The following is a 57,671-nucleotide window of genomic DNA, read 5'->3' as shown; positions in this document are numbered from 1 at the left end:
GAAAAGGTTTAGAAGGCAATTATAGCCACCGATCGCATCGGGGCGAGGCCTTCTTCCTTTTCTCTTTAACTTTTTTCGGGGTAAATTAATCTATCTTTACAAGGTTCACCCTAACGACTGCTGGGCGTTTCCATGTCAACACTGGAAGCATAATAGCCACCAGTAACGATATCGGACTCCTTGACGAAACCGCTATAGGCTTCCATTCCGTGTTCACCCACATCCAAACCTTCCATTTCTTCTTCGGGAGTAACACGAATACCGAGGGTAGCCTTAAGGATTGTCCAAACAATACCACTGACAATCACGGTAAATGCCCCTACTGCCACAATTCCGATAATTTGGTTAATAAACAGTTGGAATTGACCGGTGATTAAACCCGCATCTTTGTTGAAGATACCGACGGCTAAAGTTCCAAACACACCACAGACGAGGTGAACGGAAGTTGCACCCACGGGGTCATCAATTTTCAGGTTATCGAAGAAAGACACCGAGTAAACCACGACTACACCGGCAATTAAACCGATGATTGCCGCCGACCAATAGGAAACACCATCACAACCGGCAGTAATGGCTACTAAACCGGCCAGAATACCGTTAATAATCATCGAAAGGTCAGGTTTACCATCTTTCGCCCAAGCGGTAAAGGTAGCGGCAATGCCACCTGCAGCCCCGGCGAGGTTAGTGGTGACAGCGATATAGGGTACAGTTTCATTAACTGCCAAAGTAGAGCCGGGGTTAAAACCGAACCAGCCAATCCAGAGAATTAAACAACCCAAGGTCGCGATACTCATGTTATGGCCGGGTAAGGCACTGGTGCGACCGTTGATGTATTTACCCATTCTCGGGCCGAGAATTGCCGCCCCGGTTAAAGCAGACCAACCACCCACCGAGTGGACCACCGTCGAACCAGCGAAGTCTTTAAAACCAAGGTCAGCTAACCAACCGCCACCCCAAACCCAGTGACCGGTGATCGGGTACATGATACCGACGATAATTAAGCTAAAAACGAGGAAATCGACGAATTTAATCCGTTCTGCCACCGCCCCAGATACAATGGTTGCCGCCGTTCCCGCGAAAGCTACTTGGAACAGGAAGAATACTGAGGTGGGCAAGGAGGCAGGCATAACGTAGGTGGCGGGATCGCTACTGCTAAGGAACCAGCCTCCTGTACCGAAAAATTCGTTACTGACAGACCCAAACATCAGGGAGAAACCGATCGCCCAAAATGATATGGTGGAGAGGGCGAAAACGATCAGGTTTTTGGCCAGAACGTTAACGGCGTTTTTCTGACGACAGAATCCCGTTTCTAGCATCGCAAAACCCGCATTCATAAAGATCACGAGGATGGCGGCAATTAAAACCCAGATTGTATTGAGGGCGTTTTGGACATCTTCGGGGGTTAAGGGTTTCGCATCTTGGGCCTGTACGGCCGTGTTCCAAATCACAAAAATAATCGCAGACAAGGGAACACAGGCTAACCAGACAGGGTTAATTTTCGGTAATAAACCGACAAGTTCCCCAGATTTTCGAGCAATTCGTTTCATCGTTAATTCGTTTACTTTGTTGAGTTAGTAGGTCGATTCATTACTTTTGAAAATAATTACCGAGCAATTATGTCCGTTCAACCGCTAAATCCTAGGAACAGAGGTCAATCATTTCAGAAGACCAAACGCCTAGGGATTTATCTTGATGTGTGAGTAGTCAATGTTTTTCGATCTTTGTTTTTTTTTATTTGAGATTTCTGTATCCTCTGATACGTTTCACTTTAAAATAATAATAGTAGAGAAGTGATCAGCTTTTTAGCTATCGGTCGTCAGTATTCAGTATTCAGGCTTCGACGGTGAGACTTCGGCGTGAGCTTTTGTCGAATGCTCAGTGGTTCGACAAGCTTACTAACACGAACACTCAGGCTTCGGCCGTGAGATCAGCCGAACGGAGTCAGTAAGAATTGCGGCAATTCACATTTCTTAAGATAGACAACAGAATTTATGTCCGACTACTTAGCGGAAAAAATCGATCTTGATGGGGTAGCAGCAAAATTACTAACTAGGGCTGGCTGAATAAATCTAAAACCCCTGTTGGGTAAGACTTTTAGACTTTTTGGAAATCAAAAAGTACCGGATATGGGAGTGATCGGGGGTAAAATTCAGGTACTTTTTCTCTGAAAATTAGGTAGTTGACCCTGGCGGTTCGACGGATTCGACAAGCTCACACCGAAGTCTCACCGTCGAAGCCCATACCCTGTCCCCACGAAAAACTTTTTCAGCCAACCCTAAATATAGCGGTTCTCGTACCTGTACGGCACACTTAAACCTTTGCTAATTAAGCTTTTCAAGATCGAGAATGTACCTTTTGTGAATGGGAAACGCTATAATCAGTTTTCAATAAGCGGATTTAGTATTAAAACAGGCAGTCCACAATCAAATCCATGAATGGTAGGGGTGGTGCGTTCCCAAATATTGGTTAACCTTGAAATTGTCATGTTTTCAGGGAACGCACCCTACAAAGCTATGGATTGAAATGGGAAGGACAGCCCTATAATATTTCTCTGTACTTTGTTAAATAAAACCTCCAGCTTTTAAAGTTACGTTGTGCTTATCTCAATCAGGCAATTGCCACAGCATTTGTACTTATTGCCTAAATGGGATGCTCCCTCTATTATAGTTATCCAAATTTATAATTTAGGCTAATCGCTATGGAGCCATTTACCCTTGCAGGAATAGTTGCTCTTGTCTTAGTTGGTATTTTCAATAAAACAGGGGAAGTTATTGTCGAGGAAAGTGTTGAGCAAATCAAAAAACAATTGGCTCAAAAGTCACCTGACACGCTTAAACAATTAGAAGCGTCTTCGGAAGATAATACAGACGCTCTGGCACAGCCGATACAAATGATGGCGACATTAATTGAAAAAGATGGAGTATTTAAGCAATTAGCAGAAACCGTAGCCAAGCAAAACCTCGACAAGCAAGCTCAAGCAATTAAAATCATTAAGAATCTTGGATTTATTGCAGAAGCAGGTTCTAATGTAACGGTTACTCAGAATTTTTATTGACTGAAGCCGCCTGTTACGGAGCAGGTCAAACAAAACCGTGATGAAATTAATAAAATACCTCCTCAATTTCAGACTTTGATTGCCGATAAAACTGAGGATTTTGTTGGTCGTGAATATGTATTTAATGAAATTAATTCATTTATTACGAGTAATTCTAAGGGTTATTTTACGGTTATTGGTGATCCTGGACAGGGTAAAAGTGCAATCTTGGCTAAGTATGTTCAGAATACTAGCTGTATTGCTTATTTTAATAGTGTCCTAGAAGGTCTGAATCGTACTGAACAGTTTCTTGAAAGTATTTGTAATCAGTTAATTGAGCGTTATCAGTTGGACTATCACTCATTACCAACTAATGCGACACAGGATGGAAAATTTCTAGAACGATTGTTAAATGAGTCTGTTCAAAAAGAAAGTGAAAATCCGATTATTATTGTTGTTGATGCTTTAGATGAGGTAGATCAATCTAGTTATCGAGGTGTTTCAAATATCCTTTTTTTGCCGTCTCATTTACCGAATGGAGTTTATTTTATTCTAACTTTACGGAGAGGTGTTGATGTTCCGATGACAGTTTATACTCCTTCTCAGTCGTTAAATTTACTTGATGATAAATATCAAGCTGATAGTGAACGAGATGTTAGAACTTATATTCAAAATCGAGTTAAAAAAAGCGAAAAATTACGTCTTCAAATACTAGAAAGAAAGGAAACAGTTGCAGATTTTACTAATAAAATTAGTAATAAAAGTGAAAATAATTTTATGTATCTCCGCTACGTTCTCTCAGATATAGAAAAAGGGGAATATAAGGATTTAACACTAGAACAATTTCCAAAAGGCCTACAAAGTTATTATATGTTTCACTGGCGACGAATGGGAATGACAGATGATCCTTTACCTGTTGAAAAGATTAGGATTGTAATTGTTTTAGCCGCAGTTAAACAAGCTGTTTCTCAGCGTAAAGTTTGTGATTATTCTAGGGAAAGTCCTTTAACGGTTCAGGACATTTTATTAAAATGGAGACAATTCTTACATGAAATCATGAAAGATAATGAAAAGCGTTACGGCATCTATCACTCAAGTTACCAAGATTTTTTACATGGACTTACAGAGAATGATTATCCAGTAACATTTCAGGAAATTCATAGGAATATTTCTCAAGTTGATTCTAACCTTTGGAAAAAGAGAAAGGAGATGAAAAAACGCCACCATGAATGAGTTTGAAGATTTCTTGCCAGAAGATTTAGATACGATGTTGGATTTGCCTTTTCATTTGACAAAAGGAGAGGCGGTAGAGGATTTGTATGAAATTTTGACGGATTTCATGTTTCTTGACTACAAGTTATCCCGAAAAAAAGAGGTTCAATCATTAATTGAAGATTATCGTTTGGCGTTGGAGTCTCAGCTTGTTTTCTCCAATGAAGACAGACGAGTTTTAGAGTTAATTTTTAGAGCAGTTGAGCAGTCGGCAAATGTTTTACAACAGGATAAATATCAATTGCCAGGGCAGTTGTTAGGTAAATTGATGAAGATTGATGAACCGAAGCTAAAGCCTTTTTTAGAGCAGGTTAAAGATTGGCGGGAATATGCTTGGTTAAAACCAATAAAAGTTGAAATGGTTTCACCTCAAGATTCTTTAGTGAGGACTATCGCAGGGGGTAATATTTTTCATGCAATGGCAATTAGTGATGATGGTAAATTTGCTGTAACGGTACGCAATGGTTTAGTCGAACAGTGGAATCTAAAAACAGGAGTCTTAATTAAAGATTTTACTATCAGAGAAACTTATCGAGTTATTGCCTCTAATTTTTATAACTTTGACTCAGTTGAAGATGAGGAAGATGGAAAAAATAAAAAGCAACAAATTATAAATAATATTATTGTTGAAAAAGAGATAATAGAAAGAACTCAGTTTAACTTAATAACAATTAGTCCTGATGGAAATTGGGTCGGAACTGTTTCATCTAGAAAGTCACAACCTATTGGGGCAGGCATAGCGATTTCCGTATTTGAGCTATGGAATTTAGACGAAAATAGTTCGGTGCTTTGCTTTCCGTTAGCTAGATCTACTGCTTATAATGGCTACAGAGATGATGATGAATGTGATTGTCTTGCGCTAAGTTTAAACGCAAAATATCTTACTTTTAGCCGTAATGAAAATTTTGGAGGTTGGTTTAGTTTATATGTAGTTGATTTAGAAAAATATTTTTTACAAATATTAGATTTTAGAAGTATTAATATTAAATCATGTGTTCCTGGTTATCATGAGAAAATCGATCCAAATAATCGAACTTCAAGTTATCTTAATCACTTAAGCTGGATTTGGATTGATATTGACAATGAAAAAGAAATTGATACGCTGGCTATTGAAGATAATAATCGTTGGTTAATTGTTAGACAGGGTGAATATATCAAGATATGGGATTTAGTGAAAGGTCGTCTTCAATTAATTATTCGTGTAAATAATATTCCTTCAATTAAGCGTTTTAAATTACACTCATCAAAATCCTTACTTTTTTTAATAACCAGTATGGGCGTTTATAAAGTCAACCTAAAAAATTATTTAATGAAAGACTATGATATTTTAGATAAAAAATGGGTGAGAGTGATTAATTTTCTTAAAAAAACTATTACATATTTTAGCTTTCCAAAAATAGAAGATGAGGATGAAAAAATAGATAAAATAAATAAATTTTTTTCTGACATATTTGATGAGTTTCCTTCACTACATTTTAAATACTCTTATCTTGAAAAAAACTCTGAAGATGATCTTATCAAACTAAATTGTAGCTTTAAATATTATAGTTATAATAATTTATTCCAGCGATTAGTTTACTTATTAGTCAATAAAAAAATAACCAATTTGCGAAAACTTAGAACTCTTCCTATCACAAAGATTAACATTAATATACCCAGTTATATTGTTCCAGATGATATAACTCCAGACTTTCAATGGTTTATTCTAAAAGGTAATAATGGAGGTATTGAACTATGGCATCTGTAGGATTTGATTTTAATTATAAAATTGCCATTACTCTTGATGGGGCATGGGTTCTTTTTCGTCAAGACCCTAATCTTTTAATTGTTGCAGATTCGGTAACAGGTCAACAATTTAATACCTTAAAATTAAGTCCTTTTAAATATCGAAGAAAAAATATTGCTATTAGTGCTGTTGCCAAAAGTGTTAATCAACTCTGGTTAATTTTTGTTTATGAAGACAATACTTTTGATGAATGGTTTTTAGCGCAAATTTTCGCAGAAAATACAGAAAAACAACCCAATCCTCCTTTTATTTATAGAGCCGTCAGCCAAAATGGTCAATGGGCTTTAAGGGAAACAAAAAGAAGATGTTTTCAATTGCACGATTTAAAAGCTAACGAAATCACTTCACTTGGTTATAGCTTACTACCAGAAATTAAAAAAAATGATGAATATTTTTGGAAAAAAATAATTTTATCAAATGATGCAAAATTTGTTATTACGCCTAAATTAGAAAATGATTTTCTTGATGGCGGATATAACTATGAAAGAGGATTGCGTTACTTTGATTTAATTAATAAAAATCCTATTCCTATTCTTGAGAATAATTCTTATACTAGCTTTTCTCTTTCAGATGACAATAAAATTTTAGTGCTTGGTTTTGAAAACGGTAAAATTGAGTATTATAGATTGGGAAATGGGGAGAAATTTTCATCACTTCTTTTACATCAGTCTCCTGTCACTTTTATAAAGACAAAATTTATAGACGGAGTTTTAACAACTCTTTCCGCCTCACAAAATGGACAAATTATTCTTTTTACGAATAGAACTACTGCTTTTAAATTAGAAAATCACGTCAGCCTTATCCTTTTTTCACCAAATAATAAAAATATAATTATTGGAGATGTAATTGGGAGAAACTTAGATAGAGAACAATACCATTTATTTGAAGTTATCACTCCATCAGTTTTTCCTGAAAAAATAAATTTATTTTTATCATCACAAGAGGCTATTGAAAAAAATAGTTCAAATAACTACTATATTCTATTGGGGTACGATAAAGATAAAAACGAAGTTGTTTATCACTACTTACAAAAAAATAACGAAAGAATAATTATATTGTTTGAATCCTCAATTAACGCTCATTTTTTTAATCAAGAAATATTAAAAGAAGATAATTTTATTGCTTTTACTGTTGAAAAAGTATCCGAAAAACTCATTAAAACTTTTTGTGAAGAATCAGGATATTCATGGGAATTTATTTCTGATAAGCAGGATACTTTAATCGAAAAAAGTTTGCATTTTTGGGAAATTCCTCAAATTAATCCGTATATTAATTTTTGGATGATTGGGCCTGGGTTCCTAAATTTTAAGCTCTATCTTAATCAACGCTTATATTATAAACGAGAAATATTTATTGATGAATCGAGACAATCTGCCTTGCCTTTTTTTCCCATACCAAGCCTTAATATATGGACTGATGATTTAGATGGCTCCTTATTATTCTTTTTTCCTAGTTCTCATGTTTATTACAAAATTAATTTTAAAATCAGTTGTCTTATTGCTAATAATCAAGATGGAAAAACTTATATGGATCTCTATTATGCTTGTGTAAGGGCAGATTATCAAGTTGAGTCTATTTTGCTAAATTTTTTAGAGCAACAAGAAAAACTCTTAGGGAGAACTCACGAAAAACTGATTGAAACACTCAATAATCTTTATAATATTTACTCAAAGCAAGGTAAAACAACTGAAGCGGTAGCAATAATGCAAAGAAAGGAGGAACTTGAAGAATTATACAAGCCTGAAGAAATTATTTTAGCTGCTAGTGATGCCTGTTGGATGCGGGCATTTATCGGTGAGCAAGAGACCTATCCAATTCTTGATAGTTCTTATATTCGTTTTAATGTTAGTCCAGATAAAATTTTCACGCCACCATTAACATTAAATATAGAAAATGAGATTATGAACTCAGGAGAAGTTATAGACATAAAAAAATCAGATAATAACATTGAATTGAATACAACTAAACAAATTCATGTTATATACCTAGTTCAAGAAATTCGTGTTTTATTAAGTCAGATTTTTGAAAATTTTCAATTGATCGTTGAGCCTGATACAAACAAAATAGAATTGTTGAAAAAAACATGGAATGATATTAAACTTTTATTTCATAAATTTGATTTTCAAGAAGATGGGCAATACTTAATCCATAAAATTAAAACAAGTCAACTTTCTAGACAACTTAAAAAATTTATCAAAAATCCCAATAATATTTCTCATCCAGCAATTCTCGTTACATTTATAATTCCTGTCATCTTATTGTTTATTATCGGTCAAGATAACAACTTTTCTTTCACGTTTACAGAAATAATACTCACCCAAAATCCTCTTTTATTATTGAGAGAATTAATTTCATTTTTTTGCTTTAGCTTTTTAAATATCGTAGTTTTAGGCAGTTTAGCTATCACCCCAATTTTGATAATGTCTAAACTTTTTAATATTGACATAATCACTTCTTACTTTACAAACAAATTATCAGAACGTGAGCAAAAATGGTTGATTTTCCCAACAATAACCTTTATCCCTCTTTATTTTCTGACATTTTTAATAATTACAATTAGTGCGATTTTTGTAGGAATATCACTAACAAAGGAGATCGCAATTTATTGGACAATGAAATTAGCAACTCAACCCTATTGGTTAATTATTATCTCGATTGGTTTCTTAACTTGGCTTGGCGATTTAGGAGAATGGATACTTAGAAAACAAAGATACAGACTCAGCAATAATGTTGCTGCGATTGTCGGTGCGATTTTTATAAACTTATTAGGAAATTACTTAAATCAAGTTTTTGGGAAACACTTTGATCCTAATTCCTTATTATTTAATTCTAGCCTTGCCGCCGTTGGAGGATACGGGGGAACAACTCAGGATAGAAAAAATAAAAATTTTATTGGTGCATTAGGAGCCGCATTAGCCAGTGTCTATTTTATTAATAAATATCCTCTTCAAGTATTTTCGATTACTCCCAGTATAGAAGCCCTATCCGAAAAAATTCTTTATCTTATCGGGCTATTAATTGGTATTTTGTCAGGAGGATTTATAGGCGGATTTGTCGGCTTATTGATCGGATTTTTTCTCGCAACTTTATTCGCTTTTGCTACGTTCTACTTCTCTTTCGGGGTGTATCACTTAGCCCAGCAAGTAATGAACGATTTTCAAGAAAGAGGCTATAGTAAAACCTTTACTAGCATTATTTTGATGATCATTACCTTATTCGGTAGTGCATTTGGTTTAATACTTAGTCTTATTTTTTAAAGAATCCGCTAAGACGGATTTTAACCGCCTATCCTTTAGCTTCCTGCATTCCAAAACACCCAAAAAATAGGGTTTTAAAAAAACCAGAATTCAAAATAGGAAATAGCGTTGGTCTATGGGTAAAACCGTAGCGGGTTCACAGATTAATAATTCCCCGTAAGTACGCACTTCGTAGGTTTCGGGATTAACTTCCATGCGCGATAAAGCGTCATTAAGCTTCATACTAGCCTTACTGATATTGCGCGTATTCGACACGGCCACGGCGGTTTTTTTCAGCTTTAACTTCTCAGGAATGCCCGCTTTTACAGCATATTTAGAAACAAATGTCAACGAAGTTTTGGTGATCGCAATTCCAAAAGAGGCAAACATGGGACGCATATTTTTAGCTATCAGCCATCAGCCGTCAGCTTTTTTCTCCCCGCTCCCCCATCTCCCAATTCATAATTCATAATTTATAATTTATAATTTATAATTCCCACTGATCACCGATTACTGTTTACTGATCACTGATAAAGTCTCCCCTCCTTTGGAGAAATCAACCATGGCCCGGGCAACGGAATTCGATCGCACAATGATGCAAAGATGTCTAACCCTTGCTAGGCAAGCCTTGGGGCGGACTTCTCCTAATCCCTTAGTCGGTTCTGTGATCGTTCAAGAGGGTACAATTATCGGCGAAGGTTTTCACCCAGAGGCCGGACAACCCCATGCAGAAGTTTTCGCCCTGAGACAGGCAGCAGAAAAAGCCCGTGGTGCCACTTTATACGTCAATCTTGAACCCTGTAACCACTATGGACATACTCCCCCCTGTAGCGAGGCAATTGTGCAAGCAGGCATTAAAAAAGTGGTGGTAGGGATGATCGATCCTAATCCCCTGGTGGCGGGGAAAGGCATTCAAAGACTAGCATCGGCAGGCATCGAGACGCTGGTGGGAGTGGAGGAGTCCGAATGTCGTCAACTCAATCAGGGTTTTATCCATCGCATCACCGCTAAAAAACCCTTCGGTATTCTCAAATATGCCATGACTCTCGATGGCAAAATTGCCGCTACTACCGGTCATAGCACTTGGATTACTAGCCCCGCTTCTCGCCAAATAGTCCATCAATTGCGATCGGCCTGTGATGCGATTATCGTCGGCGGTAGCACTGTCCGTCAAGATAATCCCCACCTCACCACTCACGGCCTCTCTGATCATAATCCCCTGCGCGTGGTCATGACTCGATCGCTCGATTTACCACCCTCCGCTCATCTTTGGGACACCAGTCAATTTCCCACCCTTGTCTATACACAAATTGATTCTAATGTCAAGCTTCAGCAACAATTATTAATAAAAGGCGTGGAAGTGATCGAACTAACCGAGGTGACACCCACTTTAGTGATGGAAAATCTCTATCAGAGGGGATTTTGTCAGGTTTTGTGGGAGTGCGGTGGTGGTTTAAGTGCAGCCGCGATCGCTGAGGGCATGGTACAAAAAATTATCGCTTTTATTGCGCCCAAGATCATCGGGGGAATTAATGCACCTACTGCCGTGGGTGATTTAGGTTTCCAGCTAATGAGCCAAGCTTTACAGTTAGAAAATGTCACGGTTAATTATCTCAATCCCGATATTTTGATTGAGGGATATCTGCAAAGTGAAAAGTAGAGCTACTGCAATTCTGGCTCAATCGGCAAATCTCAACCAACCGCTTGCAAAAGTCAAAAAGTCATCAATAACCGCGATTTTTGCGTTCGAGTTCTATAAATCGCCCCGCTGCCGTTAAATCCCTTTATCGGTACGGTTATCACCCTAGAGGAAGTTGGGCAATCGCTCTGTGATCAATGGTGCCATTATCGAGCAAAATAAAAAAGTTAGAATAGTCAAACCCTTAGTGATTGAACGTATGACGGTACTCGAAAAAGGCAATATCACGATTCATACCGAGAATATCTTCCCTATTATCAAAAAGTCTCTCTACACTGACCATGAAATTTTTCTGCGGGAATTGATATCTAATAGTGTTGATGCCATCTCGAAATTAAAAATGGCTTCCTTAGCAGGAGAAGCGAGAGGAGAAGTCCCCGAACCAGAAATTAATCTCGCCATCGATAAAGAAAATCGTACCCTATCAATTACCGATAATGGGATCGGGATGACGGCGGAAGAAATCAAGAAATATATTAACCAAGTTGCCTTTTCCAGTGCGGAAGAATTTATCAATAAATACCAAAAATCAGCCAACGATTTAATCGGTCATTTTGGCCTAGGTTTTTACTCGGCTTTTATGGTGGCTAAAAAGGTAGAAATTGATACTCTTTCCTATCAGGAAGGTGCTACCCCTGTCCATTGGTGCTGTGATGGTTCTCCAGAGTTTGAATTAACCGATTCTTCCCGCAGCCAAATCGGCACCACTATCACCCTAACTTTAATGGATGAGGAAGGGGAATATTTAGAACCTGCCCGCATTCGCCAGTTAGTCAAAACCTACTCAGATTTTATGCCCGTTCCCATTAAAATTGATGGGGAAGTGATTAATCAACAACGGGCTTTATGGAAAGAATCTCCTCAAAATCTGACGAAAGAAGACTACCTAGAATTCTATCGTTATCTCTATCCTTTCCAAGAAGAACCTTTACTCTGGGTACATCTGAATACCGATTATCCTTTCCTGCTCAATGGCATTCTTTATTTTCCCAAACTCAGACCGGATGTAGATGTCTCAAAAGGACAATTAAAGTTATTCTGTAACCAGGTTTTTGTCAGCGATCATTGTGAGGAAATTATTCCCGATTTCCTGATCCCCTTGCGAGGAGTTATCGATAGTCCAGATATTCCTTTAAATGTGTCTCGAAGTGCTTTAACCAAAGATCGCACCGTTCGCCGTATTGCCGATTTTATTGCCAAAAAAATTGCTGATCGCCTCAAATCTCTCTACAACGAAGACGCAAAAGAATATATTCGTTGTTGGGAAGATGTGGGAACTTTTATTAAATTTGGTTCCTTAAAAGAGGATAAATTTAAACAGCAGGTAGAAGATATTTTAATCTATCGCACTACCTACAAAACCCCAGAAACTGCGGTACAAGTGGAAGTACAAACCGCCGAAGGTGACGCATGGCAAGAAGCAACGGCGAAAACTCCCCTAGAAGCGATCGAACAGGAAGGTTATACTACTCTCAAAGCCTACCTGGAACGCCATAAAGAACGCCACGAAAATCGAGTTTTTTACTGTACCGATCCTCGGAGCCAATCCACCTACGTTGAACTCTACAAAAATCAAGGGTTAGAGATCCTCTTCTTTGATTCTTTCATCGATACTAATTACTTTATTCCTTTCCTAGAAAGAGAATACTCCGATGTGAAATTCACCCGGGTTGATTCTGAATTAGACTCGACGCTGCTCGAACAGGATCAAGCTAGTGAAATTATCGATCCCGGTAGTAATAAAACCAGGGCTGAATTGATCAAAGAAATCTTCGCCAAAGCTCTCGATAATTCCCGCATCAATATCAAAACTGAAGCCTTGAAATCCGATGATCCCCAAGGTACTCCCCCGGCAATTGTCTTACTTCCAGAAGCGATGCGACGCTTACAGGAAATGACGGCAATGATGCAACAAAAAGCCATGGCTTTCCCCGAAGAACATATTCTGATGATTAATACTAATCATCCCCTCATTCAACAAATTATCCAGATTAGTCAGGGAAGTATTGTTACTGGTAGTGGCGAATCTCCATCGGCGCAATTAGCGAAAATGCTCTGTCAGCACGTTTATGATTTGGCTTTAATCGCTCAAAAAGGATTTGATGCCGAGGGAATGCAAGCTTTTGTGGAACGTTCCAATCGCGTTCTGACTAAGCTAACCGAAAAGATTTAATCTATTGCCAAACTTTAGCTGTTTCGATATGCTGAGAGTGTGTTAATTCACACTCTATTTTTTTAGCCCGATCAATATGATCTAACGATAAGCTATCTTGCCGCCGTCAGCCTTGAATCAGTTATCAGTTATCAGTTATCAGTTATCAGATGTAAGTTTTCAGTTCACTTATACTGTTTACTGTTTACTGTTTACTGTTTACTGATAAGTAGGGAGGCACAATTATTTGTAGGATGGGTTAGCGGTAGCGTAACATGAGCGGGCGTTGGGTTTCATGCTTCAACCCAACCTACGTTCTGTTTACTGATAACTGTTTACTGTTTACTGATAACTGAAAAATGCGCTTACCCACCCTCAAATATGAGCGAGGAACCTTAATTCTCCATCCACCACCAAAAGGGAAAAAATGGCTAGATTTTGCCACTTGGGATGATCGTATTGAAAGATTTCGCATTTTGGCCATTCATTATCGTCCTCTCGTGGAAACCCTACAGGAGGAGGGCATTAACTTCCAAGATGAAGCAAAAGCTTTCAACAATTTAGAATTAATTGCCAGTTTTGAACGGGAACCCTACCCCCACCAAACGGAAGCGTTAATCGCTTGGAAAAAATCCCAGAGAAGGGGTGTTATCGTCCTTCCCACCGCTGCCGGTAAAACCTATCTTGCCCAATTAGCTCTACAATCGACTCCCCGCAGCACCTTAATTATCGTGCCGACTATTGATTTAATGCACCAGTGGTATGCCCAGATGTTGGCGGCTTTTCCCGATGCCGAGGTGGGATTATTAGGGGGAGGTTCTAAGGATAATAGTGCTATTTTAATCGCCACCTATCAAAGTGCGGCAATTTATTCAGAAACTCTTGGCAATCGTTACGCTTTTTTGATTTTTGATGAATGTCATCATTTACCATCGGATTTCTTTCGGAAAATAGCGGAAGATTCGATCGCACCCTATCGTTTAGGCTTAACAGCAACACCGGATCGGGGTGATGGTAGTCATCAGGATTTAGATTATCTTATTGGTGCAATTGTTTATCAAAAAAGTCCCCAAGACTTGTCAGGAAAAGCCCTAGCTGATCATGAAATAATTCAAATTAAAGTGAAACTATCTGCCAAAGAACAGGAAAAATATCAAGAAGCAATTAAAATTCGCAATGATTTTTTAAGAAGAAATAATCTCAGTTTGTCTGGTTTAGATGGTTGGCAAAATTTTGTCATGATTAGTGCCAGAAGTAGCGAAGGGCGCCGCGCCATGTTAGCGCACCGGGAGTCGAAGGAAATATCCTCTGGAACCCAGGGAAAATTGCGGGTTTTAGCCGAGTTAATCTGTGAACACCATCCGGAACCAATTTTAATTTTTACCAACGATAATGCCACAGTTTACCGCATTTCCGAGAGCTTTTTAATACCTGCCATAACCCATCAAACTCCCGTGAAAGAACGCCATGAAATCCTGACCCGTTTTCGTCAGGGAGAATACAAAATTCTGGTGACTTCCCATGTTCTTAATGAAGGGGTTGATGTGCCGGAAGCACGCATCGCGATTATTTTATCGGGAACCGGTTCCACTAGGGAATATATTCAGCGTTTAGGACGGGTTTTAAGAAAAGGCCAACAAGAGGATAAACGGGCGATTTTGTATGAAGTGATAGCCGAAAATACGACAGAGGAAAAAACCTCCCAACGACGACGGGGAGAGCAGAAAAATAAAACTAGCTATAAAACCGGTAATCGACAATTGGAATTATTGCCTTCTCCTCCGAAAAAATCTTTTTCTTTCCCGAAAGCTGCCGAATCTTCTACTCCTTGGGTAAGTTCTCCAGAGTCAGAGGAAGAATAGAAAATTTCTCTGGGGGATTTTCATCTATAATAAAGGTAAGTAGGTAGGTGTTAAAAGTTGTCAGATACCCCCCTTATCAAGGGGGGCAGGGGGGATGCCCCCGCCTATCGGCACCCCCCTTATCAAGGGGGGCAGGGGGGATCAGAGGCAAAATCTATCTTCAATTTAATTATAACTACTTACTTAAAAAATCTAGATTGATACCCCTATGACCGAACTTGCTCAACAAAAATGTCAACCTTATCAATCGGGTTCTTCTCCTATCACTGCCGAGGAAATTACCGCTTTACAGGCTAAAATTCCCGATTGGAATCTCTTAGAATACGAGGGTATTCCCCGTCTGCAAAAACTCTATAAATTTGCCAATTTTCAAGGGGCAATTGCCTTTACTAATGCCGTGGGAGAAGCGGCGGAAAAAGAAGGCCATCACCCAGCTTTATTGACAGAATGGGGTAAAGTTACCGTTTCTTGGTGGACCCATGACGTGGGGGGATTACATCAAAATGATTTCATCATGGCTGCCCGTACCGATGATATTTATCGCCAACAAAATGCTTAATCGTAGGCGCGAATCATCGCTTGGGTTCCCTGTTTAATTCCCTTGCCTTCGTCCAATTCCGCTACTACTTTAAATAAAGCTTCCGCTAAATCTGTCCCGGGCAGAATTTCCCCGGCTGTCTGGGCAGTTTCTTTGACTAATCGCAAATCTTTTAAAATATGTTCAATCATAAAAGCTGGCTGTAAATCTTGGGCGAGGATTTTTGGTCCCAAATTTTCTAAAGCCCAAGAACCCGCCGCCCCCGTTTTACAGACTTCTATGACTAAATTGGGGTCTAATCCTTGAATTTTTGCCATTTTTAGAGCCTCACACAGCGCCACCATGTGAACCGCCCCCAAGACTTGATTACAGAGTTTTACCGCTTGTCCGTTGCCGATTTCGCCACACCAGCGAATAGTTTTGCCCATGGCTTGAAAACAGGGCAGACAAGTCTGAAAATCCGCTTCTTTCCCTCCCACCATAATAGTTAAAGTGCCGTTTTTCGCCCCAATATCGCCCCCAGAGACGGGAGCATCGAGAAAACGGAGATTATTTTCCTCTAGCTTTTTACCAATCATCCTAGCGGCTTGAGAGCCAATGGTACTCATATCCACCACCAGAGTTCCCACCGCTGCCGATTCCATGACACCCCCCGGTCCTAAAATTACCGCTTCCACGTCAGGCACATCCCCGACGCAGGTAAAGACAATCTCGGCATCCCTGACGGCGGCGGCGATACTAGAACGAATGTTCGCACCAGCTGCCCCGGCAATGGTTATCCCCGGCCCCTCTGGGGTACGATTCCAAGCATTGACAGCAAAACCTCGACGGACAAGATTAACCGTCATCGGCGCTCCCATCACTCCTAATCCTAAAAAGGCAATTTTTTGACTCATAATTTTGGTAATCAAGGGAAAGGGGAAGTGGGGAAGTGGGGAAGTGGGGAAGTGGGGAAGTGGGGAAGTGGGGAAGTGGGGAAGCTGTCTCATCACCCTATCACCCCAAAACCCTATCACCCTATCTCCTGACAACCGACGGCTAAAGTAATTCTACCATTTGCAGAAATTGGGCTTCTGAAAGGGTTTTAATGCCTAATTTTTGAGCCTTTTTGAGTTTCTCACCGGGAGCTTTACCGAGGAGAATATAATCAGTGTTCGCACTGGGGGAACCGGTAACAGTACCACCGACATTAATAATCAATGATTTCGCTTTCTCGCGACTGATTTTGCTGAAGGTTCCTAGTATAACTACGCTTTTTCCCCTTAGGGGATTTTCGGCGGATTCTTGACTCGTTTGCACTATCTTTGCTGCGGGTTGCACTTCTAAACTTGTATCGGCAACCGGGATTTTTTCTGCTGCTACTACCGGAGTTTCCTTGGCCATCACCGGGGGGGTTTCTGGTTCTTCTACCACAGGGGTTTCATCGGCCATCACCGGGGGGGTTTCTGGTTCTGCTACTACTGGAGTTTCACTAATAATTGCTTCTGGTTCATTAGTAATAATGGGAGCAGTTTGTCGAGAGAAATAGTCTCTTTCTTGCTGTAGGTTTTGAATTTTAACCTCTAAAGCGGCGATTTCTGCTTGCTTAGTTGCTAACTCGCCCTCAAACTTAATTTTTTCCTTTTCTAAAGCTTTAGCCGCCATTTTTTGGGCTTCTAAACCTTCAGTTAGTTGGCGATTTTGTTGGCTTAATTCCTCGATATGACGGGAAGTTGTGGCTTCCAATTGGTCTTTTTCGGCACTTAATTGGTGTAGTTGAATCTCTAAATTAGCAATATTTTCCCGATAGGTTTCTAACTGTTGGGGTAACTGGTTTAATCCCTGTAATTGCCCTTCTAAATCAGCAATTTTTGCCTGAGAATCAGCCAATTGTTGGGGTAACTGGGTTAATCCCTGTAATTGCCCTTCTAAATGAGCAATTTTTTCAGCAGCAGTGGTTAATTCTGCCGATAATTCCCCTTTCTGGACTTCTAAAGCTTGTAACTCCAGTTTAGCTGCTTCGAGATGAGCGCCGAGACTGTCCTTTTCGGCGGTTATGGCGGTCACTTGAGCGACGGTTTCTTGCAGTTTTATAGTTAAATTGTCGCATTCTTGCCCTAAAGAGAGCGATCGAGTTTGACTTGCGGCTAAATCTTCGCTGAGAGACTTTTTTTGCTGCTCTAACCCAGTAATTTGATCCTGTAAGCTGGCTATTTCTTGCTGTCCTCGCTCATACTGTTCTGTTTGGTGAGCCAGATTCTGTTCTAGGGTTTGAATTTGACCTTGCAAGCTGGGAATTTGAGCGGCTAAATCGCTTAATTCTTGGTTTTTATGCTCTAAATCGGCCACTTTCGCCCTTAATTCCTCGGCTTTTTCTATATCTTGCTGTAAGAGAGTTTTATCCTGTTCTAGGGTCTGAATTTGACTATAGAGAGAGGTGGTCTGTTTTTTGGTCAAATCAAATTGACGGTTAATTTCGCCTTTTTGCTGCTCTAAAGTTTGAATCTGTGCTTCTAGGCTAGTAATTTGGGCTTTTTCTGCCTCTAACTGCTCCATCAAACCAGCTTTCTCCGCTTCTATGTCCTTAGCGGTGGTTTTCAGTTGTTCGATTTCACTCTCACCTATCTGGACAGCTTGCTGGAGGGACTGGAGAGAATTTTCTAAATCCGTAGCTTTGTGCTGTAATTGGGCGGAATGTTGTTCTATGTGAATGATTTTGGCGTGCAGCTGCTGATTTTCGTCTTTTAAATCTGATTGCGCCACGTCTAAACCCTTGACTTGAACCAACAAATCTGAGTTACTTTGCTGTAATTGCGCTTGTGCGGCTAAAAGGGCGGTATTTTTGCTGACGAGACCAGAGCGCGACCAGAGGAATAGTCCTCCGAAAACAGCACTTAAACCTAATCCTTCATAAATTAATTCGTTGAGCATATCTACCCTCCTAGACAAGCGAAAAACAGTCACCTAACCGAACTGATGCGGCAATTTTGGTTATAGACCTACATCTCTACTTATATCAGTTACGGGGTGCATTCGGGGGAAGGGCGGGGAAAAAGTCACTTCTTTCCTCCCGTTGTAAAAAGGTGATTTAGCTATTCGCGTTATGCTAATTTGTACCTGATCCCATTCTTGGGTGATTTCCAGGTTGATTTCTTCCTGATGATTAAAATAGTAGCCCATGGCCGCAGGAGCTATGGTTGATAATTATCCATTGTCAATTGCCTATTATCCATTGACCGCGATCGCCTTTTGACCTTTGACCCCTTCCCCTTGAACTGCGATCGCTGATTAGTTGATAGTCAATAATTGATTGAAAAAACACGGATGAGAAGCTAGGGACATTTTTTCTGGGCCAAGTCGCTAGAATGGGACTAGACTCCTCAAGCTTGAAGAATCTTCCTATGTCAGACGCTGTAACGATCGCCGATATTTACAAGTTATTTGAAAGAACTGAGGCCCAATTTGCCGAGTTTCAAAAGGAAGCTGATCGCCGCAGTGCCGAAGCCGATCGCCGCAGTGCCGAAGCCGATCGCCGCAGAGAGGAAGCTAATCGCACGATGGAAGAATTAAAAAAACAGGTACAAGAAACGACCAAAGCGGTCAATAGCTTAACAACTCCTTTGTGTCTTTTTATAGAAGAAATGGTAGAGCCTGCGGTCGTGGGTTTATTTCAGAAATGGGGCATTGATGTCACCCAAACGATGAGTCGCTTGAAAAGTAAGCGTCCTGGGGCGGCAATGGAGATTGATATTGTGGCGGTGAATGGGAGCGAGTTGGTGGCTGTGGAATGTAAATCTCGACTGTCGAGGGATGATGTAGATGATTTTGTCAGCCGATTACAGCGATTTAAGGTTGCTTTCCCCCAATTTCGAGAGTTTCGGGTTTATGGGGCAGTGGCAGGCATTGAAATTGATCAGGGGATAGATGTCTATGCCTATCGGCGCGGTTTGTTTGTGATTAAGCAATCGGGGGAAACGGTTAAAATTATCAATGATGCTCAGTTTCAACCTTTGGGTTTTGCTGAAGGTGTTTAATCTCTTTTTTAAGAAGGCGTAATTTTGCGATCGCCTTTTTAGTTAATAATGAATAGTTGATAATGTAAACTGTCAGGAGTCATTTTGTAAACCATTATGGAAATAAAAAACATTAAACAAAAAGCCAGAAATTTAATCGATAAATTGCCAGAAATTTTACAGGGGATGATACACAGGTAAATTAAATGTAATTGATTATGTTTAATTAGTAGTAATAGAATTGGTGCGTTACGGCGGATTGTTAGTTTTATTTTATTATCCAAATTAGTAGCCGCAAACACGCACCCTACACTCTACAGCAGCTTAACAGGAGTCGCACTCATGGTTCTGGTATTTGTAAATCTCGACAAATTTTTCGCGTCAAGAATTCATTGATTTCACGATGGCGCGGAATGGCTGAAGATTTCTGATTGACACGATTTACATAAATCGTATGATTGCCGCCCTCTCTTAAGAATTCACAGCCATAAGTTTCTAAATGACGAATTAAGTTTATGCGTTTCATGCAGCCCAGAAAGTAACAGACTCTCGAATCACTTCTTGTCCTTGCAGTTGCTCTTCAGCTAATATACGATTAGCTTCTAAAACTAGCTCAATTGCTTCTTCTAAATTGCTTCTAGTTTCTTCTAGAGTCTCTCCTTGAGTATTAGCTCCTGGCAATTCTTCGACAAAACCAATATAGCCTTCGGGAACTTTCTGGAATATTTTTGTTAGTTTTAGTTGCATGATTTACCTCAGAATTTTAAATTATATCACCCACCATCATTAAAGTTAGCGGTGCGTTACGGCTGCTGAAGTGAAGCTAACGATATAATCGGATACAGCCCAAGCTGCATAATTAAGAGCCTGACGAATATCTTCCTCCTCCAACTCTGGATAAGCCTCTAAGATTTCCTGAATAGATAACTGACTAGCCAACAGTTTCAAAACAAATCCTACAGTGATACGCATTCCTCGAATCATTGGCTGTCCAAGACATATTTGTGGATTAACAGTAATACGGTCTAGCTCTCTAATCACCGTGGAACTCCTGAGATAAACTCCTCCTGTATTGTTACATACAGCAATGAATGTTGAGCAAGTTTCTGCGCTGCTGCGTGTGAATTAAGCGGCGACGAGAGTAAATATACAGCATTTATCCACCAACTAACACCAATCACGGGTTGAGGTTTCGTTGAGGACATCGAGAGGGAAAAGCCTTTTTGGATATTCTGAGCGTTAGCGGTGGTTTTAGAATACACCATCTCTAGGAGCCTATCTTGCTATAATGTAAACTGTCAGGAGTCATTTTGGAAACCATCATGGAAATAAAAAACATTAAACAAAAAGCCAGAAATTTAATCGATAAATTGCCGGATAATTCTACATGGGATGATTTGATGTATGAGATTTATGTGAGACAGGCAATTGAAGCAGGATTAGCCGATAGTGAGGCGGAAAAGGTTATTTCTGTGGCAGAAGTACGCACTAAGTTCAAGCTAGAGTCATGAAAGTTTTCTGGACAGAAACCGCCGTTAATCATTTATCAGCCATCTACAACTACATATCACAAAACTCCCCTCAATATGCTCAAAGACTGGTGGAAAGATTGACCAGACGCTCAGAACAGATTGCTAATTTTCCCTTTTCGGGTCGTCTTGTTCCGGAGTTTGAAACTGAGCAGATCCGAGAAGTTATCGAGGGTTCTTATCGCATAATTTATTATATCAAGCCTGAGCAAATCGATGTTATTGCGGTACTTCATGCTGCCCGAAACATTGAAAATCCACAAGATTAACGATAATCCAAGACCATTGGGGGAGTAAATTAATGGCAGCAGTGAAGATTACCAAAAAGCGCAAGAAAGAACCACAAAGGCACAAAGAACACAAAGATTTTCTCACCCATAACTTTCTAGTAGGAACCATACTACAAAAACATCGGGGCGGCGGCTGACCCCTCGGTGACAGGTATCGAAAACCCACAACCCGCATGGCTTCGTGGAAAATTACTCGTTAATAATTGTTCACAAAATCTTGTAACCCTATATGCTACAGTCCTTTAAGTCTTGACGCGAGAGAAGAGATCCAATACCCAGATTCCTCCCAGGATAAGCCAGCCTCCCATAAAAACCCCAGTAAACCTGACTCCAAATGTCCCAACCACCCAAATCTCCTCGGCAGTACATTAGTACGGGGAAGTGATTATAATGGGTTTCTGGAGTACGATATGCTACTTCCATATTGTCCAAATTAAACCATCGTTCTCCTTGTTTCCAACCTACGAGATCGCCAAAACGATCCCATATTTCATCGTTATATTCTCCTGTCCCACCAACAAGGTCACGGTAAATTTTCGCCTGTCCCTTGATACCAAATTTCTCTTCGCTGTAGTCCATCCAGAGACGGTCAATCTCATCGATTATGTCTAAGGATACCATTGTATAAAGCACATAAAAGTCACCATAATTTTCTATAACCATCCACTGATACATAATGAAAGCAGTTTCGTAGTCGGCTTTTTTCCAATCCTGTTGCTCTAGGTACTCCTCTAATTTTTGGTAGATTTGCCCTTGGTTTTCTGTAAGATATTCCCTTTGTTTTCTCAGTTCTTTTTCGTAGGCGCGATCAGCCTCTCCGTTGTATTGCACTGAGATCATCTTATCGAATTGTTCCCTGAACCTTTCAGGGTTTTCTGTCTCTGCAAAGACGAGACGAAAAATCTCTGCCCATCTTTCCTCATTGTTGTTCTCTTCATTCCCCCAAAGTTCGGTTAAAACCTTGGCTGCCGTTTTCTCTAAATCAGAAAGCTTACTTGCATCTTTGGGAAGCTCGATATGGGGGTTAATATGTTTGATGTGAGAGGCGCGGTAGAGGGTTTCTCTGTCGTCATTGTGGATTACCTCGATCAAACCTTTATCTTGTGCTTGTTGTAATTTTTTCTGATAGTTGGGAACCGATTGACAAACCGCTTCTAAAGCAGCAAAAGGGACAGGAATTTCATAGATTAGGCAATTACTGACCACTTTTTCAAGAGCTTCATCCGTCAAAAGTTGAGGTTCTTCTTCTAACCGCCAGACTATCTTATCGCGCCAAGTAACATCAGATCCATTCTCAAATGACTGCAATTTAGCATCTATATCCCCTGAACTTAAAACCTCATTATTGAGCCATTCCAACAGACGGGGGTTGCCATCAGCAAGGTTTAAGGCTCTTTCTATATAGCTTTCATCAATCTTACCTGAACTAAAATGCTCTAACCGCCGCAGTTTCTTTTCTAAATCGGATTCTTTGTATTTGAAAGAAGGCAAAGACTCCAGATGATAAAATTCCTCTAATAGAGGGGATTTGAAGGTATAGCGCGAGGTAATAATCAGGCGATGATAGTAATTGGTTTCCTGTATCGCCCAAACGAGAGCTTGTAATAGGGGGGCTACCCCTGCTTTAAGGATATAGTCATCGCTGGATGAAGGGCATTCTAAGTTCCACTCGAAATCATCGAGGATGAGCAAAAGGGGGGACTGGTTTAACAGCCTAAAAATATACCTTAATCGGTATTTAAGTTCTTCGTTAGGATTCCTTAAGGTCTCGCGATGCTGTTCGCTATCGAGTTTATCAGCTAGGGTATCAACTAAGCTAGTTTGATTAATTTGTTGCCACCAGACAAGCTTAGTATAGTCTGGAAGGCGATCGCACAGACGAGCAGCGAGGGTACTTTTCCCGTTACCACCAAAACCTTGCAGGAAAACCCCGGCCTTATGAATTGCTTTAGAATTAAAGGGTTTTTTCAGCACTTGCAAGCAATCCTGAAGATCACGGCGGCGACCGATAAAAGTTTCCCGTGTGGCTACCCGCAAATATTTCGTTTCTGGGTCCACAAATTGGTCAACAACGGATACGGGAGGTAAAGGTTTTTTCTGTCCTCTCCTTACCAAAGCTTCTGGGATACTTCCCCTCACATAGAGGCGTAAACAATGCCAATCCCTCGCCTGATTTTCCAATAACTTCTGATAGGCAAAAGCTAACGACTCGCTTAAAGTAAAGCCTTGGGAAAGCTTTTCGTAGAGGATGGCCGCCGTGTCAGCAGCTTCGTTATCCCTGACGGGTTGACCCCACCCCAAAACAGCTTTAGCCCCATTTTCTAATAACTTCTCGGCCATCGAAAGGATCTCATCACCATCGGAGTAGCCTGTCCGACACCCTGATAAAAACAAAAGCTTGGGTAAATTAAACTGTAATTCTCTGGCAATATCTTCGGCGCTGGTATCTTGCCTATCTCCGTATTCCGTCTCGGTAATAAAATAGGGTTTCTGATCCTTGATGGTGGCGTGTCCGCTCAAGTGGATAACATCGAAATATTCCCTATCTTTACTGGCTATCAATTCGCCTAATTCTTTAATACATCCGCTCTCTTCAACGGTTAAAGATAGGGGTTTTCCTCTAGTTGCTTTGAGTATCTTCCCTTCTTCTGCCTCAAAGTCTAGTATAGGCGTTACACCCTTAGCAGAACTTGCCATGAAAACTACATTTAAGGCTCGATCCTGCGGGTTGTTGTCCACAGTTAACAGCCTTTCATTACCGGTTTTCATCCACCGCAGGGGAACAATAGCGGGATACTTAGACACCAGAAAACCCTGACCATCGTGTAATAATTCCCAGGGTAGATGGACTAATCCTTTGCTGGTGCTGATAGCTAGAACTATTTTCTCTCCCCGGTGGCTATCTAATTCGTTCTGGAGGATGCGCTCCGTACCATCTAACCATCGGTATAAACCTTGTCCTGTTTTGGCGTGGTCTTCCGGTAAACGGGTATAGTAATCGGTGTCGGCCTTTTTACTGAGGTTGTCTATTTCACTCAAGGATCTTGTGTAGAAATCAATCTGGTTGGGGTTATCCCAGAAAAATCGGAACTCAACCCTATTGCTACCGCTCTCCTTAAGATCAATATGCAGTATCTTCATGATTTTTCTTGTTCCAAGAGTTTTTGTAGTTGCTCTAGGGTAGCATCTTTGAGCAGCAGGCGATCGCCGTTTTTGCTGACAATTAACACTCGTTCGATTTTCGGGGTTTCAGGAGAGTCAATTTTTCGCTTTAATTGGTAAAATTTCTCAGCGATGGCGATTGTTCCGCTAATAATGCCGATGATGGTGGCGATGGTGGCAAGGGTTCCCTCTTTCTGCACTTCGGAGATAACTTCGTAGCTGCCTTGCACCCCTTCCATATCTAGGATGTCCTGAGCAACTTTGATAGCATCGAGGCCTTCAATTTCTATCTGCATCAGTTTTGTTCCTCCTGTCAGTACCCAAGCAAAATGATACTAAATCCAGTTATTAAAGACTGATTATTTATTCCCCCTTTTGCCTGTCCTGATATGTAGCCTATACTCAACGAATCTAGTATGACCAGCTTAGTTGGGGAAAAAATCTCAATTACCATCAATGGTTGACCTAAGAAAATATTTCAGTCTCTCCGTCGGGAAATAACCTATTAGAGACTGAAAAATCTTAGTCATTCCATTCCCCTTTGGGTGGTACGGGGGGATTGCGTCGAAGATGACGGGTTAAGTCCTCATCCGGTTGTTTCTCTCCTCTTAGCCACTGTTTAATCGCTGTTTCGATAATGCGACTAGGATCGTTAGTCAGGTGTTTAATCTGGTCTAAAACTTCCGAGTCAAGGTGAATAGCGATTTCAACTTTCTCCGCCGTGCGCTGAGTCGGTGTAGCATTGTCGTTCATAAGCTCTATTAATGATTGCTATCTATCATTCTACCCGTCAGTCGAGGATTCTCATCCAAGAGTTTATCGAGGATCTGCTGAAAAAAGTTTTTCGTGGTGGCAGGGTGTGGGGTGTAGGGTGTAGGGTGTGGGGTTTTACCGATTTTGAAGTAGTCAGTTACCTAATTTTCAGGGAAAAAGTCCAGGGATTTTGCCGCCGATCACTCCATAGGCACTTTTTGAGGGAAAAAAGTCTAAAAGCCTTATCCAACAAGGTTTTTAGATTTATTCAGCCAGCCCTATCTATAGTAATCCGATTTGGACAAATCATAGAGCTTTTCCTGAGCCATTGCCCTTTCCCTGATTTTGTCACCATAATCAAGCCTACCATAGTTTCCTGTGGATGCCGAGAGGGAAAGCTAAGGCCAAAACCCTGACTATACTTGCAGTTTAGCTTTTTTTACCTTTTACTTTTCGCTTTTGCTCCAGCCTTAGAGACTTTACCTCTACAATGAATTAAGGAATCTAAAATTTTATAAACCCCTGACTTTTGCCAACAGTGAACCACGATGACTGACGTTCCCGTTTCTCGCATTCGCAATTTTTCCATCATCGCTCATATCGATCATGGTAAATCAACTCTCGCCGATCGCCTCCTGCAAATTACGGGAACCGTAGCCCAACGGGAGATGAAAGAACAATTTCTCGATAATATGGACTTGGAACGGGAACGAGGTATCACCATCAAGTTACAAGCGGCACGCATGGATTATACCGCTAAGGATGGTCAAAAATACGTTCTTAATCTGATTGATACCCCCGGCCATGTGGATTTTTCCTACGAGGTTTCTCGGTCTCTAGCGGCGTGCGAGGGAGCTTTATTAGTTGTGGATGCGTCCCAAGGAGTAGAGGCGCAAACTTTAGCCAATGTTTACCTAGCACTGGAAAATAACCTCGAAATTATCCCAGTTTTAAATAAAATCGACCTACCCAGTGCCGAACCGGAACGGGTCGCAGCGGAAATCGAGGAAGTGGTGGGTTTAGACTGTAGTGAGGCGATTCGGGCCTCGGCTAAGGCTGGGATCGGTATTAATGATATTCTAGAGTCGATCGTCCAATTAGTTCCCCCTCCCCAAGATACCCTTGAAGAACCATTCCGAGCTTTAATTTTTGATAGTTATTACGACGCTTATCGAGGAGTAATTGTCTATTTCCGCGTCATGGATGGTCGGGTGAAAAAGGGCGATAAAATTCGTTTTATGGCTTCCGGTAAAGAATTTGTGATTGATGAATTGGGAATTTTATCACCGCAACAGGTACAGGTAAATGAACTTCACGCGGGAGAAGTGGGTTATCTGGCAGCCGCGATTAAAACTGTTGCTGATGCCCGGGTGGGTGATACGATTACTCTAACCGCTAAACCAGCACAAGAGCCTTTACCCGGTTATACAGAAGCAAAACCGATGGTTTTCTGCGGATTATTCCCCACCGATGCTGATCAGTATGCCGATCTCAAAGATGCGCTGGAAAAGTTAAAATTAAACGATGCAGCTCTATCCTACGAACCGGAAACTTCTAGCGCCATGGGTTTTGGTTTCCGTTGCGGTTTCTTGGGACTGCTACACATGGAAATCGTCCAGGAAAGACTAGAAAGGGAATATAACTTAGATTTAATTACCACTGCTCCCTCGGTAGTTTATCAGGTCACTACCACCGATGGGGAAATTGTCGAAGTGGATAATCCTAGTTTGTTACCTTCCCCACAAAAACGGGAAAAAATTGAGGAACCTTATATCCAAGTGGAAATGATTACTCCGGAAACCTATGTAGGCGCTTTGATGGAATTATGTCAAAGTCGTCGGGGAGTTTTCAAGGATATGCGTTATTTTACTAAAACTCGCACCGCTTTGATTTATGAGTTACCTTTAGCGGAAGTGGTGACGGACTTTTTTGATCAATTAAAATCTCGATCGCGCGGTTACGCTAGTATGGAATATCAATTAATTGGCTATCGGGAAAATGAGCTAGTTAAATTAGATATTATGGTCAATGGTGATCCCGTTGATGCTTTAGCGATGATCGTTCACCGGGATAAAGCTTATTATGTTGGTCGTGCGTTAACCGAAAAGTTAAAAGAATTGATTCCCCGGCATCAATTTAAGGTTCCCATTCAAGCAGCTATTGGTTCTAAAATTATCGCTAGTGAACATATTCCTGCTTTAAGAAAGGATGTCTTAGCTAAGTGTTATGGTGGTGATATTAGCCGCAAGAAAAAGCTGTTAGACAAGCAAGCAAAAGGGAAGAAACGGATGAAAGCGATCGGAACTGTTGATGTCCCGCAAGAGGCATTTATGGCAGTCCTAAAACTCGATCCTCAGTAAAATCTTGGGGTGAGAATTAACTCACCCTTTTTAGTTTTAGCAGTGGGGAATTATTATGAAACTTTTGAGATTATCCTATCAAGATTTATCCTCTGGATTAAGTATAGATTCTTGCAAATTTTTTCCAGATTTGAATTTATTAGTTGGTATCTCAGGTGCAGGAAAAACCTCGATTTTAAAGGCTATTAGTAATTTAAAAAGAATCGCTAACGGTGCATCCATAAATGGGGTGAAATGGGATGTGGAACTTTTAACCAATGATCATGTTCGTTATCATTGGTTGGGTGAATTTGAGGTTAGAAAAGCTCGTTCTCTCATCAAGATTGAAGAAGATGAAGTCAATAGTAATGACGGCGAAAATAAGGTTAGTATAATTAGGGAAACTCTTTTAAAAGATCAAGAGGTTTTGATCGAAAGAAACCAAGAGGTAATTGAGTTTAAACATTCAAAGACACCAAAACTACCATCTTATTTAAGCTGTATAGAGCTTTTCAATCAAGAAGAAGATGTTTTCCCTGTTCGACAGGAATTTAACAAAATGGTTTTCAATCCACTTAAGTTTAATATCTCATATTCAACATTTGGTAAAATCCTTAGAAACTACGAATATGCCGAATATAACTCTCTCTCTGAATTACAATCGAGTCAACTTCGTATTTCCGACAAACTGCTTATCACTTATAAAAAATATCCTGATACGTTCGAGATAATAAAGAGAAAGTTTTTAGATATTTTCCCTCAAGTTGAAGATTTAAAAATAGAATCTTTAGAGCCATCCGAACTAGGTGATCTGCTTGTTTCATTAACTAGAATTGGTTTACTTGAAGAGCTACCTCGCATACAAATAAAAGAAAAAAACTCTCATGTCTGGATTGTAGAACCAAATATCTCCTCTGGAATGATAAAAAGCCTGATGTTCTTAGCAACGATCGAATTATCTCCTGATGGCAGTGTTATATTAATCGATGAATTTGAAAATAGTTTGGGGGTTAACTGTTTGGACACTTTAACAGAAGATTTATTAGTTAATTATCGAGATTTACAGTTTATTATTACCAGTCATCATCCCTATATAATTAATAATATCAGTCCTGGCTATTGGAAAATAGTCACTCGTAAAGGAGGAGTAATTCAGGTACACAATGCGGCTGATTTTCATATTTCTAAAACTCGACAAAAAGCCTTTATTGATCTTATCAATGTCTTAGAAGAATTTCCTCAAGGAATTAGTTAATCGATGAATATTTATTTTTTAGTTGAAGGAAGAAGTACCGAAAAAAAGCTTTATAATACAGCGTATCGATAAAACCGAACACTTAAAAACCTTTCAGAAATTTATTAATTTTTGTGATAATATTCGTCAAAATTTTAGATAAATTGATCTCTGGTGCTTCTGCCAAGGATGAAATATAAGCTGATCTAGCATCGTCTCCTGACTAATAGCTGATTGAGAATACAAGACTATGACAAGGCTTTTGTCCTATAAATTTCTAGGTCGGCAGATTTTTGTAGTATTGTAGTATAATGGTAACTCCAGAAAAACAATCCCAAAAGTGCCTTTAGTCTTTTCAGTTAGCAGTTATCAGATAGAAGTTAAAAATTGGCAATTTACTTGATGTTATGGCTTCCTTACGCGATATTCTCAGTTACTATCGCAATTATCAAAAAGCCGCCTTTTTGAGCATTGCTGCCTCCAGTGTCTTTGAAATTATCGATCTGATGGTTCCCTACGCTGTCGGACAGATTCTTAATGTTCTTTCCGATCAACCTTTAGATGGATTCGTACAATCTTTGGTCGATCGCACCATGATTTTAACTCCCTTTGCCTCAGAAAAGTGGGTTAGTTTGGCGGTATTATTAGGCTTAATTTTCCTAACTACAGTAATTAAAGCACCAATTCAGCCTTGGCTGGGTGCATGGTTTCACTGGGAAATATCCTTAAGAGCGCGACGAGATCATCTCAAAAAAATTATTGCCAAAATTCTCACCTTACCTCTATCTTTTTACGATGAAAATAATCCGGGACGCATCGCTAACCGGATCGCCAAAGGGATAGAAAGTCATACTTGGACTTATCCCGAAGTGGCGGGAATGATGATCCCAAAATTGTTTAGAGTTTTGGGTATCTTTATTGTTATTTGGGTAATTCAATGGCAGATCGCCCTCGCTTTTGTTATTTCTTTTGTATTAATTCTAGCTTTTATTGTGAGAGATTTAAAAGATTTAATGCAAAAAGAAAGAATTCTTGATCGGCATATCGAAAATACCCAAAGTCGCAATTCTGAGATTATTACTAATATCAAAACTGTCAAAGCTTTTGCCACAGAAGGACAGGAGTTATATCGTCAGAAACAGCGTTTAGAGAGAGAATTTACCTACGTTATCTATCGCATTCATAAGGGTTATGTGGACTTAATTACTTGGGAAAAAACCCTCGTCCAAGCTAGTTTATTTGGAGTATTTTTCTTTACTCTCCTAGCCACCGTTCAACAGAAAATCTCGATCGGGCATTTTATCACCACCTATACCCTCGCTAGTATGGCCTATGCGGAATTAGATCCCCTATCCCAAATGGCAGAAACTTTTGCCCGTCGCTATGCTTCTATGGCACGTCTAAACGAATTTATCAACTTACCCAGTGGCACTGATGCCGGTAGTCTTTTAGCCGATCATGCCCAACATAATCCCTATCATTTTACGGGGAAAGTAGAATTAAGTAATCTTAGCTTTGGCTATAGTCCAGAAAGAACCATTCTCAAGGATATTAATCTGCTGATTGAACCCTATCAAACCGTGGCATTAGTGGGAAAATCGGGTTCAGGAAAATCCACTTTAGTTAAGTTACTTTTCCGCTATTTTGAACCGAATCAAGGGCAAATTATGATGGATGGCGAGGATATTCGTCGCTTAGATGTGACTTGGTATCGGCGACGGTTAGCGATTGTCCATCAAGAAGTAGATGTGTTTAATGGTACGGTGTTAGAAAATCTCACCTACGGTAATCCTAATATTAGCTTCGAGAAGGTAGCAGAAGCCTGTAAAATTGCCCGTGTCGATGAATTTATTCATGAATTACCTAATGGTTATTCCACTATTGTAGGGGAAAGGGGCGTGCGTCTTTCGGGGGGACAAAGACAGCGTTTAGGAATTGCTAGAGCTTTAATTGTCGATCCAGATGTGTTAGTTTTTGATGAGGCCACTTCTAGCTTAGATTATGAGTCAGAAAGAGCCATTCAACTAGCCATGAAATCCATTTTAGGCACTCGCACCACAATTATTATCGCCCACCGTCTCAGTACCGTTCGAGAAGCGGATCAAATTGTCGTCTTGGATAATGGTCGTATTGTCGAGATCGGTAGCCATGATCAATTATTAAATCAGCAGGGAATCTATCAACGTCTCCACTCTTTGCAAGAAAGCGGTGAACTGGTTTAGTCTTAAAATAGTCTCCGATAGCGGACCGAGAAAATATATCTAATGGGAGTTGATACTATGTCTAACGAAACCGTTACCTATTCCCTAGAAGCTGTTTTGACAAGGATTGAGGGGAAAATTGACAATCTCCAAAAAGATGTTAACCAAAAATTTGACAGTTTCCAAAAAGATGTTGACCAAAAATTTGAAAGTCTCCAAAAAGATTTTAACCAAAAATTTGAAAGTCTCCAAAAAGATTTTAACCAAAAATTTGAAAGTCTCCAAAAAGATTTTAACCAAAAATTTGACAAACTCGACGAACGATTAAATAAGCTAGAGGTGGGACAGGCAAAGTTAACTGAAAAGGTTGAGGGCATCGATAATCGCCTAAAATCAGTGGAAGGAACCCAAAAAAATCAGGTTTGGACATTAATTATTCTTTTGGCAAGTGCGATCGCTACTGCTGGTTGGAAAGTATTTTTTTCAGGTAATCCCTAGAATTAAACAGTGGCTATTAGTCACAGTTTCAAGTTTTGTCGGGTAGTGATTCGGTAGTAGTGGCGTAGCTCTCTTGCTTATCTAGCCTGAGTTGTGTAGAATATTTACTAATAAAAATAATTGCTTGATAAATGTTAAAAATTTGCTTTTTATGATTGCTATTTTTATCAATATCTTCTCTTGTATAATTAAACTTTGGTTAAATTATGATGGAGATTCAGAACATTTTCTTCTGACAAAAAATTAATAAACTTCAACATCTTGTTGTCCTAAATTCGGTTCTTATTTATGAAAATATAGCTGTCATACGTCATATTGGCGTAAATTTATTGTCCCAAGAAAAGACTGCCAGGGTAGGCATTGAGAACAAGCGACTTACTGCTGGTTGGAATAATCACTATCTGGAAACTGTTCTTGGTTGTCTTAATATTTCTACGAACTAAATGTTATTAAACTTTGGACAAAATAAAACCTAATTGGCGTAAAAGTTACACCAATTAAAATCCTACTTTTTTTGTTACTATCAGTTGCTGTTGGAAAAATCAGTTCGTTGGCTTATAGTTTATAATACCAGCTTTGTTTTTTGATTTTGCTTTGTTTGATAACGAATCAGATGACAATGGTGCGGAATCAATATTGGTTATGGCAAAACGCTCCTAAGAACCGCTATTTTTCAGCTTTTTTACGCGCTGAGAAAGAGGAGATATTGTCTCCAATTAGATTTGCGTAAAAGGGCTCTTCTAGAGTAGCTATGATATTTTAGCAGAAAATAGTCCACACAAGCTTTGCCAAGTAAGGCTCACCAGAATTAAAAAAAGCAATTTTAATAAAAAAGCTTTTTGCTTTGTTCGATCCTAGTCTATTTAAGGGTTTAGGCTCATTGAAACTACTAATTTGCCATAACCAGTCTAGGAGAACCCGTAAATTTTACGCAAATCTTTTTTTCTTTGTCCAAAGTCCAAAAATGTTAAGAATTGTGTGCGACTGCCCTGAAATCGCTATAATCATCCCAGCAGAGGCGATAGTAATCCCTCGATCATCCACTGGTTAACGATCGCTAATAATTAGACAAACTTGGTTTTCTCAAGCGGTTTCGAGACAGCGAACCCCTGAGTTTCCCGGTCGACCATGGACGGTGAGCTTGTCGAATCCGTCGATTGAGCCGCCACATTTCCACAAGCTCAATGACCACTAGCCTTTTTTCGGAGTCGATCGAACCATGTTGCAAGGATGGATTCAAATCGCGCTCACGATCCTGATAATCGTGGCAATCAGCCCCTTTTTCGGGCGCTATATGGCGAGGGTTTTCATGGAACGGAGAACCCTACTCGACCCACTGTGCGATCGAGTCGAGAGTCTTCTTTACAGCTTCGTCGGGGTGAAAGGGAAAGAGAATATGACCGGCTGGCAGTACCTCCGCGCCGTTCTCTACAGTAACGCGGTGATGGCAATTCTGGTTTTTTCCCTGATTGCGGGCCAAGAAGTCCTTCCCCTCAACCCGACGGCGATCCCCGCTCCCACTTGGGACACCACGCTACATACGACGATTTCCTTTATCACCAACACCAACCAACAGCATTATTCCGGAGAAACCACCCTCAGCTACGCGAGTCAGATCTGGGGACTCGGCTACCAGATGTTCACCTCGGCCGGAACCGGTCTAGCGGTGGGGATCGCCTTTATTCGGGGACTGACGGGGCGACCGTTGGGCAATTTCTACGTGGATCTGATCCGAGCGATCACCCGTATCCTCTTACCGATCTCGATCGTGGGGGCAATTGCCCTGATCATCGCCGGAGTTCCGGAAACCCTCGCTGGCCCAGCGATCTTGCCGACGCTAGAAAACCCCAACCTGAGTCAGGCGATCGCCCGCGGTCCGGTGGCCCACTTCGAGATTATTAAGGAATTGGGAGAAAACGGCGGGGGATTTTTCGCCAGCAACTCGGCCCACCCCTTTGAAAACCCGAACGGATTCGTCAATCTGGTGCAGTTAGTGGCGATTTTATCGATTCCGTCCTCGTTAATCTATACCTACGGGGTTTTCGCCGATAATCTCAAGCAAGCTCGGTTAATCTATCTAATTCCCCTCGGTATATTCATCGGCTTTACGATCATCACAGCGATCGGGGAATATAACGGCAACCAGGCGATTAACTCGCTGCTAGGGGTCGATCGAGCGGTTAACTTTGAGGGCAAAGAAGTACGCTTCGGTTGGGCGCAATCGGCCTTGTACGCGGTAACTACCACGGCCACCATGTGCGGTGCGGTGATCGCCATGCACGATTCCTTGATGCCGAACGGCGGCTTCGCCACCCTCTCGAATCTGTTCCTGCAAATCGTTTTCGGAGGCCAGGGAACTGGCACCGCCTACCTGTTTGCCTATCTAATCCTCGCAGTATTCGTCACCGGGCTAATGGTGGGAAGAACCCCGGAATTCCTCGGGCGCAAAATTGAGAAACGGGAAGTGGTGTTAGCGAGTTTTTTAATTCTGCTGGTTCACCCGATCGCCATCCTTATCCCCGGAGCGATCGCCCTTGCTATCCCTGATTTTCAAGGCATCAGTAACCCCGGCTTTCACGGATTATCTCAAGTTATCTACGAGTACGCTTCCGCCGCCGCCAATAACGGATCGGGCTTCGAGGGACTAGGAGATTCCCAGCCCGCACCACTTGCGATCGCGGCTGGGGCGAAACCGACGATGACCGCTCTCTGGTGGAATCTGAGCGCCTGCTTCAGTTTACTCGCCGGACGGTATATTCCGATCGCCGCCCTGCTCTTCTTAGCCGATGGGATGTCCCGCAAACAACCGGTTCCCGCCACCACCGGAACCCTCCGCACCGATACCGGACTCTTTACCGGCGTGACGGCGGGGGTGATTTTAATTCTCGGTGCGCTCACTTTCTTGCCGATATTGGCCTTGGGTCCGATCGCGGAAGCCTTTCAAATCACCCGGATGATCGGCTAGGAGTTTAGACAGGGTTTGCGGCAAAAAGTTTTTCCGGGGGGTAGGGTGTGGGGTGTGGGGTGTGGGGTGTGGGGTTTTACCAGTTTTGAGGTGGCCAATTACCTAATTTTCAGGGAAAAAGTGCCTAAATTTCCCCCCGATCACTCCCATATCCAGTACTTTTTGATTGACAAAAGGTCTAAAAGTCTTACCCAACAAGGTTTTTAGATTTATTCAACCAGCCCTAGATAATTTATGAGAACGAACAGAGGAAATTCTAAGTCCCCCCGCCCGTTGCGAGTGCCGAGAGGTCGCCGGGACGACCGCCGCCATACCCCCAAGGTAAACCGGACCGGTCTCTATCAAAGCGCGATCCGGCAGTCCTTCCTCAAACTCGACCCGCGCATCGCCGTGCGTAACCCTGTCCTATTCGTGGTCTGGTTGGGAACAATCGTCACGGCCCTGGTGACGATCGACCCGCATCTATTCGGCACGATCGCAGGGGATAGGGGACAACAACGGCTACTTAACGGCATCATCACCCTGATCCTCTTCTTGACGGTGCTGTTTGCCAACTTCGCCGAGGCGATCGCAGAGGGACGGGGAAAAGCCCAGGCCGATGCCCTACGCTCCACCCGCAGCGACACGATCGCCCGAAAAATCCTGGCCGACGGCTCGATCGAGTCGGTCAGTTCCACGGCCTTGCATCGGGGCGATCGGGTAAAATTGCTGGCCGGGGACGTGATTCCCGCCGACGGGGAAGTGATCGAGGGAATCGGTTCGGTGGATGAATCGGCGATCACCGGAGAATCGGCCCCCGTCCTCAAACAACCCGGCACCGACATCGCCAGTTCCGTCACCGGTGGTACGCGGCTTCTCTCGGACGAGTTGACAGTGCGGATCACCCAAGATCCCGGCCGGGGTTTTATTGATCGCATGATCTCCCTTGTGGAAGGGGCCGAGCGCACGAAAACCCCCAACGAGATCGCCCTGACGGTACTTCTGGCCGTGTTAACCCAGGTCTTTTTAATTGTCGTGGCCACGATTCCCTCGATCGGGAACTATATCGCTGGTTTTCTGGAAACGAGCCTCGGGCCGGCGGTTGCGGATACCTTTCGGGCCGGCTCCAGTATCGCCATCTTGATCTCCCTCCTCGTCGCCCTCATTCCCACGACGATCGGCGGTTTATTGAGTGCGATCGGTATCGCCGGCATGGATCGTGTGGCTCAGTTTAATGTCATCGCCACCTCTGGACGCGCGGTGGAAGCCTGCGGCGACGTAAATACCCTCCTTCTCGACAAAACGGGAACAATCACCCTCGGCAACCGGCTAGCTGACGAATTTATCCCCGTCAACGGTCATAACCTCGAGGAATTAGCCCGCGTCTGTCTAGCGGCCAGCCTTTTCGACGAAACCCCGGAAGGACGCTCGATCGTTGCTTTAGCCCGGAATTTGGGCGCAAACCTCGATATCGATGGCCAACCCGGCGAGGCAATCCCATTCTCCGCTCGTACCCGCATGAGCGGCACCGATAGGGACGGGGAGGAATACCGTAAGGGAGCCGTAGACGCGATTAAAGGTTTCGTCCGTTCCCGCGGTGGTTCCGTTCCCGATACCCTCGATGAGGCACAGGAAAGGGTTTCCCGTTTGGGGGGGACTCCCCTCGCCGTCTGTCGGGGTAACGATATCTACGGGGTGATCTATCTCAAGGACATCGTGAAGCCGGGATTAAAAGAGCGTTTCGACCAATTACGGCGCATGGGTGTGAGAACGATCATGCTCACCGGCGACAACCAGATCACGGCCTCGGTGATTGCGGCGGAGGCGGGGGTGGATGATTTTATCGCCGAGGCCACCCCAGAAGATAAGATCGAGGTGATCCGTCGCGAGCAAGCCAAGGGCAAGTTAGTTGCTATGACGGGAGACGGTACCAACGACGCACCCGCACTGGCCCAGGCTAATGTCGGTGTGGCGATGAACTCCGGAACCCAAGCGGCGAAGGAGGCGGCCAATATGGTGGACCTCGATTCCGACCCGACCAAGCTGATCGATTTAGTGACCATCGGCAAACAGTTATTAATTACCCGCGGCGCCCTGACCACGTTTTCGGTAGCTAACGATATCGCGAAGTATTTCGCCATTATCCCGACGATTTTCGCCGCTGCCGGGATCGGTGCTTTAAATATCATGGGTTTGAAAAGCGCTCAATCGGCGATCGTCTCAGCCCTGATCTACAATGCCCTGATTATCCCCGTTTTGATTCCCCTAGCACTTAAAGGCGTTCAATTTCGCCCGCTCACGGCTGACCAACTATTGCGGCGCAATATCCTCATCTACGGCGTGGGAGGCATGATTGCGCCGTTTATTGCTATTAAGATTATTGATGAGATAATTTCAGCGATCGGGTTGAGGTAATGGCAAAATCGGCAATATTTAAGCCTAGTTTATTCGGATTGAAGCACTCGAATCGGGATTTTACCCAAAAAGAAACCTGGGGTAAAAATCAATTTAACTCCTCATTTCCAGCTTCTTTGTGCGCTTACTTAGATGGGAAAGGACTGAAAAATGTATATCTGAAACTCGATAAAAATTTAAAAATTCAACTGGCGGAGTTAAGTACAAAAGAGTTATACGGTCTAGCTCCCGATTCCGATAATTTATTTTATGCTTTCGAGAGTCAATTTAGAGGAGGGAGCAAAATGATCACAATCGATTTATTCGCTGGTTGTGGTGGTTTATCTTTAGGTTTCCAGAAAGCGGGGTTTACTATTGTGGCCGCATTTGATAATTGGATACCTGCTATAGATGTCTATAGAAATAACTTTAGTCATCCGATATTTAATGTCGATTTATCTAGAGAATCTAGCCAAGAAATATTGGCTCAATATAATCCTGAGATTATTGTCGGCAGCCCTCCTTGTCAAGACTTTTCCAGTGCTGGGAAGAGAGACGAGGGTTTAGGACGAGCGAATCTAACGCTCACATTCGCTGAAATTGTAACTAGAGTAAGTCCCCAATGGTTTGTTATGGAAAATGTGGATAGAATTGAGAAAAGTAAAATACTCATTCAAGCAAAACAAATTTTTAAAAGCCATGGTTATGGTTTAACTGAAAAAGTTATTAATTCTTGTTACTGCGGAGTTCCTCAAACTAGAAAAAGATATTTTCTGATCGGTAAAATGAAGGAAGAAGATGATTTTTTAATCGATGAAATTAATGAAAATCTATCAAGTCAACCTCTGACTGTATTTGACTATATGGGCAAAGAATTAGATATAGAATACTATTATAGACATCCTAGAAGCTATCAAAGAAGGGCGATATTCAGTATTTATGAACCTAGCCCTACTATTCGAGGAGTAAATCGACCAGTTCCCAAAACCTATCGACAACATCCCGGGGATGCTTGTCATCTTAAGGAAAAATTAAGACCGCTAACAACGAGGGAGCGAAGCTATATTCAAACTTTTCCTAAAGACTTTATTTTTGCTGGAACAAAATCTAATCTAGAACAAATGATTGGCAATGCTGTTCCTATTAATTTGGCTAGATATGTGGGCCAATGTATTCTTAACTATGAATTGAAAAAGGAGAACAAGACAACCTATCGACAACTACAGCTAAGTAAGTGGTTATAATTAAATTGAAAATAGATTTTGTCTTTGATCCCCCCTTAATCCCCCCTTGATAAGGGGGGTGTCGATCCCCCCTTAATCCCCCCTTGATAAGGGGGGTGTCTGATAATTTTTGACAACTACAGCTATTTTCTTGATTTACTGGCAAAAACAAATCGCCCAAAAACTCTAATTCTTATGAAAGTATCCCTTAGAAAATACCGATTTTTTTGGTATATTTTCTTAAATTTCTGTCTAACAATTCTTTTCTCCTCCATCGTTCAAGCTTCTACGGGAAGCACTATCGATAGGGGGCAATCCTTCGCATTAACCCTTTTAGGATTAGTCGCTTTTGCTTTATTTATCTACCTATTCCTTGTCATCTTTATACCGGAGAGGTTTTAATCATGAGTTTTGCACGCGATGCCGGTAGAGCCATCCGTTCTACCCTAGTTCTCTGGGTGATCACTGCGCTGATCTATCCTTTCTCGATGATCGCCATCGGTCAAATTCTTTTTCCCTGGCAAGCGAACGGGAGTTTAATTACCAATAATCAAGGTCAAGTGGTGGGTTCGGCTCTAATTGGGCAACCTTTCACCAGTGATCGCTATTTTAATAGTCGTCCGAGTACCACCGACTACAGTACGGCCGATCCGAAAAACGATCCTAACAAGATCTTGCAAACCGGAATTTCGGGAGCGAGTAACCTAGCTCCCAGTAACCCTGTATTGATCGATCGCATTAAAGGAAAACCCGATCCTGATCCGGCGAAAGCTATAGAGGGGGAGATTCCCCGATTAGAGAAAGCGGGAATCAAACCCACCGCAGCTCTGGTATATACCTCCGGTTCCAGTCTCGATCCCCATATCACCCCAGAGGCCGCCAGAGCGCAGATCGAGCGGGTGGCGCAGGTGCGGGGATTACCGACGAATCAAGTGGAGATACTGATTATCAAAAACACCGACGAGCGCTTTCTCGGCATCTTCGGCGAACCGGGGGTTAACGTGCTGAAACTGAATCTGGCTCTAGATGCGATCGCAAATTCCCGATCGGGTTTCTGATACTAAATCCTGTTTAAAAGGGATAGGGAAGTGACAAATGGGAAGAGAGAGTTTGCCTTTAAAAACCCCAACTTAGTGGATTTACAAACATGGGATGCAGCCGCTAAAAAACTAACTGGGAGAGGATGGTTTAGCTGATCTTACCTTGATATTCACATTGAAAACCTTGATCGCGCCAAGCTTCTAAATCAACGGAATTTAAGGGAATGACTTGCCAACAGGGGGGAGAGATTAATTGTCCGACAAAAGCCCAAATTATACTTCTAGTCACATCTAAACCAGTTTTTAGCTTTGATTCGTGATTACCAGGGATACCAATTTCTCGGACTGCATCAATTTCTACTGCTATACCGTGGGATTGCAAGTGAATTTCTGCTAACCATTTAGCGCGGGGTAAATGAGTAGGAGAAGTGACAACTTTTACTTTATGTACTCCCCATTGTTTTAAAATTGGCACGGCAAAGAAAAAATTGCCGAAGGTAGAATTAGCACACTTTTCTAACCAGACGTTAGTTTTTGGTGCTTTTGCTCGTTCAAATAGTAATAAAATACAGGGATCTTTCGAGCCTTGGGAAATTAAAATCGGTATATTGGGGTATTGCTTGGCCAGATTGGCCACATAAATTTCCCGACGAATGCTGCCCCCCAAAACTAAGATGGCATCAACGGGTTTTTGTTGATTAATTGGCCAGCGGATGGCTAAATTAATCGCTAAATTAAGGATAATAAACCCAAAAACCAGAATTAGAGTTAGTTTTAACCATTTTTGCCAATTTCGGTGTTTACGAGCAACATTTTTCGGTTTTTTCGCCATTGACTTAGAGATGGTGTAACAATTGTGCTTTGATAATTTTTTCTGTGGGGTTGAGTTTGACTAATTGTGAACCTGTCCCGTCTTTACCCGTGACTGCCACAGTTTCCACCTCTAAGGGTAGTTTTCGATTCTGATTGGTACTCAATAACACTATACTCCCCGCCCGCGCCGCTACCATGGCCGCTAAACTATCCTGTTTGTTGACGAATTGTAAAGCGGGTGAACCAAGATCGCCTAATTGTGATAGGCGTAAATTCTCGATCGCCAGTCTTTTTCCGTAACCTAATCCCGAAATCAGCAGCAGATTTTCCCGATGGGAGAGAGAAACACAGCCAGCTAGATGTTCCCCGTAGCGCAATCGCAAAATTGCTAAACCCTGGGCAGATTTACCCATAATTGGCAATAATTCCTCGCGCACAGGATAACGCAACACCCGACCGCTACTGGTGGCGATCGCTAAGTCTAGGCCTTCGTGAGTAAAAATAGCACCATATAGGCGATCATCTTCTTTCAATTTCATCAGGGACAAACCCCGACTACCAACCCCCTCCAATTCATTGATGGGAAGTCGCTTTATTCGCCCCTGTTGACTCAGTAAAAGCAATTCTTGATTTTTTTGAGGTTCCGTCAAGAAAAATTGATTTAACACCGCTTCTGACTCTTTTTGGGCGGTTTTGGTCAGCAGACTGGAGATTAACACCGGTTGATTCGCTTGCGGGGGGACTTCCCGGATAGCAATCGGGTAAGCTTTAGCATTATCGAGGATAACTAGAAAATTTTCCCGTTTTTCGATCGCCTGTTGATAGATAATTAAACCCCGGTCCGGCGCTCGCTCTTCCGGTGTCGTCCAACTAATTTTATCTTCTGCATCAAGCAATAAAATCGCATTTTCTGGGGGTTCTTGGGGCGTAAATAGGCTTAAACTCGGTGCATTCTCACTCTCAGGCTTTTTCTTAACTTTATTCTCCTGTTTTTTAACTTCTGCCTTCAAAGAGGGTGTGGGGTGTGGGGTGTGGGGTGTAGGTAAGGAAACCTCTTTCGTCTGTGGGGGTGAAAATTTTTTCATCGGGACTGTCTCCTGTTTTTTCACCACAGAATCCTGTTTCTTCCCTTCTGTCTCCTGTCTCCTGTCCCCCGACTTGCCGGTGCGAATTTTTGTCCGTCTGCTATCGGCGAATTTTTTCTTTAAAGAGCGCAATTCTTTTTTCAGAGACTTGAGAAACTCCTGACGGTTATGGAGGAGGGTTTCTAACTGTTGAATTTTTGTTTGTAATTCCGTCGCTTCCGTCTCTAACTTTTGTCTTTCCAAACCGGTTAAACGACGCAGAGGCATAGCTAAGATAGAATCAGCTTGAGGGTCACTAATGCCCAATTCTGCCTGAAAACGATACTTAGCCGTCGTCCCATCGGGGGCATTTTTGAGAATATCCACCACTCGATCGATATTCTGCAAAGCTAATAATAAACCCTCGACTAAGTGTAAGCGATCGCTGGCCTGTTGCAACTCATCGCCATACTGACGAGTGAGAGTCGTTTCTCGAAAGTGCAAGAATTCCTGTAAAACTTGTTTTAAAGACAACTGCCGGGGTTGATTATCGACCAAAGCCAGGATAATTGCCCCAAAATTAGTCTGCAGCGCTGTTTGTTGGTATAAAGCGGCCAAAACCTGCTGCGGTTGACTTTCCCGCTTTAATTCAATCACCACCCGAATGCCTTCGCGATTGCTTTCATCGCGGATATCGGCAATTCCCTCCAATTTTCCTAAATTAACTAATTCGGCGATTTTTTCAATCCATGCCGCCTTATTCACCTGAAAAGGCAACTCAGTAACCACAATTGCCGTCCTTTCCCTTCGGCGCTTGCCCTCAATGATAATTGTTTCAGTTTTCGCCACTCCGCGCACGGGAATAATCCCCCTACCGGTGCGATAGGCCTCGCGAATGCCGGTATCATCTAAAATCTCGCCTCCCGTGGGAAAATCGGGACCGGGGATAATTTCTACTAACTTTTCCTCGCTTAAATCGGGATTATCGATCAAAGCGATTAAACCTTCCACCACTTCCCCTAAATTATGGGGAGGGATATTAGTCGCCATCCCTACCGCAATACCCGAACAACCATTAAGAATCAGTATCGGTAACTGAGCGGGTAAAACAACGGGTTCCTGTTGAGAATTATCAAAATTACTGCTAAAATTAACGATAGCATCGCTAATTCCCCCTAAAACCGCCTGATCACCGATGCCGGCCAAACGGGTTTCTGTGTAACGCATGGCCGCCGGGGGGTCGTTATCGATCGAACCAAAGTTACCATGGCCCGATAAAAGTGGGTAACGACTGGAAAAATCCTGTACCATACGAACCAGTGCCTCGTACACTGACTGATCGCCGTGGGGATGATATTTACCCAAGACATCCCCCACCACCCGCGCACATTTGCGAAAAGGGCGATCGGGGGTTAAACCGAGTTCGTGCATAGCGTATAATATGCGACGATGGACTGGTTTTAATCCATCGCGTACATCCGGCAAGGCTCGCCCCACGATCACACTCATGGCATATTCTAGATAGGAGCGTTCCATCTCTTGGTGTAAGGCCGTGGGTATAATTTGACCAGTAGCTAAGAAATCCAGTTGTTTGGCCATGAGTCTCTCGTTTTTAATCTGTCTAGCTGTGAATCATAGGGCATTTTGCCCGTTTTAACCTTGTTTATCCCTGAGCTTCCCTATGACAACTGTTTTGATTGTAGAAGACGACCCGATAAATTTTCGCGTTTTTGCCAAAATTTTGACTAAACGAGGTGGTCTAGAGGTCAAAGGGACTGAAGACGTGGAAGAAGTGCTTCGTATTGCTCGGGACAAGAAAGCGGACGTGATCTTAATGGATGTCTCCCTCTCCCATAGTGTCTATGAAGGGAAAGCGGTAGATGGTATTAAAATCAGCCAAATTCTCAAAGCTAACCCCGAAACCGCCGATTTACCCGTTATTCTCGTCACTGCTCACGCTATGGAAGGCGATCGAGAGAATTTTCTCAAGCAGAGTCAGGCCGATGGTTATATTTCTAAACCAGTGGTTGATCACCAAGCTTTTGTTGAGCAAATCTTGGCGATCATCGATCAGAAGCCGGTCTAAGCTTTGAGTCTTGTTTTGTTAGTATATCAGTATTTATCTAGACCAGCTGCTTTCAGTTTACCCCTAACAGCTATCTCCCTAATCCTCAACTCTGCCATAGATAGCGTAGGGTCGATCGAGCGACCAGGCCCACATCTGATCCCCTAGGGAAAAATGCCACCATTCCCCCTTATGTCGGCTAAATCCCGCCTCCTTCATCACTTTAGCCAATAAAACTCGTTTTTGATGATAGCTCTGTTCTTGCGGGCTTTTTGCGGCGATATAATAATCGGGATGCGATCGCTCTCCGATCTCATCGATTTCTCCCCCCATGTTGATCGCTTGTCCCTTCTCGTCCACTAGGGTAATATCGATCGCCGCTCCGGTACTATGGGGTGGCGGGGTGGCGGCATTATCACTGGGAACCGCCCAAATAGTGTAAACTTCTGTTAAAATCGCTTGACTTTCTGCCTCCGATAGTTTCTCTTTGGCTAACCCTCTTGTGTCTAGGAGAGTCTGAAAACTATAATCGACCATAAATTGTTGCACTTCGATCGGTCGATAGGCATCAAAAATCAAAATTTGCCAACCGGGTTGATAGACTTGCAGACGGTTTTGAGCATCAATCAGGGGATTTAACACCCCTTGTCGCAAAAAATAGGGAGATTTACCGCGATAATTAGCTCCTAATTTCTCGTAAGCATGGGGAGAAGGGATAACAAACTTATCTGCGGGTATAGGTACTAGGGGTTCCCCACATTCACGAATAGGAATTTTTTGGTAGGGTTTCATCTCGTCATCGGGAAACAGTAATTTTATTGATGGTCAACTCGATCGCCAGTTTACATAGGGTTTGCGGCAAAAAGTTTTTCGTGGGGGTAGGGTGTAGGGTGTGGGGTGTGGGGTGTGGGGTGTGGGGTTTTACCCATTTTCAGGTGGTCAATTACCTAATTTTCAGGGAAAAAGTCCAGGGATTTTCCCCCCAATCACTCCAATGGTCGGCACTTTTTGAGGGAAAAAAAGTCTAAAAACCTTATCCAACAAGGTTGTTAGATTTATTCAGCAAACCCTACATAAACCCGTTATTCCTCCTCCTCATCGGTTGTAGGGAATTTCATACTGGCCCAAGTTAACTGTTTTTGTGGGTCTTTTTCCGGTTCACTAAAACTCTCCTTGAGTTGTTCTTTCACCTGAGCAATATTGCCACTTTGAGCGGCATTCTTTAGATCATAGACATAACGAGCATTTTCGATCGCTTCCTCTTTACTACGAGAACTAGACTCAAAGCATTTTTCTAGGTCTTTGTAAATACCCTTGCGAGAGATTTTTAGAAAATATTGACGTTCTGTATCGATAAGTTTAGCCAATAATTCTAGGTGCATGGAATCCTCGGCACAGATATCCGCGAGGATATCCCATTCTTCACTCCCCAAAAGATTATTATCCGCTCCCGGTCGCGGATCTTGAAAAGTTTCTCCAGTCACTTGTTTATAAATCTTCGGTAATTGGTCATCAAATTCGTGCTTTTCTTCCCTCCAAATCCGGCGAATTTCGCTGAGTTCCTCCGTGGTAATTAGGGTAATATCTTTCATATCCTCTGGCGCATTAGTACGCACGCTCTCCTGGGCCTCTAATACCCTTCTCAGCCAATATTCCCGCCATTTTTTAGTATAGGGTCCCGGTATGGGTTCGATCTTGTCTGAACCAAAAAGTTCAACCTTGCCATAAATACGGCGAAAATCTCTCCTTTCTCTGTCGTTTTTTAAGTCTAATTCGTTGCGAAGGTCTAAAAGCGGTTGTAACCATTCTTTTTCCTCGTCATTCTGTATCATTGCCTCCATCGATTTATCTTTATTCACCATCGTACACACCCAACAACCAAAGCGCGAATCTCCACAGCTAGGAGTGGAAGTATCTACCACTAGGGGACATTCATTATCCGCAGTCGCTCCTCGATACATTGCTAATAATTCTTTGTTATCTCCTCCCCAGGGATTTTCCCACTGAAGCAGGTACATCCATACTTCATCAGTACGCCAATCTTCTATGGGAGTATAAATCAAAGAGTTGATTAAACGTCCATTGGGGCTTAATCTGTCACGAACTCTACCTATTTCATGTTTTTTCATGGCGATTGCTCGCGCTTGACTTTCAGCCTTCCTAATTCCTAGCACAACAATAGTTTCACAATGAACTCTGACTAAATTGCGAATAAAGTTATTGACAGGCTGAATTTTCATGCGATCAGTACACCAGCGAAAGCCGCGCCTTGGTGCAGGATATCCTTTTCCTATCAGACAAACCCAGAAAGTAGCGTCAACTTCAGGATGCAGTAGATGCGATTTAACAGGCATTTGTTGCTGTTTTGCCGCTTCTGTAAGCTGTCTAATACATCTGCGTACCCAAGTAGAAACAATTGGGTTTTCAACAAAAGTATCGGTAGTGATGACATGAATGGTTTTGTTTCGCTTCTCTAATGGTAAGGCGGCGATCGCATTCCAGATTAACTGCAATATACTTGTACTATCTTTTCCCCATGATACTCCCACAACCCAAGGAATAGTATCTGCACAGTATAATTCCTGTATTTCTTGAGTTAAATAATTTAAATCCTCGACAAACTCCGCAATAGTACGGATAGGCGACTTATCTGATTTGAGGGTATCTGTCATAAAAAGTCCGTATTTCTCTCCATACTGAGTGTCTCAAGGATGACTACAGAGTTTCGCCTAAAGATGAAGTATGACGGGATTCGGAATCACCCCTGGACGATCAGCTGCTGTTCCTTGTTCCCTATTCTGGCGTTTCCTATTCCCCAAAACGAAAACTTCATGCCTCATCATTAAGATAACTGATATAATATATGAGTATTGAGTGTTTTTTGGTGTTTTTTTTTATTATGTCTGATATTGCACCGCATTCTTCAGATTTGACTCAACAACTGAATCAGGTACTGGAATACTACTTTTCTGAGCATTACAGAGAGAAATGCTATCTTGGGCTAGTTTTCCAACAAGGAAAACGAAAAATGGTTCAAATAAACGTTCCCGCTCATGATTTACCAACCTTGCTCCAAGCAAAGCCATCTACAGGGAACGATCCCGATTCAGGAAAAAATCGCCCAGAGGTTCAAGGACATACAGAGGAAGTTAAAGAATATATCCTTAAGCGGATTAAACAAGATAAACCATGGATTTTAGGAACTCTAACAGCTAATGTTGATCCAGAAAAAATTAAGCTGATCGATCTTGCTCGTGGGCTATGCTTGGTTGTAATTGGACGTGGAATCAAATTAGATATTACAGATGGTCAACATCGTAAACGCGCTATTCACGAATTGATTACCAATTCTGAGGGGGAACTAATCGGTGATAATGATTTTCCTATTACTTTGGTCTTGGAAGGGGATTTTAGACAATGCCAAACTGATTTTAGAGATATGGCTCAAACAAGACCTTTAGATAAATCATTACTCCTTTCCTTTGGTGAATTTGAAGGACGGGTGGGTATTACTAAAAATTTACTCTATCAAGTGTCTATGTTTGATGGTAAAACAGAAGCTATCAAAGATCAAACTTCGTTAAAAAAGAAACTTATTTATACATTTAACTATGTGGCTAAATTAGTAAGTTTAGCATTTGATAACGACATTAGTTCTGATTTAACAGAGATAAGCGTTGAAGAATCATCTGAGGCTTTATCTAAATGTTTAAATCAGTTTTTTCATGAGTGTTCTCAAACTAGAGAAATAGCGGAGAATAGCACAGATAAATTAACCGTTGATCAGTTAACTCAATTTCAGACAAGTTGTATTTTAGGACGTAGTGTAGGCTTAGAAATATTAGGATACTTGTTGCACGATATTTATGATGAAAATAACAACAGTTTTGATAGTGCTAAAATTTCATTGTTGGCTGGATTAGACTGGGCAACTGGTAGTGATCTTTGGAGTGGAAATGTCGTTAAAATAGATCCTAACCCTAAAAAGCCAGCAAATCCTTACAGAATATCTGCGAGCATGAATATGGTAAAACTGGCAGTTTACAACGTAAAAAATCGGCTAGGATGGGTAGAAAAATCTACAAGTTCTATGTTAGATTTTCAATGATCGAGCGCGGCTGACGAGCAATCACAAAAAGGTAGAATATATGTACTTAAAAGCGGGCTTGTGGGGGAGTAGTTAACCTAAATTAGGGCTGGCTGAATATCAGTGAAAGCCTTACCAGAAAAGGGTTTTGTTACTTTTTCAGCCAGAAAAGTGCCAGAAACAAACGTTGAGAAATCGATCGGAGGGACTCAAAACCCTGGCACTTTTATGAGCGAACGCCAGATAAAATTGAGAAACTAAGGGACGAAACTACCATTTTGCCAACTGTGTGGCTCCTAGATTCCCTCTGGGGAACTATACAGCAAACCCTAATTAAGTTTTCTTGATCGAGAAGAATATCACGATACTGGCCGGCAAGTTCTACATTGCCTGAGCGTAATGGATACACCAAAACTTCCGTCAGCGTCAACGTAGAGGTAACAGCTAACTCTTTTGATAAGCGAAGTTGCTCGTCTGGGGTGAGATTCTCAACTTGCCGGCGAACATCTTGATAGGTAGTCATGCTCTTTACTCCCTGTTTCTTCCATTAATCATGTCATATTGCCCACAGATCACGGCTCCAAAAAGTAAGGTAAAATGCCCCCATATTTGTCTATATCCGATCGCACTCCCGTCCGTCGCTGTGCCTAGAGGTTTTTAAGTAGGTAGGCGTTAAAAGTTGTCAGACACCCCCCTTATCAAGGGGGCAGGGGGGATCCCCCCGCCTATCGGCACCCCCCTTATCAAGGGGGGCGGGGGGGATCCCCCCGCCTATCGGCACCCCCCTTATCAAGGGGGGCAGAGGGGATCGAACCTAAAATACATTTTTAATTTAATTATAACCAGCTACTTAGCTTATAATCATTGACTTGAATCAATGACCATGGTGTGTTCCCCAAAATCGATCGCTGCAGCGGTAGGACTCGCATCAGGGAACGAATCTTACTAAATCGGCGATCATACTATTCCCAAGTTAGAGTTATACCTTCTAGGTTACATACTCTCTGGATAGTTTCCAGTTTACTCTCAGTCAATTTCTCAAATAGGTGAACTCTCATTTTATGCTTGGGATAATACTGTCCATAACTCTTGATTTGCCCGATCGCTGATTTCCAGCCTTTTGTATTTTTAACTTCAATTATTTCCGTATTAGTTAAGACATCTATTCTACCTACCTTATCAATGTAAACCTCGGTTTTTCCTCCTAATTCTCTAGCCAGTTTGTCCCGATACCAAGCCTCTGTACCCTTTACAGGAGTATTTATCTCCGGCTCAATAACTATGCCATTAACCTGATTAATAAAGTCCCGAATTGCTCCTCTTACTAATTTTTGAGCAGCATTGGGGGACTGTCTTTTCCGTTTAGCCATTACTTACTCAGTGAATAATTTAGAGATCCCATACCCAGCCAAACCAATTACTGCTCCTACTGCCGCTACGGGAGCCATCGTCACTGCAACTGCCGTCCCTCCTACTGCTAATCCCATACCTCCAACTAATGCTGATATACCGGCTCCAGCACCCGCACCAATTGCCGCTGCTCCAATTGCCGTTGCGTCTTGTTCTTCTATTGCTTTTTTGGTTCCGTAAACTGCTGTGCCGACCACTGCTCCTGCTGCTGCTACTGGAGCCATACCGACTCCTAGAGCAGTTCCTCCCACAGCCAGTCCCATACCGCCAACTACTGCCGATGCACTAGCTCCAATGGCTGTACCCACTCCCACTGAAATCATTGCTTCTTGAACTTCTTCTGGCTTATTTTTGTCCGTCATTATTTTTTGCCTCATTAGCTTTGGGTAATTATGAAACTCTAGCATAAGACAGACAAGCCGTGAACCATAACAAGCCAGGCGTTAAGGCGCATAAGTGCCAGTCGGGTGCATACGGTTGTTAGCTGGCTTCCGGTATTGCCAGCCACTGATTGTCTGAGATTTGCAAGGTTTTGAAACAACAGCGAAACGCTTTGCCTATCGGGCTGCAGGCATACACTCCGATTTGGCAATCGTCGGCTATCTTGTGTAAGTGTGTGATCCGCATTTGCAGCCAAGCCTGCCCATCATAAGAATTCTCTAGCAGAAAATCGCTCCCCCGTTTACTGATGCGATACCACATTTCGCGGTATCGTGAAGAAATGTCTTGCGTTGCCCAATCAGAATATCCCAAATTGGTCACCACAGAACCAAGCCGACTAGCTTGTTCGCTTTCATATTCCGTGGAAACTTTTATCCAATTCTGACTGTCAATCCGCACCATTAGTCCACATTGATCATATTTTTCCCGAGGCTGAAATTCTACTTGGGTCATTAGGGAAAAATCGCCAACTTGTCGCATCAATAAGCAATGACCATCATCTCTTTGAAAACCATAGTGTGTGTTTTGCCAAAAATCAGTTTTTTCATCTGTAGAAATTTCCAAGCCATTACCCAAACGATAATGCGTCGGCTCGTTGAGCCAGTAAAAATCATCTGACAATGCTGGCTGTAAAAAATTTTCACTAAGTCGCATAATATCGCTCCTAATCAGATACATCGTGATATTACGAGGCCAGCTAACCATTGATTATACAGAAACTTTCCGAATAACCAGAGTAAGGATATGGGGAAACTTTCGGCATATCACCCCGTTTTGTGGATTTCTGACAATCAGCTGAGATACAAAGAACTTTTCAGCGACCCTATCACTAATTCTTCAATCTGACTGCACTTCGTAACAAAAATTTACAATTATTCGACGGCACTCGCACTCCCGTCCGTCGCTGTGCCTAGACGTTTTTAGCTTATAATCATTCAAATCTATCGCTGCAGCGGTAGGACTTGCATGAGGGAACACACCCTACCAGATCTGCACTGAGTTCCGTTGTTGCCTTGTTAGGATTAGGAGGATTAGGGTTAGTCTCTAGCCTGACCAAGCGAAAATAGAAATAGTAGGGTGAGCATTGCCCACCTTACCGCTTTTTCGGTCATAATAAATCCGAATTAGGGCGAACTGTAGTAGAATAGAAATCGAACCTCTTAAGCAGGGTTTATAAGGATGTCCAGACGAGACGATCTACATTTATCATTACGTCATACTTTAGAAAAAGAGGGTTGGAAAATCACTGATGATCCTTTAATTCTAACCTTAGAAAAAACCTTGCTTAAAGCTGATTTAGGAGCAGAAAAGTTTTTTGCTGCGGAAAAAGAAGAACGTAAAATTGCCGTAGAAATCAAAGACTTTGATACGCCTTCAGTTATCAGTGAATTAGAAAAAACAATAGGACAACTTCAATTATACCAATGGGCTTTAGATTCACAAGAACCTGAAAGAAAACTTTTTTTGGGCATTAGTCAAGCAGTTTATTTAAAACACTTCAAAAAAGCTATTTTCCAACTGGTTATTAAACGTAATAGAATCAATTTAATTATTTATAATCCTCAAAAGGAGATAATTTGCGAATGGATAACACAGTAAATTATGCCGATATTCTGACTCAAGTTATCAGAAAAGAGTCGGCGATGCAACCTCGATTACAAACCCTTAAAATTACCCCAGTTTGTGATCCAGAATCAGGCAACTTTTTAATAATTATGACTGGTTGGGAAAAAGAAGCATGGATTAATACAATTTTATTTCACGCTCGTTTATTGAAAAATAAAATTGTCATTGAAGATGATAATCTTGAAGAAGGATTAACAACCAATTTAATTCAAGCTGGGATTCCCCCAGAAGATATTATTACTGGACTTTCCCTAGAGTAAGGCAGGCATTACCCACCTTAGCGATATCGCAATGAATGTTAGGAAAAATTATCTAAATGCTTCAATTCTATCTAAATAGACATTAACTAATTTATGTTCAATAACCAAAGCTTCAACTTCTGGCCAAATAGGAGCTAAAAACTGATGAAATTCTCGTTTTCGTATATTGCCAAAACGGAGATGTACTACTTTAGGTGCAAAAAAAATTAAGCATTAGTTGATCGGAAAAGTCTGTATCTTTCGTAACAATAACCAGTTTTTTATCCTTTGCATATTGCCAAATTTCCGTATCCCTTGGACTTCTCCCTAAAAATGATCGGTAAAGATGGAGTGAACAGGATTTTAGCTGGTAAATTTTCATCAAAGAAAAAACCATTCATGCAATTTTTCTGACTTCATAGTGATTCGCCATCAATCTTGCTGCAAATTGCCTACAGGCATAAATATCTTCTCGATTCAGAGAAGGATATTATTCAATTACTTCTTCAATAGAATCCCCTGCTCCTAAAAATTCCATAACTGTTTGCACCGGAATTCGGGTTCCAGCTATAACAGGTCTTCCATTACAAATATCTGGATGGATATGGATACGACTTTCCATTAAGGTTTTGTTACCTCTTTGATGACCTTAAGTAAACTTATTATACCCTTTCATGGTAATAGGTGAGGATGTTGGGTTTCCTGAAAATCGATCGCTCCAGCGGTAGGACTCGCATTAGGGAACGCACCCTACCATATCTGCACTTCGTAACAAAAATTTACAACCCCATCATAAGCGATCGCACTCTCGTCCGTCGCTGTGCATAGATGTTTTTAGCTTATTATCATTTGCTTAAATCAATGTTTAAGGAACGCACGCTACCAGATTGGTGTACTGTTACAGAGCATCCAAAACCAAAACTTTTAAATCTGGGACAGCAGCTAAACGGGCATCATTGGTCAAGAAAAACATAGCACCTTCTCCCATAGCAGTGGCAATCTGGATTGCGTCTGGAGTTCGCAAGTTTTGTCTTGCTCTTAACTGGGCGGCAACTTCGGCAATCTCAACAGAAATAGGTACTGTAATTAAGTTTTCTTGATCGAGAAGAATATCACGATACTGGCAGGCAAGTTCTACATTACCTGAGCGTAATGGATGCACCAAAACTTCCGTCAGCGTCAACGTAGAGGTAACAACTTGAAACTCGCCTCGACTTAGCGCCCCAAAAAAGGCACGAACAAGCCCTAAATATGCCTGATTTTGCTCGATCAGGTAAATGAGTGGCGCGGTATCCAAACCCACAACTTGACCTTGTAGTTGCATCAGCCATTCCATGAGGCTCGTTCCTGATTAACGTACTCTTGAGCATCAAGTCCATTCCAGATTTCTTTTCCTAGTCCTTCTAGTTTCATAATGCTATGCTTGGGCTTAACAAGCATAGGGCGACGAACCATTACAGCTAACTCTTTTAACAAGCGAAGTTGCTCGTCTGGGGTGAGATTCTCCACTTGCCGGCGAACATCTTGATAGGTAGCCATACTCTTTACTCCCTGTTTCTTCTATTAATCATGTCATATTGCCCACAGATCACGGCTCCAAAAAGTAAGGTAAAATACCTCCATATTTGTCTATATCCGATCGCACTCCCGTCCGTCGCTGTGCCTAGACGTTTTTAGATTATTATCATTTACTTGAATCAATGACCATGGTGTGTTCCCCAAAATCGATCGCTGTAGCGGTAGGACTCGCATTAAGGAACGCACTTTACCATATCTACCATAGCGGCGATCGCTGGTAGTTATAGCCAAGGAAACCTCCAAGAAAAATATGCAATCAGCACCCAAATGACTACAAAAAGAATTGAAATAAACTGAGGAAACCAAAGTGCTCTCAAATGAATAGGGTCATCTTTAGGAGCATTTGAACGCCATCGAGGAATAAGAACAGGGTCTAATTTTGAATTCTCACTAACTAATTTTAAACGTAATTTCCCCCACATATCAATAGTTTTTGTAGCACCCTGAATCATAAAATAAGACAAAAAAGATACAATAATTGCTAGGCTCGGTAGCAAAAGATTAGAAAACCAGTTTGGTCCTTTGCTATTGCTGTAAGTAATAGCATATACAGTAAGTAAAAAAGATTGGCAAGTAATATACCAAGTTACACGACCCATTAATAAGCTATGTTCATGTTGAATTTCACTACGAAAATATTGAAACAATTCCCATGTTTTATTGGCGGATTCAGAGGTTTCTTTTAGGTACTCCAAACCTTCTCTGATATTTAACTCTTGAGAAGTAACTTCTGACTTGAATAATTTCCGAAAGTTTTTTAGTATTTTTATTAGCAATTTCATGAAATCACCCTTTGGTTAATTTTACTCTGGAGACTATATAAGTCTATGAACTCCGATTTTTGAGCGTAAAGATGGCAAGCTAACTATTAACTATAAAGAAAATTTGCCAACAACAATCCTTAGAGTAAGAATATATGGAAACTTTCGACATATCACCCCATTTTGTGGATTTCTGACAATCAGCCGAGATACAAAGAACTTTTCAGCGACCATAGCACAAATTATAATTCTTGAGGTAACTGAGCAGACTAACTAAAAGTTGCCATGGCGGAGCAAATTCTTTCTCTACTCCTGTACTTAATTGTCATTTTAACGGCTTTTTGGTTTATTAGCCCCCAAAAAAAGCCCCGTAGTCATCCCGCCTATCATCTTGCCTGTTTACTAGAAGATGCTCCTGAAAGCTCTTTAAAGGGTCAATTTTATCCCCTGGCTACTCCCTTGGCTACCCCGATCGCCTGTACTGTTCCCCAGGTGTGGCGCAGTGTATATAGGCAGTCTCTGGCAAAACCGGATGTTAACTATTGGCAATGGCGCGGTATGCCCGAAAATGAGCAGTTTTGTCGGGAATTACGGGAATTATTGCGATTAAATCCAGCTAGAGGTTACGCTAAGGAAATTCTCGAAAGTCTCGCCTTGGGTCAAGATCCTTTTTATCATCTTTACTGGGATCTAAAAGCGATCGCTAATGGTAACTTTAACACTATTGGCACTAATAAACTAGCTGAGGGCAGATTCGCCAGGCGAGATTTGCGAACTCATCAGCAGATGCGGAGGGATTTTCGTCAATGGCATTTACAAGCTTGTGAACAGTTGGGAAAAGAGCGGGTTAAAGCGGTTTATCGGGTGTGTTATGGGGCAGATTGGTCATTAATCGCCCAAATTCTCTATCCTTCGCCCCGTTCCTTGGCCGTGATGATTATAGAGTCCGCTAATCCCGTTTGGTGGCGAGTTTTGGGGATTACTCCTTTTACCACGACTAGCCGGATTGAGAACAATTATAAAACTCTCTTGTGTTATTGGCATCCCGATCGCAATTCCCATCCCAATGCTACAGAAATCACTGCCCATCTTAATCGCGCCTACGATTGTTATCAAGGTTTTCAGGAGATGAGTAGTCAAGATAATGCACCTTTGTGGACGAAAATCCGTCGCTGGATTCCTTAGACTTGACTCTAGTTTTTCCCTTGACTTTTTCCTTAACGAAAGAATGTTAGTCTAGGAACAATTTATGACCACGCTTGCACTCTCAGGGTAATGAATCTAGTGCTTTTAAACAATCGCTACCAAATTGTTAGCACCCTTGCTAGGGGGGGATTTGGGGAAACTTATATCGCTATCGATACGAATATGCCTTCTCAACGGCGCTGTGTGATTAAAAAATTGCAGCCGGCTATTCAAAGTGAGGAGATGCCAGAATGGTTAAAAGAACGTTTTCAGAAAGAAGCAAGCGTTTTAGAGGAATTGGGAGAGCAAAATCGCCAAATACCCCGTTTATACGGTTATTTTGCCCAAGATAATCACTTCTATCTGGTGCAGGAGTGGATTGAAGGGGAGACACTAACCCAAAAACAGCAACGACAGGGAAATTTATCTTCCTCAGCAGTGCGGACGATTTTAGAGAATTTACTGCCTGTTCTTGATTTTATTCACAGTCGCCGCATTATTCACCGGGATGTGAAACCCGATAATATTATCTTAAGAAATAGTGATAATTTGCCCGTTTTAATCGATTTTGGGGTAATGAAAGAAGCAGTCGCCACCTTACTCGATCCTACGGGAAAAAGTGCCTATTCGATCGCCCTTGGCACCCCCGGTTATATGGCTTCGGAACAGGCTGCCGGGAGACCAGTCTTTTCTAGTGACCTTTACAGCCTAGGCTTAACGGCGATTTTTTTATTAACGGGAAAAACTCCCCAATATCTAGAAACTGACTCGCGCACGGGGGAAATTCTCTGGCGACAGGAGGCAGAAAATGTTAATCCTAATTTAGCTATGGTAATCGATCGAGCGATCCGTTTTCATCCCCGGGATCGGTTTGCTACTGCTAGGGAAATGTTGGCAGCTTTGGCAGAAATATCCCCGGATTTGTCCACCCAACCAACTATCGCGGTTTCTCCCCATAGTCCCCGATTAAAGTCCTCTACACCCCAAAAACCAACCGTCTCCCCCACTGTGGTTATTCAACCCAATTCCGGGGAAAAAAAGAATCCTTGGCTGCGGATTTTGCTGATTTTTGCGGTGACAATTGGAGCTTTTGCCCTGGGATATCGGGGATTTATGGCTCTTTTACCCAAAAATGAGGAAATCAAACCATCACCAACCCTCGAACCTTCTCCTACTCCTGAAATCATTCCTCCTCCCTCCCAAGATTTTCCCCCTATCCGACGACCTTCTCGTCAACGGACTCCCATTTATTCCCCAACTCCTACCCCATCCCCGACTCCTACCCCAGAGGTGATTCCTAGTCCAGAAGTGACTCCAGAATTAACTCCTAGTCCCACCCCAGAAGAAGTAATTCCTATTCCTGTTCCTCTTCCTGAAACAGATCCGAGTCCTCAAGTTTCTCCCCTTCCTTCCCCTTCCCCTTCTCCTTCCCCTTCTCCTTCCCCTTCTCCTGTTCCAGAGGTGATTAATCCCCCGGTTAATGAGGATAAAATTGAACCGATTGCTCCTCCTGTTTTATCACCTTCTCCTCCTGAAGAAAATAGTAATTAGGGTTTGCTGAATAAATCTAAAAACCTTGTTGGGTAAGACTTTTAGACTTTTTGTCAATCAAAAAGTACCATATCTGGGAGTGATCGGGGGTAAAATTCCTGGACTTTTTCCCTGAAAATTAGGTAATTGACCCCCTCAAAATCGGTAAAACCCTACACCCCACACCCCACACCCCACGAAAAACTTTTTCAGCAGCCCGTAATTAATAGACTGCTTGCAGAAGTCTGGCAAGGGGAAGATGATAATTTTTTCTTAAACCTTTCCCCTTTTGCCTACAATGAAAGAGAGCTACTGTTTAGGCTTAATTCTTCTGATTCTATCTGCTCTGCCAGTTGACGCAGTAGATCAAAAATGCTAGTTAGGGTTTCCTCTAGTAATTTAGCCATATTCAATTATTTCTATCATCTGGCTGGTGCGAGGTAATCCTGTTTAATTTAGTTTGCGATCGAGTTGAGGATCAGTCAAGAGAGAAGGCAAAGGCGAATCCGACACACTGCGCCACAATCCCTCACGGAAAAGGATAGTTCGTCTGAGAAGCAGTAAAACAGGGGAAAACACCTGAGAATCCTTGCTCTGTGAATCGCTAAGCTAGGGAGAGGAATGTAAAGATTTATTAAATTGTAGCTTTTGACACAGTTGTTTTTTTGGGATGTGTATCCTTCTGTTGTCTGCCTTTGACGTTGGGTGGGGGTGTTGCTTGACCTAGCTGCGAGGTGAGCGATCGCCTAACATTTTGGGAAATTTACCAAATTCTTTGAACGGGGTAAAGGTCAAATATCTCATCAATGCTCAGAATAGGCATAATTTCGGTTATTGATTGGGATATTAAAAGTCGATCAAAGGGGTCTTTATGATAGTGGATAAGGGTTGCTAGTGTCCAGATATGTGCTAGATCAATAGAAAGTATTTCTAGATTATTAATGGTTATTTGATTTTTAATTAATTCCTGTAAAGATGGGTTAAGTTGTAATTTTCCCAGTTGCAGTTTTATTTGCATTTCCCAGACACTAGCAACGATTAAAAACAAGCGATTATTTCGATCAAATAACAAATCTTGCCCGGTTAGTGATAGTTTTTCTGAGTTAATTGACCACCAAATAAAGCTATGGGCATCTAATAAAAGTTGCATGGGTTAAGTTGGCGGCAAGAGTTCATCGGTTAGGGGTTCGTTAAAGTCATCGCTGATCCAGCCTTGACCTTGATATAATCCTGCAATTCTACCTGTTTGGGTTATTTGGGTTTGATGGTGTTGATTGACTATAGATTCCAAAAAATCGAGAATTTCTTGTTGTTGTTGGACAGGTAATGTCTGAAGGGTTTGCAATAAAGGAGAATTGGTATCTAGGTCAGCATCGTTCATAACGATTTGATTTGAGGATTTTGGGTGGATACCTCAAGGATAGCATGGGTTTTCAGCGATGAGGGGACAAGTTATGGATAGTGCGATCGCACTACTGTTGACATAATTTTGTAAAAATGACCAACTTACCCCTGTTACTCTAGCAATTACTCGTAAGGAAATTCGTTCGAGTAAGAGTTTATCAATTAATTGTTTGGTTTCGTCAGAGACAGTTTTATTAGTGGGATTGATCACAAACTGACGACCACATTCTTTACATTGACGTTTGGGTTTTCCATTATGAATAGAACCATTCTTGATAGTATGGTGAGAA

The 57,671-nt window shown here is 41.8% G+C and carries 52 protein-coding genes and 3 pseudogenes; 28 read left to right on the top strand and 27 right to left on the bottom strand.

Annotated features, from left to right (window positions below):
- Positions 1–110: 110 nt before the first annotated feature.
- Entirely contained in the window at positions 111–1,547 is a 1,437-nt protein-coding gene (locus IM507_RS01470; protein ID WP_002733249.1) for an ammonium transporter, read from the bottom strand.
- A 1,151-nt stretch (positions 1,548–2,698) separates the two neighbouring features.
- On the opposite strand from IM507_RS01470, the gene IM507_RS01465 reads away from it, so the two are divergent.
- From IM507_RS01465 to IM507_RS01450, 4 genes are all read left to right on the top strand, one after another.
- Positions 2,699–3,055 carry a hypothetical protein gene (locus IM507_RS01465; RefSeq protein WP_002733541.1) on the top strand — a complete coding sequence of 119 codons (357 nt, stop codon included), beginning with the start codon at positions 2,699–2,701 and terminating at the stop codon, positions 3,053–3,055.
- A 75-nt stretch (positions 3,056–3,130) separates the two neighbouring features.
- On the top strand, positions 3,131–4,267 hold the full coding sequence (locus IM507_RS01460; protein ID WP_002733963.1) for a P-loop domain-containing protein: 1,137 nt from the start codon (positions 3,131–3,133) through the stop codon (positions 4,265–4,267).
- On the top strand, positions 4,260–6,053 hold the full coding sequence (locus IM507_RS01455) for a hypothetical protein (protein WP_123230163.1): 1,794 nt from the start codon (positions 4,260–4,262) through the stop codon (positions 6,051–6,053). Before IM507_RS01460 ends, IM507_RS01455 begins: the two co-directional genes overlap by 8 nt.
- Complete coding sequence (locus IM507_RS01450) at positions 6,041–9,349, top strand: DUF3110 domain-containing protein (protein WP_123230164.1); 3,309 nt, start codon at positions 6,041–6,043, stop codon at positions 9,347–9,349. Before IM507_RS01455 ends, IM507_RS01450 begins: the two co-directional genes overlap by 13 nt.
- A gap of 90 nt (positions 9,350–9,439) precedes the next feature.
- Here the strand turns inward: IM507_RS01450 and ureC are convergent.
- Positions 9,440–9,727: pseudogene (ureC, locus tag IM507_RS01445) on the bottom strand (urease subunit alpha); the annotation flags it as partial.
- A gap of 163 nt (positions 9,728–9,890) precedes the next feature.
- Here ureC and ribD point away from each other — a divergent pair.
- The 4 genes from ribD to IM507_RS01425 all read left to right on the top strand — a co-directional run bounded on the left by ribD (position 9,891) and on the right by IM507_RS01425 (position 15,600).
- Positions 9,891–10,988: a bifunctional diaminohydroxyphosphoribosylaminopyrimidine deaminase/5-amino-6-(5-phosphoribosylamino)uracil reductase RibD gene (gene ribD, locus IM507_RS01440; protein WP_287636379.1), complete on the top strand. Its 1,098-nt coding sequence runs from the start codon at positions 9,891–9,893 to the stop codon at positions 10,986–10,988.
- 238 nt (positions 10,989–11,226) lie between these two features.
- Entirely contained in the window at positions 11,227–13,200 is a 1,974-nt protein-coding gene (gene htpG / locus IM507_RS01435) for a molecular chaperone HtpG (protein ID WP_069474728.1), read from the top strand.
- Positions 13,201–13,538: 338 nt separating this feature from the next.
- Complete coding sequence (locus IM507_RS01430; RefSeq protein WP_012266720.1) at positions 13,539–15,041, top strand: DEAD/DEAH box helicase; 1,503 nt, start codon at positions 13,539–13,541, stop codon at positions 15,039–15,041.
- A gap of 208 nt (positions 15,042–15,249) precedes the next feature.
- On the top strand, positions 15,250–15,600 hold the full coding sequence (locus IM507_RS01425; RefSeq protein WP_002744294.1) for a 4a-hydroxytetrahydrobiopterin dehydratase: 351 nt from the start codon (positions 15,250–15,252) through the stop codon (positions 15,598–15,600).
- On the opposite strand, the gene IM507_RS01420 is transcribed toward IM507_RS01425, so the two are convergent.
- A complete protein-coding gene (locus tag IM507_RS01420; protein ID WP_287636378.1) occupies positions 15,597–16,475 on the bottom strand; it encodes an NAD(P)-dependent oxidoreductase in 879 nt (292 codons plus the stop codon). The two genes, IM507_RS01425 and IM507_RS01420, sit on opposite strands and share 4 nt — an antisense overlap.
- A gap of 142 nt (positions 16,476–16,617) precedes the next feature.
- Positions 16,618–18,489, bottom strand: coding sequence for a BRCT domain-containing protein (locus IM507_RS01415; RefSeq protein ID WP_287636377.1), 1,872 nt, complete (start codon positions 18,487–18,489; stop codon positions 16,618–16,620).
- 470 nt (positions 18,490–18,959) lie between these two features.
- On the opposite strand from IM507_RS01415, the gene IM507_RS01410 reads away from it, so the two are divergent.
- Positions 18,960–19,592 carry a DUF3782 domain-containing protein gene (locus IM507_RS01410; RefSeq protein ID WP_069474718.1) on the top strand — a complete coding sequence of 211 codons (633 nt, stop codon included), beginning with the start codon at positions 18,960–18,962 and terminating at the stop codon, positions 19,590–19,592.
- Between the two features lie 319 nt (positions 19,593–19,911).
- Here IM507_RS01410 and IM507_RS01405 read toward each other — a convergent pair whose 3' ends face one another.
- The 3 genes from IM507_RS01405 to IM507_RS01395 are packed head-to-tail and all read right to left on the bottom strand — an operon-like array spanning position 19,912 to position 20,612.
- Entirely contained in the window at positions 19,912–20,097 is a 186-nt protein-coding gene (locus IM507_RS01405) for a type II toxin-antitoxin system HicA family toxin (RefSeq protein WP_069474716.1), read from the bottom strand.
- Positions 20,094–20,318 carry a type II toxin-antitoxin system HicB family antitoxin gene (locus tag IM507_RS01400; RefSeq protein ID WP_002734968.1) on the bottom strand — a complete coding sequence of 75 codons (225 nt, stop codon included), beginning with the start codon at positions 20,316–20,318 and terminating at the stop codon, positions 20,094–20,096. Before IM507_RS01400 ends, IM507_RS01405 begins: the two co-directional genes overlap by 4 nt.
- A gap of 45 nt (positions 20,319–20,363) precedes the next feature.
- Positions 20,364–20,612 carry a DUF433 domain-containing protein gene (locus tag IM507_RS01395; protein ID WP_052276594.1) on the bottom strand — a complete coding sequence of 83 codons (249 nt, stop codon included), beginning with the start codon at positions 20,610–20,612 and terminating at the stop codon, positions 20,364–20,366.
- Between the two features lie 281 nt (positions 20,613–20,893).
- Between IM507_RS01395 and IM507_RS01390 the strand changes: the two genes are divergently transcribed.
- From IM507_RS01390 to IM507_RS01380, 3 genes are read left to right on the top strand one after another with little or no spacing between them, the layout of a single operon-like run.
- Positions 20,894–21,082, top strand: a complete 189-nt coding sequence (locus IM507_RS01390) for a hypothetical protein (protein WP_069474714.1) — start codon at positions 20,894–20,896, stop codon at positions 21,080–21,082.
- Positions 21,079–21,369, top strand: coding sequence for a type II toxin-antitoxin system RelE/ParE family toxin (locus IM507_RS01385; protein ID WP_002734305.1), 291 nt, complete (start codon positions 21,079–21,081; stop codon positions 21,367–21,369). Before IM507_RS01390 ends, IM507_RS01385 begins: the two co-directional genes overlap by 4 nt.
- Before the next feature lie 32 nt (positions 21,370–21,401).
- Entirely contained in the window at positions 21,402–21,527 is a 126-nt protein-coding gene (locus IM507_RS01380; protein ID WP_274517681.1) for a hypothetical protein, read from the top strand.
- 88 nt (positions 21,528–21,615) lie between these two features.
- On the opposite strand, the gene IM507_RS01375 is transcribed toward IM507_RS01380, so the two are convergent.
- The 3 genes from IM507_RS01375 to IM507_RS01365 form a co-directional block, all read right to left on the bottom strand.
- On the bottom strand, positions 21,616–24,531 hold the full coding sequence (locus IM507_RS01375) for a CHAT domain-containing protein (RefSeq protein WP_287636376.1): 2,916 nt from the start codon (positions 24,529–24,531) through the stop codon (positions 21,616–21,618).
- Positions 24,528–24,848, bottom strand: coding sequence for a hypothetical protein (locus IM507_RS01370; protein ID WP_123230169.1), 321 nt, complete (start codon positions 24,846–24,848; stop codon positions 24,528–24,530). Before IM507_RS01370 ends, IM507_RS01375 begins: the two co-directional genes overlap by 4 nt.
- A 226-nt stretch (positions 24,849–25,074) precedes the next feature.
- Positions 25,075–25,305: a type II toxin-antitoxin system CcdA family antitoxin gene (locus IM507_RS01365; protein ID WP_002732463.1), complete on the bottom strand. Its 231-nt coding sequence runs from the start codon at positions 25,303–25,305 to the stop codon at positions 25,075–25,077.
- A 548-nt stretch (positions 25,306–25,853) separates the two neighbouring features.
- Here IM507_RS01365 and lepA point away from each other — a divergent pair.
- The 10 genes and pseudogenes from lepA to kdpC all read left to right on the top strand — a co-directional run bounded on the left by lepA (position 25,854) and on the right by kdpC (position 39,196).
- Complete coding sequence (gene lepA / locus IM507_RS01355; protein WP_002762209.1) at positions 25,854–27,665, top strand: translation elongation factor 4; 1,812 nt, start codon at positions 25,854–25,856, stop codon at positions 27,663–27,665.
- Positions 27,666–27,720: 55 nt separating this feature from the next.
- A complete protein-coding gene (locus tag IM507_RS01350; RefSeq protein WP_069474508.1) occupies positions 27,721–28,899 on the top strand; it encodes an AAA family ATPase in 1,179 nt (392 codons plus the stop codon).
- A 386-nt stretch (positions 28,900–29,285) separates the two neighbouring features.
- The gene (locus tag IM507_RS01345) at positions 29,286–31,100 is read left to right on the top strand and encodes an ABC transporter ATP-binding protein (protein WP_002733975.1); all 1,815 of its coding nucleotides are present in this window, start codon (positions 29,286–29,288) and stop codon (positions 31,098–31,100) included.
- 57 nt (positions 31,101–31,157) lie between these two features.
- Entirely contained in the window at positions 31,158–31,577 is a 420-nt protein-coding gene (locus IM507_RS01340; RefSeq protein ID WP_002734645.1) for a hypothetical protein, read from the top strand.
- A gap of 1,219 nt (positions 31,578–32,796) precedes the next feature.
- Complete coding sequence (gene kdpA / locus IM507_RS01335; protein WP_287636375.1) at positions 32,797–34,542, top strand: potassium-transporting ATPase subunit KdpA; 1,746 nt, start codon at positions 32,797–32,799, stop codon at positions 34,540–34,542.
- A gap of 234 nt (positions 34,543–34,776) precedes the next feature.
- Positions 34,777–36,936: a potassium-transporting ATPase subunit KdpB gene (kdpB, locus tag IM507_RS01330; RefSeq protein ID WP_287636373.1), complete on the top strand. Its 2,160-nt coding sequence runs from the start codon at positions 34,777–34,779 to the stop codon at positions 36,934–36,936.
- Positions 36,936–37,214: pseudogene (locus IM507_RS01325) on the top strand (HindVP family restriction endonuclease); the annotation flags it as partial. The gene kdpB and the pseudogene IM507_RS01325, both read left to right, overlap by 1 nt.
- Positions 37,215–37,220: 6 nt before the next feature.
- On the top strand, positions 37,221–38,159 hold the full coding sequence (locus tag IM507_RS01320) for a DNA cytosine methyltransferase (RefSeq protein ID WP_287636382.1): 939 nt from the start codon (positions 37,221–37,223) through the stop codon (positions 38,157–38,159).
- Positions 38,160–38,333: 174 nt separating this feature from the next.
- Complete coding sequence (locus IM507_RS23375; RefSeq protein ID WP_071590266.1) at positions 38,334–38,540, top strand: potassium-transporting ATPase subunit F; 207 nt, start codon at positions 38,334–38,336, stop codon at positions 38,538–38,540.
- A 2-nt stretch (positions 38,541–38,542) separates the two neighbouring features.
- Positions 38,543–39,196, top strand: a complete 654-nt coding sequence (gene kdpC / locus IM507_RS01315; RefSeq protein WP_002732294.1) for a K(+)-transporting ATPase subunit C — start codon at positions 38,543–38,545, stop codon at positions 39,194–39,196.
- 130 nt (positions 39,197–39,326) lie between these two features.
- Here the strand turns inward: kdpC and IM507_RS01310 are convergent, their stop codons facing one another.
- On the bottom strand, positions 39,327–40,010 hold the full coding sequence (locus IM507_RS01310) for a YdcF family protein (protein WP_123230173.1): 684 nt from the start codon (positions 40,008–40,010) through the stop codon (positions 39,327–39,329).
- Between the two features lie 4 nt (positions 40,011–40,014).
- Entirely contained in the window at positions 40,015–42,654 is a 2,640-nt protein-coding gene (locus IM507_RS01305) for a DNA gyrase/topoisomerase IV subunit A (RefSeq protein WP_123230174.1), read from the bottom strand.
- A gap of 82 nt (positions 42,655–42,736) precedes the next feature.
- Between IM507_RS01305 and IM507_RS01300 the strand changes: the two genes are divergently transcribed.
- Complete coding sequence (locus tag IM507_RS01300) at positions 42,737–43,141, top strand: response regulator (RefSeq protein ID WP_002744345.1); 405 nt, start codon at positions 42,737–42,739, stop codon at positions 43,139–43,141.
- A 78-nt stretch (positions 43,142–43,219) separates the two neighbouring features.
- On the opposite strand, the gene IM507_RS01295 is transcribed toward IM507_RS01300, so the two are convergent.
- Together IM507_RS01295 and dndC are read right to left on the bottom strand one after the other, a co-directional pair.
- The gene (locus IM507_RS01295) at positions 43,220–43,912 is read right to left on the bottom strand and encodes a M15 family metallopeptidase (RefSeq protein WP_287636372.1); all 693 of its coding nucleotides are present in this window, start codon (positions 43,910–43,912) and stop codon (positions 43,220–43,222) included.
- Positions 43,913–44,202: 290 nt separating this feature from the next.
- Positions 44,203–45,792, bottom strand: a complete 1,590-nt coding sequence (gene dndC, locus IM507_RS01290) for a DNA phosphorothioation system sulfurtransferase DndC (RefSeq protein ID WP_287636371.1) — start codon at positions 45,790–45,792, stop codon at positions 44,203–44,205.
- A 191-nt stretch (positions 45,793–45,983) separates the two neighbouring features.
- Between dndC and IM507_RS01285 the strand changes: the two genes are divergently transcribed.
- On the top strand, positions 45,984–47,228 hold the full coding sequence (locus IM507_RS01285) for a DNA sulfur modification protein DndB (RefSeq protein WP_287636370.1): 1,245 nt from the start codon (positions 45,984–45,986) through the stop codon (positions 47,226–47,228).
- Between the two features lie 205 nt (positions 47,229–47,433).
- Here the strand turns inward: IM507_RS01285 and IM507_RS01280 are convergent, their stop codons facing one another.
- The 4 genes from IM507_RS01280 to IM507_RS01265 all read right to left on the bottom strand — a co-directional run bounded on the left by IM507_RS01280 (position 47,434) and on the right by IM507_RS01265 (position 49,712).
- Positions 47,434–47,730, bottom strand: a complete 297-nt coding sequence (locus IM507_RS01280; RefSeq protein ID WP_002774522.1) for a hypothetical protein — start codon at positions 47,728–47,730, stop codon at positions 47,434–47,436.
- A gap of 439 nt (positions 47,731–48,169) precedes the next feature.
- Entirely contained in the window at positions 48,170–48,577 is a 408-nt protein-coding gene (locus IM507_RS01275) for a hypothetical protein (RefSeq protein WP_287636368.1), read from the bottom strand.
- A 3-nt stretch (positions 48,578–48,580) separates the two neighbouring features.
- Positions 48,581–48,979, bottom strand: coding sequence for a hypothetical protein (locus tag IM507_RS01270; RefSeq protein WP_002746868.1), 399 nt, complete (start codon positions 48,977–48,979; stop codon positions 48,581–48,583).
- Between the two features lie 118 nt (positions 48,980–49,097).
- Positions 49,098–49,712, bottom strand: a complete 615-nt coding sequence (locus IM507_RS01265; protein ID WP_287636366.1) for a DUF1349 domain-containing protein — start codon at positions 49,710–49,712, stop codon at positions 49,098–49,100.
- 525 nt (positions 49,713–50,237) lie between these two features.
- On the opposite strand from IM507_RS01265, the gene IM507_RS01260 reads away from it, so the two are divergent.
- Both IM507_RS01260 and IM507_RS01255 read left to right on the top strand, forming a co-directional pair.
- The gene (locus tag IM507_RS01260) at positions 50,238–50,657 is read left to right on the top strand and encodes a XisH family protein (protein ID WP_002732677.1); all 420 of its coding nucleotides are present in this window, start codon (positions 50,238–50,240) and stop codon (positions 50,655–50,657) included.
- Positions 50,642–50,944: an element excision factor XisI family protein gene (locus IM507_RS01255; protein WP_002784929.1), complete on the top strand. Its 303-nt coding sequence runs from the start codon at positions 50,642–50,644 to the stop codon at positions 50,942–50,944. Before IM507_RS01260 ends, IM507_RS01255 begins: the two co-directional genes overlap by 16 nt.
- Before the next feature lie 190 nt (positions 50,945–51,134).
- On the opposite strand, the gene IM507_RS01250 is transcribed toward IM507_RS01255, so the two are convergent.
- The 6 genes from IM507_RS01250 to IM507_RS01225 form a co-directional block, all read right to left on the bottom strand.
- Positions 51,135–51,305, bottom strand: coding sequence for a DUF5615 family PIN-like protein (locus IM507_RS01250; protein ID WP_287636381.1), 171 nt, complete (start codon positions 51,303–51,305; stop codon positions 51,135–51,137).
- 108 nt (positions 51,306–51,413) lie between these two features.
- Positions 51,414–51,545 (bottom strand): DUF433 domain-containing protein, encoded by a 132-nt coding sequence (locus IM507_RS01245; protein ID WP_002731629.1) that lies wholly within the window; start codon positions 51,543–51,545, stop codon positions 51,414–51,416.
- Positions 51,546–51,821: 276 nt separating this feature from the next.
- On the bottom strand, positions 51,822–52,259 hold the full coding sequence (locus IM507_RS01240) for a type II toxin-antitoxin system VapC family toxin (protein ID WP_002774531.1): 438 nt from the start codon (positions 52,257–52,259) through the stop codon (positions 51,822–51,824).
- Positions 52,247–52,462, bottom strand: coding sequence for a hypothetical protein (locus IM507_RS01235; protein ID WP_287636365.1), 216 nt, complete (start codon positions 52,460–52,462; stop codon positions 52,247–52,249). Before IM507_RS01235 ends, IM507_RS01240 begins: the two co-directional genes overlap by 13 nt.
- 90 nt (positions 52,463–52,552) lie before the next feature.
- Complete coding sequence (locus IM507_RS01230) at positions 52,553–52,732, bottom strand: hypothetical protein (protein WP_287636364.1); 180 nt, start codon at positions 52,730–52,732, stop codon at positions 52,553–52,555.
- The gene (locus tag IM507_RS01225) at positions 52,723–53,283 is read right to left on the bottom strand and encodes a RipA family octameric membrane protein (protein WP_069474518.1); all 561 of its coding nucleotides are present in this window, start codon (positions 53,281–53,283) and stop codon (positions 52,723–52,725) included. Before IM507_RS01225 ends, IM507_RS01230 begins: the two co-directional genes overlap by 10 nt.
- A gap of 264 nt (positions 53,284–53,547) precedes the next feature.
- On the opposite strand from IM507_RS01225, the gene IM507_RS01220 reads away from it, so the two are divergent.
- Both IM507_RS01220 and IM507_RS01215 read left to right on the top strand, forming a co-directional pair.
- Complete coding sequence (locus IM507_RS01220; protein ID WP_069474519.1) at positions 53,548–54,447, top strand: J domain-containing protein; 900 nt, start codon at positions 53,548–53,550, stop codon at positions 54,445–54,447.
- 90 nt (positions 54,448–54,537) lie between these two features.
- Positions 54,538–55,998 (top strand): serine/threonine-protein kinase, encoded by a 1,461-nt coding sequence (locus IM507_RS01215; RefSeq protein ID WP_042790381.1) that lies wholly within the window; start codon positions 54,538–54,540, stop codon positions 55,996–55,998.
- A gap of 742 nt (positions 55,999–56,740) precedes the next feature.
- Here the strand turns inward: IM507_RS01215 and IM507_RS01210 are convergent.
- From IM507_RS01210 to IM507_RS01200, 3 genes and pseudogenes are all read right to left on the bottom strand, one after another.
- Positions 56,741–57,127, bottom strand: a complete 387-nt coding sequence (locus IM507_RS01210; RefSeq protein WP_123230179.1) for a type II toxin-antitoxin system VapC family toxin — start codon at positions 57,125–57,127, stop codon at positions 56,741–56,743.
- A 3-nt stretch (positions 57,128–57,130) separates the two neighbouring features.
- Complete coding sequence (locus IM507_RS01205; RefSeq protein WP_002731731.1) at positions 57,131–57,358, bottom strand: DUF2281 domain-containing protein; 228 nt, start codon at positions 57,356–57,358, stop codon at positions 57,131–57,133.
- 96 nt (positions 57,359–57,454) lie between these two features.
- A pseudogene (locus IM507_RS01200) lies at positions 57,455–57,671 on the bottom strand (IS1/IS1595 family N-terminal zinc-binding domain-containing protein); the annotation flags it as partial.

It is taken from the genome of Microcystis sp. M20BS1 (assembly GCF_020245305.1).
Taxonomy (GTDB): domain Bacteria; phylum Cyanobacteriota; class Cyanobacteriia; order Cyanobacteriales; family Microcystaceae; genus Microcystis; species Microcystis ichthyoblabe_A.
Note: the sequence above shows the minus strand (reverse complement) of the source record. Positions and strands in the feature narration are given on the sequence as shown.

Bases quoted from the DNA above. Each gene is read 5' to 3' on its own strand.
- IM507_RS01470 (WP_002733249.1), bottom strand. From the start codon at position 1,547: ATGAAACGAATTGCTCGAAAATCTGGGGAACTTGTCGGTTTATTACCG.
- IM507_RS01465 (WP_002733541.1), top strand. From the start codon at position 2,699: ATGGAGCCATTTACCCTTGCAGGAATAGTTGCTCTTGTCTTAGTTGGT.
- IM507_RS01455 (WP_123230163.1), top strand. From the start codon at position 4,260: ATGAATGAGTTTGAAGATTTCTTGCCAGAAGATTTAGATACGATGTTG.
- IM507_RS01450 (WP_123230164.1), top strand. From the start codon at position 6,041: ATGGCATCTGTAGGATTTGATTTTAATTATAAAATTGCCATTACTCTT.
- ribD (WP_287636379.1), top strand. From the start codon at position 9,891: ATGGCCCGGGCAACGGAATTCGATCGCACAATGATGCAAAGATGTCTA.
- htpG (WP_069474728.1), top strand. From the start codon at position 11,227: ATGACGGTACTCGAAAAAGGCAATATCACGATTCATACCGAGAATATC.
- IM507_RS01430 (WP_012266720.1), top strand. From the start codon at position 13,539: ATGCGCTTACCCACCCTCAAATATGAGCGAGGAACCTTAATTCTCCAT.
- IM507_RS01425 (WP_002744294.1), top strand. From the start codon at position 15,250: ATGACCGAACTTGCTCAACAAAAATGTCAACCTTATCAATCGGGTTCT.
- IM507_RS01420 (WP_287636378.1), bottom strand. From the start codon at position 16,475: ATGAGTCAAAAAATTGCCTTTTTAGGATTAGGAGTGATGGGAGCGCCG.
- IM507_RS01415 (WP_287636377.1), bottom strand. From the start codon at position 18,489: ATGCTCAACGAATTAATTTATGAAGGATTAGGTTTAAGTGCTGTTTTC.
- IM507_RS01410 (WP_069474718.1), top strand. From the start codon at position 18,960: ATGTCAGACGCTGTAACGATCGCCGATATTTACAAGTTATTTGAAAGA.
- IM507_RS01405 (WP_069474716.1), bottom strand. From the start codon at position 20,097: ATGAAACGCATAAACTTAATTCGTCATTTAGAAACTTATGGCTGTGAA.
- IM507_RS01400 (WP_002734968.1), bottom strand. From the start codon at position 20,318: ATGCAACTAAAACTAACAAAAATATTCCAGAAAGTTCCCGAAGGCTAT.
- IM507_RS01390 (WP_069474714.1), top strand. From the start codon at position 20,894: ATGGAAATAAAAAACATTAAACAAAAAGCCAGAAATTTAATCGATAAA.
- IM507_RS01385 (WP_002734305.1), top strand. From the start codon at position 21,079: ATGAAAGTTTTCTGGACAGAAACCGCCGTTAATCATTTATCAGCCATC.
- IM507_RS01380 (WP_274517681.1), top strand. From the start codon at position 21,402: ATGGCAGCAGTGAAGATTACCAAAAAGCGCAAGAAAGAACCACAAAGG.
- IM507_RS01375 (WP_287636376.1), bottom strand. From the start codon at position 24,531: ATGAAGATACTGCATATTGATCTTAAGGAGAGCGGTAGCAATAGGGTT.
- IM507_RS01370 (WP_123230169.1), bottom strand. From the start codon at position 24,848: ATGCAGATAGAAATTGAAGGCCTCGATGCTATCAAAGTTGCTCAGGAC.
- IM507_RS01365 (WP_002732463.1), bottom strand. From the start codon at position 25,305: ATGAACGACAATGCTACACCGACTCAGCGCACGGCGGAGAAAGTTGAA.
- lepA (WP_002762209.1), top strand. From the start codon at position 25,854: ATGACTGACGTTCCCGTTTCTCGCATTCGCAATTTTTCCATCATCGCT.
- IM507_RS01350 (WP_069474508.1), top strand. From the start codon at position 27,721: ATGAAACTTTTGAGATTATCCTATCAAGATTTATCCTCTGGATTAAGT.
- IM507_RS01345 (WP_002733975.1), top strand. From the start codon at position 29,286: ATGGCTTCCTTACGCGATATTCTCAGTTACTATCGCAATTATCAAAAA.
- IM507_RS01340 (WP_002734645.1), top strand. From the start codon at position 31,158: ATGTCTAACGAAACCGTTACCTATTCCCTAGAAGCTGTTTTGACAAGG.
- kdpA (WP_287636375.1), top strand. From the start codon at position 32,797: ATGTTGCAAGGATGGATTCAAATCGCGCTCACGATCCTGATAATCGTG.
- kdpB (WP_287636373.1), top strand. From the start codon at position 34,777: ATGAGAACGAACAGAGGAAATTCTAAGTCCCCCCGCCCGTTGCGAGTG.
- IM507_RS01320 (WP_287636382.1), top strand. From the start codon at position 37,221: ATGATCACAATCGATTTATTCGCTGGTTGTGGTGGTTTATCTTTAGGT.
- IM507_RS23375 (WP_071590266.1), top strand. From the start codon at position 38,334: ATGAAAGTATCCCTTAGAAAATACCGATTTTTTTGGTATATTTTCTTA.
- kdpC (WP_002732294.1), top strand. From the start codon at position 38,543: ATGAGTTTTGCACGCGATGCCGGTAGAGCCATCCGTTCTACCCTAGTT.
- IM507_RS01310 (WP_123230173.1), bottom strand. From the start codon at position 40,010: ATGGCGAAAAAACCGAAAAATGTTGCTCGTAAACACCGAAATTGGCAA.
- IM507_RS01305 (WP_123230174.1), bottom strand. From the start codon at position 42,654: ATGGCCAAACAACTGGATTTCTTAGCTACTGGTCAAATTATACCCACG.
- IM507_RS01300 (WP_002744345.1), top strand. From the start codon at position 42,737: ATGACAACTGTTTTGATTGTAGAAGACGACCCGATAAATTTTCGCGTT.
- IM507_RS01295 (WP_287636372.1), bottom strand. From the start codon at position 43,912: ATGAAACCCTACCAAAAAATTCCTATTCGTGAATGTGGGGAACCCCTA.
- dndC (WP_287636371.1), bottom strand. From the start codon at position 45,792: ATGACAGATACCCTCAAATCAGATAAGTCGCCTATCCGTACTATTGCG.
- IM507_RS01285 (WP_287636370.1), top strand. From the start codon at position 45,984: ATGAGTATTGAGTGTTTTTTGGTGTTTTTTTTTATTATGTCTGATATT.
- IM507_RS01280 (WP_002774522.1), bottom strand. From the start codon at position 47,730: ATGACTACCTATCAAGATGTTCGCCGGCAAGTTGAGAATCTCACCCCA.
- IM507_RS01275 (WP_287636368.1), bottom strand. From the start codon at position 48,577: ATGGCTAAACGGAAAAGACAGTCCCCCAATGCTGCTCAAAAATTAGTA.
- IM507_RS01270 (WP_002746868.1), bottom strand. From the start codon at position 48,979: ATGACGGACAAAAATAAGCCAGAAGAAGTTCAAGAAGCAATGATTTCA.
- IM507_RS01265 (WP_287636366.1), bottom strand. From the start codon at position 49,712: ATGCGACTTAGTGAAAATTTTTTACAGCCAGCATTGTCAGATGATTTT.
- IM507_RS01260 (WP_002732677.1), top strand. From the start codon at position 50,238: ATGTCCAGACGAGACGATCTACATTTATCATTACGTCATACTTTAGAA.
- IM507_RS01255 (WP_002784929.1), top strand. From the start codon at position 50,642: ATGGATAACACAGTAAATTATGCCGATATTCTGACTCAAGTTATCAGA.
- IM507_RS01250 (WP_287636381.1), bottom strand. From the start codon at position 51,305: ATGAAAATTTACCAGCTAAAATCCTGTTCACTCCATCTTTACCGATCA.
- IM507_RS01245 (WP_002731629.1), bottom strand. From the start codon at position 51,545: ATGGAAAGTCGTATCCATATCCATCCAGATATTTGTAATGGAAGACCT.
- IM507_RS01240 (WP_002774531.1), bottom strand. From the start codon at position 52,259: ATGGAATGGCTGATGCAACTACAAGGTCAAGTTGTGGGTTTGGATACC.
- IM507_RS01235 (WP_287636365.1), bottom strand. From the start codon at position 52,462: ATGGCTACCTATCAAGATGTTCGCCGGCAAGTGGAGAATCTCACCCCA.
- IM507_RS01225 (WP_069474518.1), bottom strand. From the start codon at position 53,283: ATGAAATTGCTAATAAAAATACTAAAAAACTTTCGGAAATTATTCAAG.
- IM507_RS01220 (WP_069474519.1), top strand. From the start codon at position 53,548: ATGGCGGAGCAAATTCTTTCTCTACTCCTGTACTTAATTGTCATTTTA.
- IM507_RS01215 (WP_042790381.1), top strand. From the start codon at position 54,538: ATGAATCTAGTGCTTTTAAACAATCGCTACCAAATTGTTAGCACCCTT.
- IM507_RS01210 (WP_123230179.1), bottom strand. From the start codon at position 57,127: ATGCAACTTTTATTAGATGCCCATAGCTTTATTTGGTGGTCAATTAAC.
- IM507_RS01205 (WP_002731731.1), bottom strand. From the start codon at position 57,358: ATGAACGATGCTGACCTAGATACCAATTCTCCTTTATTGCAAACCCTT.